The 57,671-nt window shown below is 39.0% G+C and carries 49 protein-coding genes, 14 tRNA genes, 1 rRNA gene and 1 other annotated feature; of the genes, 8 read left to right on the top strand and 56 right to left on the bottom strand.

Features of this window, described 5'->3' with window-relative positions; all coding sequences use genetic code 11:
* Position 1: 1 nt before the first annotated feature.
* The 7 genes from BR30_RS0100320 to BR30_RS0100290 form a co-directional block, all read right to left on the bottom strand.
* Positions 2-86 (bottom strand) — tRNA-Leu (locus tag BR30_RS0100320).
* A 35-nt stretch (positions 87-121) separates the two neighbouring features.
* Positions 122-206, bottom strand: a tRNA-Leu gene (locus tag BR30_RS0100315).
* Between the two features lie 26 nt (positions 207-232).
* Positions 233-307, bottom strand: a tRNA-Gln gene (locus BR30_RS0100310).
* Between the two features lie 60 nt (positions 308-367).
* Positions 368-439, bottom strand: a tRNA-Glu gene (locus BR30_RS0100305).
* Between the two features lie 11 nt (positions 440-450).
* Positions 451-541, bottom strand: a tRNA-Ser gene (locus BR30_RS0100300).
* A 3-nt stretch (positions 542-544) separates the two neighbouring features.
* Positions 545-619, bottom strand: a tRNA-Asn gene (locus tag BR30_RS0100295).
* A gap of 109 nt (positions 620-728) precedes the next feature.
* Positions 729-1,202 (bottom strand): SprT family protein, encoded by a 474-nt coding sequence (locus BR30_RS0100290; protein WP_026563212.1) that lies wholly within the window; start codon positions 1,200-1,202, stop codon positions 729-731.
* An 87-nt stretch (positions 1,203-1,289) separates the two neighbouring features.
* On the opposite strand from BR30_RS0100290, the gene cmpA reads away from it, so the two are divergent.
* Positions 1,290-1,403, top strand: a complete 114-nt coding sequence (cmpA, locus tag BR30_RS36420; protein ID WP_144555672.1) for a cortex morphogenetic protein CmpA — start codon at positions 1,290-1,292, stop codon at positions 1,401-1,403.
* A gap of 14 nt (positions 1,404-1,417) precedes the next feature.
* Here the strand turns inward: cmpA and BR30_RS0100285 are convergent, their stop codons facing one another.
* From BR30_RS0100285 to acpS, 6 genes are all read right to left on the bottom strand, one after another.
* Positions 1,418-3,592, bottom strand: coding sequence for a Tex family protein (locus tag BR30_RS0100285; protein WP_155928396.1), 2,175 nt, complete (start codon positions 3,590-3,592; stop codon positions 1,418-1,420).
* A gap of 184 nt (positions 3,593-3,776) precedes the next feature.
* The gene (ndoA, locus tag BR30_RS0100280) at positions 3,777-4,127 is read right to left on the bottom strand and encodes a type II toxin-antitoxin system endoribonuclease NdoA (protein WP_007083556.1); all 351 of its coding nucleotides are present in this window, start codon (positions 4,125-4,127) and stop codon (positions 3,777-3,779) included.
* A 4-nt stretch (positions 4,128-4,131) separates the two neighbouring features.
* Positions 4,132-4,413, bottom strand: a complete 282-nt coding sequence (locus BR30_RS0100275; RefSeq protein ID WP_007083557.1) for a CopG family ribbon-helix-helix protein — start codon at positions 4,411-4,413, stop codon at positions 4,132-4,134.
* 271 nt (positions 4,414-4,684) lie between these two features.
* A complete protein-coding gene (alr, locus tag BR30_RS0100270; RefSeq protein ID WP_026563210.1) occupies positions 4,685-5,848 on the bottom strand; it encodes an alanine racemase in 1,164 nt (387 codons plus the stop codon).
* Positions 5,849-5,971: 123 nt separating this feature from the next.
* Positions 5,972-6,985 carry a LolA family protein gene (locus BR30_RS0100265; RefSeq protein WP_026563209.1) on the bottom strand — a complete coding sequence of 338 codons (1,014 nt, stop codon included), beginning with the start codon at positions 6,983-6,985 and terminating at the stop codon, positions 5,972-5,974.
* Positions 6,986-7,179: 194 nt separating this feature from the next.
* Entirely contained in the window at positions 7,180-7,530 is a 351-nt protein-coding gene (acpS, locus tag BR30_RS0100260; protein ID WP_026563208.1) for a holo-ACP synthase, read from the bottom strand.
* Between the two features lie 100 nt (positions 7,531-7,630).
* Here acpS and BR30_RS0100255 point away from each other — a divergent pair, with 100 nt between their 5' ends.
* On the top strand, positions 7,631-8,359 hold the full coding sequence (locus BR30_RS0100255) for a rhomboid family intramembrane serine protease (RefSeq protein WP_026563207.1): 729 nt from the start codon (positions 7,631-7,633) through the stop codon (positions 8,357-8,359).
* Positions 8,360-8,428: 69 nt separating this feature from the next.
* On the opposite strand, the gene uvsE is transcribed toward BR30_RS0100255, so the two are convergent.
* The 4 genes from uvsE to BR30_RS0100235 form a co-directional block, all read right to left on the bottom strand.
* Positions 8,429-9,394, bottom strand: a complete 966-nt coding sequence (gene uvsE / locus BR30_RS0100250) for a UV DNA damage repair endonuclease UvsE (RefSeq protein WP_026563206.1) — start codon at positions 9,392-9,394, stop codon at positions 8,429-8,431.
* Positions 9,395-9,485: 91 nt separating this feature from the next.
* Positions 9,486-10,985 (bottom strand): degradosome RNA helicase CshA, encoded by a 1,500-nt coding sequence (locus BR30_RS32470; protein WP_035444909.1) that lies wholly within the window; start codon positions 10,983-10,985, stop codon positions 9,486-9,488.
* A 576-nt stretch (positions 10,986-11,561) separates the two neighbouring features.
* On the bottom strand, positions 11,562-12,941 hold the full coding sequence (locus BR30_RS0100240; protein WP_026563205.1) for a UDP-N-acetylmuramoyl-tripeptide--D-alanyl-D-alanine ligase: 1,380 nt from the start codon (positions 12,939-12,941) through the stop codon (positions 11,562-11,564).
* Between the two features lie 83 nt (positions 12,942-13,024).
* On the bottom strand, positions 13,025-14,098 hold the full coding sequence (locus BR30_RS0100235; RefSeq protein ID WP_026563204.1) for a D-alanine--D-alanine ligase: 1,074 nt from the start codon (positions 14,096-14,098) through the stop codon (positions 13,025-13,027).
* A 217-nt stretch (positions 14,099-14,315) separates the two neighbouring features.
* Between BR30_RS0100235 and BR30_RS0100230 the strand changes: the two genes are divergently transcribed.
* Positions 14,316-14,978, top strand: coding sequence for a sulfite exporter TauE/SafE family protein (locus tag BR30_RS0100230; protein ID WP_026563203.1), 663 nt, complete (start codon positions 14,316-14,318; stop codon positions 14,976-14,978).
* A gap of 50 nt (positions 14,979-15,028) precedes the next feature.
* Here BR30_RS0100230 and BR30_RS0100225 read toward each other — a convergent pair whose 3' ends face one another.
* Positions 15,029-15,805 carry a hypothetical protein gene (locus BR30_RS0100225; protein ID WP_026563202.1) on the bottom strand — a complete coding sequence of 259 codons (777 nt, stop codon included), beginning with the start codon at positions 15,803-15,805 and terminating at the stop codon, positions 15,029-15,031.
* Positions 15,806-16,033: 228 nt separating this feature from the next.
* Between BR30_RS0100225 and mgtE the strand changes: the two genes are divergently transcribed.
* Both mgtE and BR30_RS0100215 read left to right on the top strand, forming a co-directional pair.
* A complete protein-coding gene (gene mgtE, locus BR30_RS0100220) occupies positions 16,034-17,392 on the top strand; it encodes a magnesium transporter (RefSeq protein ID WP_026563201.1) in 1,359 nt (452 codons plus the stop codon).
* A 134-nt stretch (positions 17,393-17,526) separates the two neighbouring features.
* Positions 17,527-18,120, top strand: coding sequence for an undecaprenyl phosphate transporter UptA (locus BR30_RS0100215; RefSeq protein WP_026563200.1), 594 nt, complete (start codon positions 17,527-17,529; stop codon positions 18,118-18,120).
* Between the two features lie 68 nt (positions 18,121-18,188).
* Here the strand turns inward: BR30_RS0100215 and BR30_RS0100210 are convergent, their stop codons facing one another.
* The 3 genes from BR30_RS0100210 to argS all read right to left on the bottom strand — a co-directional run bounded on the left by BR30_RS0100210 (position 18,189) and on the right by argS (position 22,474).
* On the bottom strand, positions 18,189-20,015 hold the full coding sequence (locus tag BR30_RS0100210; RefSeq protein ID WP_026563199.1) for an APC family permease: 1,827 nt from the start codon (positions 20,013-20,015) through the stop codon (positions 18,189-18,191).
* A gap of 233 nt (positions 20,016-20,248) precedes the next feature.
* Complete coding sequence (locus BR30_RS0100205) at positions 20,249-20,713, bottom strand: DinB family protein (protein WP_026563198.1); 465 nt, start codon at positions 20,711-20,713, stop codon at positions 20,249-20,251.
* A 66-nt stretch (positions 20,714-20,779) separates the two neighbouring features.
* On the bottom strand, positions 20,780-22,474 hold the full coding sequence (argS, locus tag BR30_RS0100200) for an arginine--tRNA ligase (RefSeq protein ID WP_026563197.1): 1,695 nt from the start codon (positions 22,472-22,474) through the stop codon (positions 20,780-20,782).
* 53 nt (positions 22,475-22,527) lie between these two features.
* Positions 22,528-22,744, bottom strand: a binding site (T-box leader).
* Positions 22,745-22,846: 102 nt separating this feature from the next.
* Between argS and BR30_RS0100195 the strand changes: the two genes are divergently transcribed.
* Both BR30_RS0100195 and BR30_RS32465 read left to right on the top strand, forming a co-directional pair.
* Positions 22,847-23,101 (top strand): alpha/beta-type small acid-soluble spore protein, encoded by a 255-nt coding sequence (locus BR30_RS0100195; RefSeq protein ID WP_026563196.1) that lies wholly within the window; start codon positions 22,847-22,849, stop codon positions 23,099-23,101.
* Positions 23,102-23,249: 148 nt separating this feature from the next.
* Positions 23,250-23,522 (top strand): hypothetical protein, encoded by a 273-nt coding sequence (locus BR30_RS32465; protein ID WP_035444905.1) that lies wholly within the window; start codon positions 23,250-23,252, stop codon positions 23,520-23,522.
* 74 nt (positions 23,523-23,596) lie between these two features.
* Here the strand turns inward: BR30_RS32465 and BR30_RS0100185 are convergent, their stop codons facing one another.
* The 15 genes from BR30_RS0100185 to BR30_RS0100115 form a co-directional block, all read right to left on the bottom strand.
* Complete coding sequence (locus BR30_RS0100185) at positions 23,597-24,169, bottom strand: TetR/AcrR family transcriptional regulator (RefSeq protein ID WP_026563195.1); 573 nt, start codon at positions 24,167-24,169, stop codon at positions 23,597-23,599.
* A 106-nt stretch (positions 24,170-24,275) separates the two neighbouring features.
* Positions 24,276-25,058: an ABC transporter permease gene (locus BR30_RS0100180; protein WP_026563194.1), complete on the bottom strand. Its 783-nt coding sequence runs from the start codon at positions 25,056-25,058 to the stop codon at positions 24,276-24,278.
* A 6-nt stretch (positions 25,059-25,064) separates the two neighbouring features.
* Complete coding sequence (locus BR30_RS0100175) at positions 25,065-25,868, bottom strand: ABC transporter permease (protein ID WP_026563193.1); 804 nt, start codon at positions 25,866-25,868, stop codon at positions 25,065-25,067.
* The gene (locus BR30_RS0100170; protein ID WP_026563192.1) at positions 25,865-26,842 is read right to left on the bottom strand and encodes an ABC transporter ATP-binding protein; all 978 of its coding nucleotides are present in this window, start codon (positions 26,840-26,842) and stop codon (positions 25,865-25,867) included. Before BR30_RS0100170 ends, BR30_RS0100175 begins: the two co-directional genes overlap by 4 nt.
* A 190-nt stretch (positions 26,843-27,032) precedes the next feature.
* Positions 27,033-28,937: an ABC transporter permease gene (locus BR30_RS0100165; RefSeq protein WP_026563191.1), complete on the bottom strand. Its 1,905-nt coding sequence runs from the start codon at positions 28,935-28,937 to the stop codon at positions 27,033-27,035.
* Positions 28,912-29,682, bottom strand: a complete 771-nt coding sequence (locus BR30_RS0100160; protein ID WP_026563190.1) for an ABC transporter ATP-binding protein — start codon at positions 29,680-29,682, stop codon at positions 28,912-28,914. The genes BR30_RS0100165 and BR30_RS0100160 overlap by 26 nt, the downstream gene beginning before the upstream one ends.
* 208 nt (positions 29,683-29,890) lie before the next feature.
* Entirely contained in the window at positions 29,891-30,862 is a 972-nt protein-coding gene (locus BR30_RS0100155; RefSeq protein WP_026563189.1) for a sensor histidine kinase, read from the bottom strand.
* Positions 30,859-31,560, bottom strand: a complete 702-nt coding sequence (locus BR30_RS0100150) for a response regulator transcription factor (protein ID WP_026563188.1) — start codon at positions 31,558-31,560, stop codon at positions 30,859-30,861. The genes BR30_RS0100155 and BR30_RS0100150 overlap by 4 nt, the downstream gene beginning before the upstream one ends.
* Before the next feature lie 225 nt (positions 31,561-31,785).
* Entirely contained in the window at positions 31,786-33,069 is a 1,284-nt protein-coding gene (locus BR30_RS0100145) for an SLC13 family permease (RefSeq protein ID WP_026563187.1), read from the bottom strand.
* A gap of 102 nt (positions 33,070-33,171) precedes the next feature.
* Positions 33,172-34,338, bottom strand: a complete 1,167-nt coding sequence (locus BR30_RS0100140; RefSeq protein ID WP_026563186.1) for a sialidase family protein — start codon at positions 34,336-34,338, stop codon at positions 33,172-33,174.
* Between the two features lie 30 nt (positions 34,339-34,368).
* Positions 34,369-34,818 carry a NanQ anomerase/TabA/YiaL family protein gene (locus tag BR30_RS0100135; protein WP_231507598.1) on the bottom strand — a complete coding sequence of 150 codons (450 nt, stop codon included), beginning with the start codon at positions 34,816-34,818 and terminating at the stop codon, positions 34,369-34,371.
* An 8-nt stretch (positions 34,819-34,826) separates the two neighbouring features.
* Positions 34,827-35,855 (bottom strand): 4-hydroxythreonine-4-phosphate dehydrogenase PdxA, encoded by a 1,029-nt coding sequence (pdxA, locus tag BR30_RS0100130; RefSeq protein ID WP_035444899.1) that lies wholly within the window; start codon positions 35,853-35,855, stop codon positions 34,827-34,829.
* Positions 35,856-35,868: 13 nt separating this feature from the next.
* Positions 35,869-36,768, bottom strand: coding sequence for a 4-hydroxy-tetrahydrodipicolinate synthase (gene dapA, locus BR30_RS0100125; protein ID WP_026563183.1), 900 nt, complete (start codon positions 36,766-36,768; stop codon positions 35,869-35,871).
* 11 nt (positions 36,769-36,779) lie between these two features.
* Entirely contained in the window at positions 36,780-37,937 is a 1,158-nt protein-coding gene (locus BR30_RS0100120) for an iron-containing alcohol dehydrogenase (RefSeq protein ID WP_026563182.1), read from the bottom strand.
* Complete coding sequence (locus BR30_RS0100115) at positions 37,921-39,171, bottom strand: four-carbon acid sugar kinase family protein (RefSeq protein WP_026563181.1); 1,251 nt, start codon at positions 39,169-39,171, stop codon at positions 37,921-37,923. The genes BR30_RS0100120 and BR30_RS0100115 overlap by 17 nt, the downstream gene beginning before the upstream one ends.
* 200 nt (positions 39,172-39,371) lie before the next feature.
* Between BR30_RS0100115 and BR30_RS0100110 the strand changes: the two genes are divergently transcribed.
* Positions 39,372-41,159, top strand: a complete 1,788-nt coding sequence (locus BR30_RS0100110; protein ID WP_026563180.1) for a sigma-54-dependent transcriptional regulator — start codon at positions 39,372-39,374, stop codon at positions 41,157-41,159.
* Between the two features lie 571 nt (positions 41,160-41,730).
* On the opposite strand, the gene BR30_RS0100105 is transcribed toward BR30_RS0100110, so the two are convergent.
* The 20 genes from BR30_RS0100105 to rrf all read right to left on the bottom strand — a co-directional run bounded on the left by BR30_RS0100105 (position 41,731) and on the right by rrf (position 57,668).
* Positions 41,731-42,420, bottom strand: a complete 690-nt coding sequence (locus BR30_RS0100105; RefSeq protein ID WP_026563179.1) for a TerC family protein — start codon at positions 42,418-42,420, stop codon at positions 41,731-41,733.
* Between the two features lie 359 nt (positions 42,421-42,779).
* Positions 42,780-43,922, bottom strand: coding sequence for a mannitol-1-phosphate 5-dehydrogenase (locus BR30_RS0100100; protein WP_026563178.1), 1,143 nt, complete (start codon positions 43,920-43,922; stop codon positions 42,780-42,782).
* Positions 43,923-43,927: 5 nt separating this feature from the next.
* Positions 43,928-46,021: a BglG family transcription antiterminator gene (locus BR30_RS0100095; protein ID WP_026563177.1), complete on the bottom strand. Its 2,094-nt coding sequence runs from the start codon at positions 46,019-46,021 to the stop codon at positions 43,928-43,930.
* Between the two features lie 96 nt (positions 46,022-46,117).
* Positions 46,118-48,022, bottom strand: coding sequence for a PTS mannitol transporter subunit IICBA (locus BR30_RS0100090; RefSeq protein WP_026563176.1), 1,905 nt, complete (start codon positions 48,020-48,022; stop codon positions 46,118-46,120).
* Between the two features lie 272 nt (positions 48,023-48,294).
* Positions 48,295-50,097 (bottom strand): glutamine--fructose-6-phosphate transaminase (isomerizing), encoded by a 1,803-nt coding sequence (glmS, locus tag BR30_RS0100085; RefSeq protein ID WP_026563175.1) that lies wholly within the window; start codon positions 50,095-50,097, stop codon positions 48,295-48,297.
* 470 nt (positions 50,098-50,567) lie between these two features.
* Complete coding sequence (gene glmM, locus BR30_RS0100075; protein ID WP_026563174.1) at positions 50,568-51,920, bottom strand: phosphoglucosamine mutase; 1,353 nt, start codon at positions 51,918-51,920, stop codon at positions 50,568-50,570.
* Positions 51,921-51,958: 38 nt separating this feature from the next.
* On the bottom strand, positions 51,959-53,188 hold the full coding sequence (locus BR30_RS0100070; protein WP_026563173.1) for a CdaR family protein: 1,230 nt from the start codon (positions 53,186-53,188) through the stop codon (positions 51,959-51,961).
* Positions 53,181-54,008 (bottom strand): diadenylate cyclase CdaA, encoded by an 828-nt coding sequence (cdaA, locus tag BR30_RS0100065; RefSeq protein ID WP_026563172.1) that lies wholly within the window; start codon positions 54,006-54,008, stop codon positions 53,181-53,183. Before cdaA ends, BR30_RS0100070 begins: the two co-directional genes overlap by 8 nt.
* Positions 54,009-54,137: 129 nt before the next feature.
* Positions 54,138-54,764: an anti-sigma factor family protein gene (locus BR30_RS0100060; RefSeq protein WP_026563171.1), complete on the bottom strand. Its 627-nt coding sequence runs from the start codon at positions 54,762-54,764 to the stop codon at positions 54,138-54,140.
* Between the two features lie 18 nt (positions 54,765-54,782).
* Positions 54,783-55,346, bottom strand: coding sequence for an RNA polymerase sigma factor SigW (sigW, locus tag BR30_RS0100055; RefSeq protein WP_026563170.1), 564 nt, complete (start codon positions 55,344-55,346; stop codon positions 54,783-54,785).
* Between the two features lie 177 nt (positions 55,347-55,523).
* Positions 55,524-56,420 carry an arginase gene (gene rocF, locus BR30_RS0100050; RefSeq protein ID WP_026563169.1) on the bottom strand — a complete coding sequence of 299 codons (897 nt, stop codon included), beginning with the start codon at positions 56,418-56,420 and terminating at the stop codon, positions 55,524-55,526.
* Between the two features lie 332 nt (positions 56,421-56,752).
* Positions 56,753-56,825 (bottom strand) — tRNA-Lys (locus BR30_RS0100045).
* Positions 56,826-56,827: 2 nt separating this feature from the next.
* Positions 56,828-56,902: transfer RNA gene (locus BR30_RS0100040), tRNA-Gln, on the bottom strand.
* 48 nt (positions 56,903-56,950) lie between these two features.
* Positions 56,951-57,035 (bottom strand) — tRNA-Tyr (locus tag BR30_RS0100035).
* A 22-nt stretch (positions 57,036-57,057) separates the two neighbouring features.
* Positions 57,058-57,130, bottom strand: a tRNA-Thr gene (locus tag BR30_RS0100030).
* Between the two features lie 22 nt (positions 57,131-57,152).
* Positions 57,153-57,228, bottom strand: a tRNA-Val gene (locus BR30_RS0100025).
* 39 nt (positions 57,229-57,267) lie between these two features.
* Positions 57,268-57,342: transfer RNA gene (locus tag BR30_RS0100020), tRNA-Glu, on the bottom strand.
* A gap of 21 nt (positions 57,343-57,363) precedes the next feature.
* A tRNA-Thr gene (locus BR30_RS0100015) sits at positions 57,364-57,436 on the bottom strand.
* 26 nt (positions 57,437-57,462) lie between these two features.
* A tRNA-Asn gene (locus BR30_RS0100010) sits at positions 57,463-57,537 on the bottom strand.
* A 14-nt stretch (positions 57,538-57,551) separates the two neighbouring features.
* Positions 57,552-57,668 (bottom strand): 5S ribosomal RNA (rrf, locus tag BR30_RS0100005).
* Positions 57,669-57,671: the final 3 nt, after the last annotated feature.

The following is a 57,671-nucleotide window of genomic DNA, read 5'->3' as shown; positions in this document are numbered from 1 at the left end:
TTGGTGCGGGTGAAGGGAGTCGAACCCCCACGCCTTGCGGCGCCAGATCCTAAGTCTGGTGCGTCTGCCAATTCCGCCACACCCGCAATATTGAAAGTTATTTTGCTTTCGCAAAAAACTTTGGTGCGGGTGAAGGGAGTCGAACCCCCACGCCTTGCGGCGCCAGATCCTAAGTCTGGTGCGTCTGCCAATTCCGCCACACCCGCATAGATATTTATTGATTTTAAAAAAATGGCTGGGCTAGCTGGATTTGAACCAACGCATGTCGCAGTCAAAGTGCGATGCCTTACCGCTTGGCTATAGCCCAATAATAGTTTAATTAAGAATAAGAAACAGGAAATGAATCACGGTCACTTCCCGTCCCAAATGACCCCTACGGGACTCGAACCCGTGTTACCTCCGTGAAAGGGAGGTGTCTTAACCGCTTGACCAAGGGGCCTTAAATTTATATGGCGGAGAAGGAGGGATTTGAACCCTCGCGCCGGTTACCCGACCTACACCCTTAGCAGGGGCGCCTCTTCAGCCTCTTGAGTACTTCCCCATATGGCTCCGCAGGTAGGACTCGAACCTACGACCGATCGGTTAACAGCCGATAGCTCTACCACTGAGCTACTGCGGAATAATTTCTTTCAACAAGGCGATTACCTTATCGACTCTTTACATTATAATGACGATACAATAGAAAGTCAACATAGTTTTGAAGAAAGTTTTTTTAAAAAATTTCTACCTTACCCTAAGGTTATTTCTTTTACTTTCGTCAATTTTCCTTTGCATTTTCCACACACATATCTACTAGTATCAATGCTTCTTTTTCGTCTGTATAATTGCTGACATTTCGTACACTGATACAGAAGGATTCTTTTCGATGTTCGTTTTACATTATTATCTGGCAGTTGTGCACAAAATCGTGGTGCACCAACTTTTTTTAACAAATGCTTAAAATCTTGGTCCTTATGCTGATACCCCTTCCCTTCCAGGTGAAGGTGATAATGGCAAAGTTCATGTTTAATAATCCCTACTAGTTCTTTTTCGCCAAGCTGGTCGTAGTACTTTCTATTGATTTCAATATTATGTGTGCCAAGAAGGTATCTGCCGCCCGTTGATCTTAGTCTTGGATTGAAGAATGCTTGATGCAAAAACGGCTTCCCAAATGATTCAACAGATATCTTTTCAACTAGTAATTGAAGTTGATGTTGTTCCATTTTGGGTCCCTCTCTTTCTATGCGAACATGACAACCTATTATAGCATATATTGTATATACCTTTAGTACTTTTCGGGAGGTTTTATTATGCCAACTTGGTTGCAAAACCAAATGAAAAGAGCTTTCTATGAGAAAGATCGCTATCAAATCAAGATGCTAAACCAGTGCTGGTTCTTTTACAGAAAGAAACACTGCTCCTAAAAGCAGTGTTTTCTTTATTTATTTGGCGCTAGCATCGTTAATGCCACCCGGCCTTTTTTCATATCAACCGAATCTACCCAAACGGTGACAACATCCCCTACTGATACAATGTCTAAAGGATGCTTTACAAATCGGTTGCTGAGTTTAGAAATATGAACAAGCCCGTCCTGCTTCACACCGATATCGACAAACGCTCCGAAGTCGACCACATTCCGAACAGTACCTTGTAGCTCCAATCCAGCACTAAGGTCCTCAAGCTTTAAAACATCTTTTTTCAATAGAGGGCGAGGCAGATCATCACGCGGATCACGTTCCGGTCTTACCAATGCATCAATTATGTCCTTTAGGGTCAACTGACCAATAGCAAGTTCTTCAGAAACAGATGTTAACTCAAGACCATTTAGGGCTGTTTTAAGCTCTTCCGAACCAAGATCATCGGTTGTAAACCCAAGACTCGCTAATAATTTCTTCACTTCATCGTAATTTTCCGGATGAATCCCTGTTCGATCAAGCGGCTGTTTTCCATCCAATACACGCAAGAAGCCAATCGCCTGCTCATAGGTTTTCGCCCCTAGACGAGGAACCTTCTTTAATTGAACCCTACTCGTAAATTTCCCTTCCTCTTCACGCTTTTTAACAATATTATTTGCGGCTGTTTTGTTCAGCCCAGCTACATATTGTAAAAGTGATGGAGAGGCGGTATTAACATTCACACCGACTCGGTTAACGGCTGTTTCAACAACAAAGTGTAACGATTCTGATAGTCGTTTCTGGGAAACATCATGCTGGTATTGACCAACACCAACAGATTTCGGATCAATTTTCACCAATTCTGCTAATGGATCCTGCAAACGGCGGGCAATGGATGCCGCACTTCTTTCTTCAACCTGTAGATTCGGAAACTCTTCTCTGGCAAGTTCAGACGCAGAATAGACACTTGCCCCTGCTTCATTGACGATCAAGTAGAAAATTTCCTCATTCATTTCTTTTAAGATATCAGCAACAAACTGTTCTGTTTCCCTTGAAGCTGTCCCATTTCCGATTGCAGCCATCTCTACTTTATAGTCACGGAGTATATTAATAAATTTTTCACGAGCTTCTTTCGTTTTCGAAACAGGGGGATGTGGATAGATCACATCAATTTTCAACACCTTGCCTGTTTCATCCACCACTGCCAGTTTACAGCCTGTCCGGTATGCAGGGTCAACTCCAATAACCACTTTACCTTTTAGTGGTGGCTGTAAAAGTAAGTTCCGAAGATTTTCTGAAAATATATGTATAGCTTGCTCTTCACCTTTATCCGTTAATTCACTCCGAATTTCGCGCTCAATCGAAGGTTGAATCAATCGTTTATAGCTATCCTCCAGTGCCTCTAGCACAACAGGTGCTGCCGGTGAGTGCTGGGCACGAATCCATTTTCTCGACAAATACGACAGGATTAAATCGGCATTCATCTTTAACGATACTCGTAAAATATCTTCCTTTTCCCCGCGGTTTAGCGCGAGAATTCGATGTGGTACAATTTTATTTACTGGTTCCTCATATTCATAGTACATTTCATAGACGTTTTTCTCGTCTTTTTCCGCTTCTTTTACCACCGATACAACCGCACCAGATTTAAAGGTTTCCCTACGAATCCATTTTCGGCTTTCAGCATCATCCGAAACCCGTTCAGCAATAATATCTTTCGCGCCTGAAATGGCATTCTCAATAGTAGAAACTTCTTTTTCCTCTGATAAAAATTGTTTTGCTTTTTCCTCAATCGATTCTTTCGAGAATGTCAGCAGCCATTCAGCCAATGGTTCAAGCCCTTTTTCCTTCGCAACCGTTGCTTTGGTCCGTCTTTTTTGTTTATAAGGTCTGTATAAATCTTCAACCTCTTGAAGCTTTTCAGCCTTAGTGATGGCAGCGCTTAGTTCGTCAGTTAATTTCCCTTGCTCAGCAATAATGCGGATAACCTCTTCTTTTCTTTGCTCAAGGTTTTGGACATACTGCCAGCGTTCTAAAATATTTCTAATTTGGACTTCATCAAGTGCACCCGTCATTTCTTTACGATAGCGAGCAATAAAAGGAACTGTATTGCCTTCATCTAATAATGAAATAACACTCTTTACTTGTTTAAAAGATACTGCTAACTCAGCAGCAATTTTCTTTAACAACTGATCATCTTTAACGATAGTATCATTCACAAAACTTGTCCTCCATTCCTTTTATTCTATTGTAGCAGAATAAACAGACCGTTTCATTAAACGGCCATTCCACCTGATTTTTTTCAAAAAAAATAGGCAAGCGTAACGCTTGCCGTAGCAAATTTGAGAATGAGGACAGGATATGTATGAAAAAACGCTCTTTCTAAAAAGAGCGTGCTTTAAATTAAAATTCGATGAGACCCAGGCTTACCTGCAAGGCTTCATCCACTTTCTCCATCATTTCGTCATCGAGATGGGTGATTTTATCGGTTAACCGCTGCTTATCAATTGTACGAATTTGCTCTAACAGAATGACCGAATCTCGTTCAAATCCGTAGCGCTTCGCATCAATTTCTACATGAGTAGGAAGCTTGGCTTTTTGAATTTGAGCTGTAATCGCTGCAACAATCACTGTGGGACTAAACCGATTCCCGATGTCGTTTTGGATGACAAGTACAGGTCGGACGCCGCCTTGTTCAGAACCAACAACTGGGGATAGGTCCGCGAAATAAACGTCACCACGTTTGACTATCAAAGGATTATCCTCCGCTTACAAGACGTTCAACTGTGTGTTCTGCCTCATATTCTGCTAAAAATGCTTCTGATGCAATCCCTAGATTTATCTTGGCCATTTCCATGTATCCACGTCTCATCGACTCGCGAATTTGTCTCTTTTTACGTTCGCGTAAATACATTTTTGTTGCCTGGTAGATAAACTCGCTGCGGTTTACATTCTCTTGTTTCACAAAACCATCTAATTCAGTTAAAAGATGTTGCGGTAACTTCACTAAGATTTCCGTAGTTGCGCCGGATTCAGACACAAACATACACCTCCACCATCACTACACACCATTTTTATCTAACCAGAATTCCTTCTGATGCATAAACGCCACTACACATGATGAATCGCCTTTCGGCCTGTTTCACACAGTGAGTTTCATTTATTATCTGTACCATTTCTAATAATAACATTAATCGAACCTATTGCATAGACTAATTATAATACTACTGTATTATAATCCAATAAAAGACCCTTTTATGCACAAATCACCGCAATATCATAAATATGATGAAAAAACTTTATTTAGGCCTTTAATTTTCGAGAAGATAATTTTTTAAATCGACAACTTTTCCTCCCTTTTTATAAAGACGCGGAACCCGACTGGTAATGATACAGGGAACTTCATAATTAATGGTTTCTAGTTTTTTGGCAATTTCATTGATTGAAATAAACTGATTCTCCTGTACGCCGATTAGAGTGACCGGTGTTCCAATAGGCATTTGATTTGGAAGACGGACCATACATTGATCCATACAAATTCTACCGACAATCGGTACCCGAGCACCTTCTACCAGCACTTCCTGCCCTTGCAGCTTGCGTATCCAGCCGTCCGCATACCCAACCGGAATGGTTCCAATCCACTCTTCATCGTCAGTTTCATAGGTTGCCCCGTAACTCAATTTTTCACCCTTTGGCATCTTCTTGACATAGACAAGTCGTGTTCGAAGGGAAAAAGCCTCCTTTAGCTGGAAGGGAATTTTATCTTCCATCTCCAATGAAGGAGTTAATCCATACATCGCAATCCCAATCCTTACGGCATTAAAATAAGTCTTTGGAAAGCGCAAGGTTGCTGCACTATTGCTAGAATGAACATATTTTGGTTTTTGTTTGAGCGCAGTGACCATACTTTCGAATAAATTTAATTGCTGGTACATATAGGTTTCATCTAGTTCATCCGCCGTCGCAAAATGAGTAAAAATCCCTTCTAGATGAAATGGGCTATGTTCAGAAATCATTTGTTCGAGGGCAGTTAATTCCGGTACACTCCGCACACCAATTCTCCCCATACCTGTGTCTACTTTGATATGAAATGAAATTTGATCATCCGCTTTTACATATTGCAAAGCCTTTTCTAGCCATTCCTTTTGAAAAACAGTAAGGGTGATGTCAAATTTTGCTGCCACTTGGATATCTTCAGGACGAGATGCTCCCAAAACGAGGATAGGCGCTGTAATTCCTTTATTCCTTAGAGCGATCGCCTCATCCATAAATGCAACAGCAAGATAGGCCGCCCCTGCTTCTAGTGCTGTCTTTGCCACTTGAACATCTCCATGCCCGTAAGCATTGGCTTTCACAACTGCAATCACTTTCACTTCTTGAGGCAATTGCTTTTTAATGGAGGCAACATTGGCAGTTATACAATCTAAATCGACTTCAGCCCATGTATCACGATAGAAAAAACCTTGCTCTTCCATGTTTCCACTTCCTAATAGCTTTAATTAAATACATTCTTTATTATCACAAAATTATCATACTACTGTTCCGTACTACAAACAAACAAAAAAACAGGCCCAAGATGAGCCTGTTAGCTAAATAATTTATTTTACGGCTTCACCTTGGACAGATGTTGCCACCTCAATTAACTCTTCTTTGGTTAAGTTCTTTGAAGCAATCATGTAATCTACACCATTATGCGACCATGAAATCGAGTGGTCTGAAACAGCTCCAATCGTCACACCTAAGTCGACAATATCTCCTTCAACATAGGTTGGGTTGGCGGAAGCTGTTTTTGCTGTAACTTTTTCCTGGACAAGGGTAAAAGATTTTTTACCATCGTAAGTAAGGACAACCCTTTTCCCATCTTCAAGCGACACTTCTTTTTCCTCAATTAATTTGGTACCTTTTAACTCTGTGGTCGGATACATGACCGTAAAGGCATCATCGCCGCCGTCCGCCATGGCCGGTAAATTAAGCTGCGCACGTGTCATGTTTTTCTTCATATCGAAATCATCCTTATCAAAGCTCGCATTAAATTTCACTTTAGAAAACTCTACCGTAACAAGGGCATTTCGATCCGGATCCATTACTTTTACCACCGCAGGGGATAAGTCGCTTTTATTTAGTTTAATCTCTTGGAATGGCAGCATTGTATTGTTTTGATAACGTGTTTTCGTTTCAAATACATAATATTGTTTTGTGGTAGAGAACTTTGCGCTTTTATCGGCAACAATGTCCTTAATCAGTGATTCATACAAGTAAGCCTGACTGCTGTTTTGCGGCCAATCGCTTTGGAAACGGAAGCTCTTATTAAGTGCAGGGGTCAGAACAAATACCCCTTGGTTATTCCTTAATATCATCTGACTTTGGTCTTTTTGTGCATTTTTCAAATTCACACGATAAAAGGTAGGATCCTTGTGCCAAATTTCCACTTTATAAATTTGTGAATCTGATCCCATTTTCAATGTCATTTTTGCATTCACCTTGTAGCCACTTAAGTCATCTAGTTTCCCGGTGAGCTCTTTGACCACATCACCTTGTGATTTAGAGCCACAGGCAGCTAGTACAAAAATGACCATTAGCCCTGTGATTAGCAGCAACAACTTTTTCCTCATTCCTTCAACCCCTTCTTGTCTCATTTCATATGATTATGGAGAAGAGTAAGGCAGGGGTCAGGCAATGGAGTTTGCTATCCAAAATGACCATGGCTGACCTTGTCTCTCCTGTTTCCCTATGAATATATGAGACAACCTTTGGGTTTATGATAAGGACTTTGCCAAGCTATTTTATTTTTAAAAAGATTAATGTCCTACTCTTCTTCAATCGTTACTTGCGCTACGGCATAATCTCTACTATGTGAAATGGATAAATGGGCCCTGATCTCAGGCTTTGCAATAAATGGTTTTCCGTAGCTGTCATTTTCAATTTCAATATCTAGAAATGACAATTCCTCACCTATACCCGTTCCATTTGCTTTTGAAAAAGCTTCTTTTGCCGCAAATCGCCCTGCTAAAAATTCTACCTTTCTGGCTGCTGATAACTCCTCAAATTTTTTCCGTTCAGCCAGGGTTAACACTCGGTCGACAAACTTCTTTTGCCGCATAAGGATGTTCTGAATCCTAGAAAGCTCAATAATATCGATTCCAATCCCTTTAATCATTCTTCATCTTCCTTCTATTTGTTATATGATTAGCATAAGTAATAGTGTACAAGAATGGAAATTCGTCAATAAATAGTATGAGACTCAGGAGGTGTAAGTGATGTTTACGAGAACGGAGAGCTTTCGCGATTTTATCCGCCTTTATCCAATTGTTTCTTTTATTGTTACCATTCATTTAGGATTATATCTGTTAACTAGTTTACCAATCTTCCCAAACAATTGGTTCTTTGAAAATCTTTCTGGAGTGAATCTTTACATTATGGAAGGGGAATATTGGCGGCTAATTACACCAACCTTTATGCATAGCGGGTTCTCCCACGCACTGTTTAATAGCTTTTCACTTGTACTATTTGGACCAGCGCTTGAGCGCATGCTTGGCAGCGGTAGATTTTTATTCATTTATCTTCTCTCAGGGATCATTGCAAATGTTGCCACATTGCTGCTTGAGCCACTTACTTATACACATGTTGGCTCAAGTGGCGCGATTTTTGGACTGTTTGGTTATTATCTTGCGATGATTATGTTTCGGAAACATATGCTTTCCAAACAGAATTCCCAAATTATCCTTACTCTTTGTGTGGTTAGTTTGATTATGACATTCCTGCAGCCGAATATTAATATTACCGCCCATCTATTTGGCTTACTTGGCGGCTTTTTACTAGGAGCTATTCCCTATTTTAATAAAAAGGATCTTTCAGATTCGATTCAGGGAACCGCGAACTGGGCCAGCAATAGGAAGAAAAGTATCTCTTATCAATCTCCTTGGAAAATTCTCATCTGGGCCGCCATTATTATCATAGCTATTATTGGTTTATTAGCACAAAAATAACAGGGATTTGCAGCCGAATCAACAATTCACTGCGATTCCTTTTTCTTTGCCAAACCACTCTTGTGGATCCTATTGGATAATAAAACTCGACTGGTCAATCCACGCAACTCCTTCTCTTCCTTGCAAATCCTCTACAAGTTGGAAAAGCGCCGCATCTTTTTGCTTCGCTTCAATCATACAGTGAATCTCAGGAACTGTTCCTTTGATTTGCTGTAAAAACCGCAGAAACATTTTGGGGTCAATTGTGTCCGCATGTGCTCGAAAATCCTTTTCAGAGCGTGGACTGGAAATATGCATCTTGATTGGCAGCGGAGACTGGTCCCAGGTTGCAATAATCCTCTCCCAATCCGACGCCCACTCTTTTTCATCATGGTGAGCAAGGTGATGATGGTAATCAAACACCATCGGAATGCCTAACTTTTCACATAGATAAAGGGTCTCTTTGACCGTAAACGTCGTATCATCGTTTTCGAGCATAATCATTTTTTGGATGGACGGGGAAATATAGGCCCAATTATGAATAAACTGCTCGAGAGCTTTCTCCTTATCGTTATATCCACCACCAACATGAAGTACACATCGATGTTCGGGATCAATCTCCATACCCTTTAGCAAGGCTTTATGCATGGCGAGCGTTTTTAGGGAATTTTTTAAAATATCCTTATCCGGCGTATTAAGAACGACGAAATGGTCCGGATGAAAATCAATCCGAGCTGGATGTTCCTTTATATAATCTGCCAGATTCTTGAGTGTATCCTTTAAAGGGCTGATGTAGTCCCAATCCAGTAATTCCTCATGATTGGCAAGCGGAATGAGTCGCGAGCTGAACCGAAAAAAATGAATTTGATTGCCTGCATTATGTTTTAAAAGCCGTAGACAATTTTCTAAGTTTGAATTCGCAATTCTCTCTAATTTACGAATCGCTGCGTCCCGGTCTTTTATTTTTTCAAATTGAGCGAATGTCATCGTTTGCGAGGGGGAGGCATTTTGAAGCTCAACACTCATAGCCACATAACCGAGTCGTACCAACGTCATAATTATCACTCCAAGAAATTGTGTTTAACTATACTATTCCCTTTTGGTCATAGAAAAAAGCATGAACGAAATCGTTCATGCTTAACGTATTTTAATGATTAAACGTTCTTGGCTTTGATGATGGTTTACCGCCGCCGCCCGTTCTTTTTTCACCACTGCGTGGTCTTGCAGGTGCTTTTTTGCGATTATTATCCCCACGGTATGAACCTGAACCTCTAGAGTCATCTCTTCTTCTACGGTCACGGTCGTTATATGACTTTCTTTCTCTTCTTTGTGGAAGCTGTTCTTCTGTTAACTTAATTGGTGTTGTATCTGGTTCTTTCGTTAACATTTTTAACACAGCTGCGATGACGGTTGATGCGTCATTTTCTTCAAGCAATTCTTGCGCTGCTGCTTTATAATAATGTAAATTGTTTGATTCAATTGTTTGAACGATTTTTTCTACAACCGCTTTTTGTTGGCCTTCTAACGCCTCATCAAGTGTAGGAGCCTTCATTTTATCCATTTTGCGTTTTGTAGTTTTTTCCACAACTGCAAGATAAGATTTTTCACGAGGTGTAATGAACGTCATCGCCACACCTGTTTTACCAGCACGGCCAGTACGACCGATACGGTGAACATAGCTTTCTGGATCCTGTGGAATGTCAAAGTTGTATACATGGGTAACTCCAGAAATATCTAGACCCCTTGCAGCAACGTCTGTGGCAACAAGAACATCAATAGTACCCTCTTTAAATTTACGAAGGACAGAAATCCGTTTTGCCTGACTTAAATCTCCATGAATACCTTCCGCCGTATAACCTCTTAAAGTTAAAGCTTCTGATAATTCATCGACACGGCGCTTTGTACGGCCAAATACAATCGCAAGTTCTGGTGATTGGATATCTAAAAGTCTTGTTAACACATCAAATTTATTTCTTTCTTGAACCTCAAGGTAATATTGTTCAATGGAAGGTACAGTCATTTCTTTTGTTTTCACACGAACAATTTGCGGTTCCTTCATGAACTTTTCAGCCATTCTTTGAATTGGACCAGGCATGGTTGCTGAGAAAAGTAAAGTTTGGCGTTCTTCTGGTGTTGAAGCAAGGATAGATTCAATGTCTTCAATGAATCCCATGTTTAACATTTCATCCGCTTCATCAAGGATGACGGTGTTAACTGTATCAAGACGCATTGTTTTTCTGTTGATATGATCCAATACACGACCTGGAGTACCAACAATGATATGTGGTGCTTTCTTTAATGAGCGGATTTGGCGGCTGATATCTTGCCCGCCATAAATTGGCAGTACACGCACCCGTTTGCCCGAACCAAGTTTATAAAGTTCTTCAGATACTTGAATCGCAAGTTCACGAGTCGGTGCAATAATAATCCCTTGAATCGCATCTGCTCTAGTATCAATTTTTTCAACCAATGGAATCCCAAATGCAGCTGTTTTCCCTGTTCCTGTTTGAGCTTGCCCGATCAAATCAATTCCTTTTAGCCCCAACGGAATAGTTTCCGACTGAATTGGTGTTGCTTCCTCAAAACCCATTTTAAGGACAGCTTGTAAAGTAGCCTGACTTAGGCCTAATTCTTCAAACTTTGTCAATGTTTTCATTCTCCTTCATCTATGTGAAAATATTTTTGAGAGCTGAATATTTTCGCCTGATACTCAGAAAAGCGGTAGCGCCTGCTCGAATTGAGGCGAAAAGCGCTGGAGGGCCTTAAGGTGAAGTCCGTTTTGGATTCATCAAGAATGGATTCCTTGATGAAATAGGATATATATCATCTAGGATGAAATAATTTTTATTTCATCAGGATGGAAGTGGATAGTTATTCTTCATCTTAGGCAGGACCGAAGCGGCTCAGGTCCCCATGGCGCTTGAGCTGACACGCATCAAAATGCCGTAAATAGGTAACATCTTTATTTTACCAAAAAAAAACATCCTCCCTCAAGGAGTATGCCCTTTAATCATCGTTCTTTAGACACGTTGATGAACATCATACCACTCTTGCTAGTATTTTGCAATCAAGACAAGTTTGTTACATCGCCAAACCAATCTTATTATCTCATCAAAAAGTCTAATGGAAAAATGAAAGGGCACCTTCTCACACAAGAGGGGGTCTCTGTTATTTTTCTTTTCCCATCTTGAAATCATTCATGATATCATCAGTTTTAATTTCCTTAATTTACTTGTAATGCGGTCACGATTTCTTCTAATTTCATTCCTCTTGACGCTTTTACAAGGATTAACGTTTGATGGTCTACATGTTGCCTTAATTCTTGAATGAGTGCTTCTTTTTCCGTAAAGGCAAAGACTCTTTCTGGCCCTAAAACCGTTCTGGCCTTGTTTGCAATATGCCGCCCTAAAGTTCCAAAAGTGAACAGGAGATCGACTTTTTCATCGTTTAAGGCTTCTCCTATTTGCTGATGATATTGTTCTTCCTGTGGACCAAGTTCTAACATATCCCCTAGGACAAGGATTTTTCGTGCATAGCCTTGAAGATTCGATACTAATTCAATGGCCGCCATCATAGACGTCGGGCTGGCATTATACGCATCGTTTATTATTTTTTCGCCCTGCTTCCCTTCAACTAACTCCATCCGCATATTGGTTAGCCGAATACTTGCTAGCCCCTCATTCATTTTTTCAAAAGGAATGGAAAAATAATTAGCTATAAGCATCGAAGCAAGTGCATTTAAAATATTATGTGTTCCGAGAACTGGAAGTTCAAACGCAGTCTCTGACGTGTTAATTCTAAAACGATTCCCATTCTCTAACTGAGTAATTTCAGTGGGATATAAATCATTTGTATCGTTTCTCCCAAAAGTTTTCACCTGGACATTTCCTTTGTGCTCTTGAATTCTTTCCATAAGCAGCGGCTCATCGCCATGGAGTACAGCTAGTCCCCCATCTTTTAGCCCCTGTAGGATTTCAAGCTTTGCTTCTGCGATTCCTTCTCTTGAACCAAGGTCAAGTAAGTGAGATTCGCCAATATTAGTAATTACGACAGCATCTGGACAGGAAAGATTTGTTAAAAACTCAATTTCCCCCCTGCCGCTCATGCCCATTTCGAGAACGGCAATTTCAGTGTCTTCGTTTAATCCTAAAACAGTTAACGGAAGACCGATATGATTATTATAATTGCCTTCTGTCTTTAGAACCTTGTATTGTGTTGATAGAATACCTGCTGTCATGTCCTTAGTCGTTGTTTTCCCGTTGCTTCCTGTAATGCCGACTACTTTTACCGCTAATTGTTTCCGGTAGCTTCTTGCTAATTCCTGTAAGGCCATAAGGCAATTCTCTACGATTACTATCGGCAAGTGTAATGGAGGATTGGGCACATCCTTTTGCCAAAGAGCCGCCGCTGCTCCTTTACGGATCGACTCTTCGACATATTTATGTCCATCGGCTTGCTCTCCCTTAAAAGGGATAAATAAGTTTCCTTCTTCAATTTTACGTGAATCAATACATACACCCGTGATTATCGTGTCAGCAAACGTAATCGTAACGTCCTCGGCAGAAATCATCTCAGCAATCTGTTTTAACGATCGTTTTATCATGGATATCCTCCTTCTGATTCTTCTAGGCGCTTCCGCATGTCAAAATGCAAATGGACACGGCAATTTTAGCCGTGTCTCTAATTTTAGAAAGTAAACTTAATCTGTTGCTTTTCAGCATGTCTTTCTTTTGCAAGATTAACAAGCCGCTCAATCAATTGCGGGTATTCTACCCCCGTGTGCTTCCATAAGAGCGGGAACATACTAAACGGCGTGAAGCCAGGCATTGTGTTCACTTCATTAATCAATGCTTTCCCATCTTTAGTCAAAAAGAAATCCGCACGAACTAAACCAGAACAATCTAAAGATTTAAAGGCTTTAATCGCCATTTCTTTTAGCTGCGCGTATTCCTCGTCAGTAATGTCAGCTGGAATGATTAGTGCTGTATCCCCGCTTTCATATTTTGCTTTATAATCATAGAAATCCTTCTTCGGAACAATTTCACCGGCTACTGAACATTCAGGTTCATCATTTCCAAGCACCGCCACTTCGATTTCACGGGCAACAACGCCTTCTTCAATGATGACTTTGCGGTCAAATTGAAAGGCCTCAGCAAAGGCTGCTTCTAATTCGTCACGATTGGTACATTTGCTGATGCCGACACTTGAGCCAAGGTTCGCTGGCTTCACAAAGCAAGGGTAGCCAAGTTCTGTTTCAACCTTGCTATAAGCCTCGGCTTTAGCTTTCTCCCACTCGCTTTTAATAAAGGCTACATAGTTCACTTGGGCGAGCCCTGCTTGTGCAAATACATTTTTCATCATGACTTTATCCATACCCGCAGCCGAAGCAAGAACTCCATTGCCAACGTATGGAAGATTTAGCAGTTCCAATAGGCCTTGGACCGTTCCGTCTTCCCCATTCGGTCCATGTAACAACGGGAATATCACATCCAGTGTTTCCTGCTTTTCAGCTTGGAAAAGTGTTGGTGCCAATGATAAAGGAGATAACTGATTCCCCTCTGAAAATTCTAGCGCCTTTACGTTTTCTACCGGCTCACTTAATTGCGGTCCTTTAATCCAGTTTCCTTGGGTATTTATGTAAATAGGATGAATATCAAATTTCTCAAGATCTAACGCCCGAATGACAGCTAAGGCCGTTTGCAGGGAAACTTGATGTTCAGCTGATTTTCCTCCATATAATAATCCTAATTTTGTTTTCATACGAAACCTCCATTTTCTCATTCACGGTTATATTTTAACACTTATTTTAAAAAGAAAGGAAATGTAGTCCTCTAAGTTTTTTAAGTTTTTTCCTACCAGAATATTTTATGATTGCTACAGCTTGCTTAAAAACTCGTGCCGGCTAATTTGGCAATTTTCTATACTTATTTTATTTATCCTGTATAATTGTGTTGAAACTTTTTTTGGAGGCGAGTTAATGACGGGAACACTTTTATCGATTTTATTATTAGGCTTTTTGCTAGGAATTAAGCATGCGATCGAGCCTGACCATGTTATTGCAGTATCCACTATCGTGAGTGAAACAAAAAATATAAAGCGCTCCATCTTTGCTGGTGTCTATTGGGGAATTGGGCACACTGCCACACTCTTCCTTTTCGGAATGATATTGATTGTCGCCAAAAATACTATCACAGATACGGTCGCATTGAGCCTTGAATTTATCGTAGGGGTCATGCTCGTCAGTCTCGGCCTAAATAGTCTTTTATCTTTTATGAAACATCGTCATCCTCATCCCCATCATACCCCAGACAAAGAAATAAAAGGCCGTACCCATCTTAAATCCTTTTTCATCGGTCTCATTCATGGTCTTGCAGGCAGTGCAGCAATGGTTTTATTAACAATGAGTACCGTTTCGACTGCATGGCAAGGTGCATTATACATCCTTATCTTTGGTTGTGGCACGATTGTTGGAATGCTTACCTTTTCAACGGTTATCGGAATCCCATTTGTGTTAACTTCCGGGAAGCAAGTGAATAGATATTTGAATAACCTCGCAGGCATTGTCAGCATATTATTCGGAATTTATTATATGTATAACTTAGGCGTGAACGAAGGATTATTCAGCTTGTGGTTCTCATAACAAACAGTCCCACCCAAATAGAGTGGGACTTATTTTTAAAGCCTAAAGATTTAGACAACGTTTAACTTCCATTCTTTTGTTTTTTTATCAAAAATGATTTTTGCATGACATGGTTTCGATGAAACTTGCTCATATTCCTCCACCATATCATCCATATTGGCGAAATCGCCAATCACCCAGATGGGAATTTCAATACGAGTCCGTTGATGGTCGGCATCTCGTAACGAAATACAGATCCCTTCCTTAATGAACGGTGTTAAGGACAGAAGGATTTCTTTATTTACTTGAGGATAGGTCTTTTTCTTTCGAAAGCCAAGAATGGACTTTTCGATTTTAAGATCCCCTAGTTTTCCTGCCACCACTTCACTTAAAACATGGAAGAAATCCTTGAAGCTTCGGTAATAGGTTTTGTTAAACCAGCCATCATCTTGGGCCAAATAAACAAAACGGTTACCTAGTTTATTATAAAAGGGCAATTTCAGATGGTGCTTTAGGTGACCTAAGTATAATAGTTCAGCGATTTCCTGACCTGTCAGTTCATTCAACACATCTTCCTCAATAAAGTCAATCCAACAGAAATTTCCGTAACTATAGACATCTTCCCCTGCCAATTTGTTAATTCTTTCATCAGGACAATATTCAAGTTGGGTATGCATATTAAAATCAGCATCATCAAAGCGGTGCGCAAGTAATAGCAAGGGATTTAATGAACCTGAAAAAGCAGCAGCGAATTCAGCAAATTCGATACCGGAAGACATTACATACTGGTCTGTTTGGTTTAAATGGACATAGATGAGATCCTGTATGTCTTGATGATGCTTTTTCAAAGCAAAACTCCTCCGTTCAACACATGAAATGATTTAGTCAATACTTCCTTATTTTATCAAATAATAGTCCAAATAGCTTATTTCAATTCTTTTACAAATAATAAGTTTGATTGACACATACTAGATTTATGATTATTGGATTATTATTTGTTAACTTTCCTTTTTCATCTATATTTCTTTAGCAAATTAGATTTTATGCATTAGTAAGATAAGGAGCTGGTTTCATCCATGATTAAGGATATGACTCAAGATGAATTAAGTCTTTACATCATAAAAACATTAAAGGAAAATCGGAAAACAGAATTTGAAAATATACTTGATGAACTCCAGCCCTATGATGTCGCCAAGATTTATGAGGATTTACCTGAAAAGCATAAAGGGCGATTTCTCCTATTTTTAAAATTTGACGTTCTCGCTGACTTAATGGAAGAGCTTGATAAGGAAGACCAGCTTGGCTTATTAAATATTTTAGGAATTGAAAAGTCTAGTATAGTTCTTAATTTAATGGATAATGATGATCTGGCGTTATTGCTGCATGAAGTATCGCCAGAGAAAAAGGATTCCCTTCTTTCTGGAATGAAGGCAGAGGAATCTATTGCCGTCCAAGATATTATGAAATATCCGCCGGAAACAGCCGGAAGAATCATGACGAATCGCTTTGTTTGGATTCGCAGCTATTTTACGGTTAGAGAAGCCGTAGATAAGTTTAAGGTGTTCGCAGAATTTGCCGAATCTATTAACTATCTATATGTTATTGATGAAGACCGGAAGCTAGTCGGGGTGGTTTCTTATCGTGATTTACTATTAGCAGAGCCAGATGAAAAAATAAGTACAATTATGTATGAACGGATCATTTCCGTTACAGTAGTGACAGACCAAGAGGTTGTAGCGCAAATCGTGGAGCGATATGATTTCTTAGCCATCCCCGTCGTCGATGAGAATAATATCCTCGTCGGGATTGTCACCGTTGATGACATCATTGACATCGTGATAAAGGAAGCCAATGAAGATATTGAAAAATTATCGGCAACGGGGAAATCCATTGACTTTGAAACAAAAACTTTAGTTGCAGCAGCAAGAAGGCTCCCATGGCTAATCTTACTTTTATTTATTGGAGTGGTTTCAGGAAGAATTATCAGCAGTTTTGAAGATACACTGCAGCAAGTGGTCGCGCTGGCCTTTTTTATGCCGATGATTGCCGGCATGACTGGAAACACTGGGACTCAATCGCTGGCAGTCGTCGTTAGAGGATTGATTTCGTACGATATTGATAAGGGTGTGATTGCACGATTAATTGCAAGGGAGCTTGGTGTTGGGATTACTATTGGTATTACTTGCTCTATTTTGATTGCGGTGATTGCATATATTTGGCAGGGAAGTCTCATTTTAGGTGCAGTAGTCGGCAGCTCCCTATTTTTCACCCTAATCATCGGAACACTTGCAGGGACGGTTATTCCGCTTATTCTATTTCGTTTAAAGATTGACCCTGCTGTTGCCTCAGGGCCCCTAATTACTACCTTGAATGATATATTTTCACTACTTACCTACTTCGGGATTGCCACCATGTTTTTAAAATATCTCATGTAGGAAAAAAATCAGTGAATTGTTTTTTGATTTTTTAGGAATGTCCCAAAGAAAAGGACCATATTTATTTCTTAAATAGACAATCTGGTTTACACTAAGAAAGGAGAAACAAACATATAGTTAAGTGAAGGTGAACTATGTCAGAATTTATTAATTCAATATTGGAGTCTTTATCACAATTAGGCTATTTCGGCATTGCCCTTGGATTAATGATCGAGATTATCCCCAGTGAAATTGTTTTAGGCTATGGCGGTTATATGATTTCGCAGGGACATCTTAATTTTATCGGATCCGTCATTGCCGGGACTGTGGGGGGAACACTTGCACAGTTATTTTTATATTGGGCCGGCTATTACGGCGGCAGACCTTTTTTAGAAAAGTACGGAAAATATGTGCTTATTAAAAAGCATCATATCGATATTGCTGAACAATGGTTTGAAAAATATGGGGCCGGTGTTATTTTTTCAGCACGCTTCATTCCTGTTGTCCGGCATGCGATTTCCATCCCAGCAGGTATTGCCAAAATGTCAGCAACAAAATTTACGCTTTACACTGTTGCAGCCATTATTCCATGGACGATTCTGTTCCTCTACTTAGGTAAAGTCTTAGGCAGTAATTGGGCACATATCAAAGAGTACGCACAACCCTACGTAATGCCAGCCATTATCGGAGCAGTTGTTCTAGGGGCCATTTATTTTTTAGTCAAAAAGACAAAGAAAACCACCGACTAATCCCGGTGGTTTTGCTTTGCTGAAAATTTTCTTTGCGCCCATGTATCGAGCTTTTTCACCGCCACCCTTTACTTTTTAAAATGAAACGGCAGTGTTGACACAATAACCCTCTTTTTAAAAATAAGATAGGTACGAATTAATAAACTTGATTGGTTGTGCAAAATATTATGCCAGCTTTTCTTTGTTATAAATTGCGGAATTAATACGGTTACCCGATACTGGTTTTCACTTGCCTTATTTTCTACCGTATCAATAAATTTCGATAAAGGAATCAGTACACTTCGGTAATGTGACTGTAGAGTAACGAGCCTTACATCCGGCTGCCATTGCTGCCATTTTTCTTCGAAACGCTTTTCGTCCTCACGATCAAACGACACATAAACCGCAAAGATTTGATCCGTTATCGATTTGGCATAATTGATTGAGTTTTCAACAACCTTAGTAATCCCAGCGACGGGGACAATAATAACATTCCCCTCAATCGGCGGCGCAGGATCATCTGGATGGATTCTTAATTGTTCGCCAACGGCTTCATAATGATGATTAATCCGTTTGAAGGCAAACACGATGATTGGTAAAAAGATGACCACAAACCATACTTGGCTAAATTTAGTTAAAAAGAAAATGATTAATACGGCTAAGGTGATCAGTGCACCGATTAGATTGGAAGCTAGTTTTGCCACCCATCCAGCCGGTTTTTCTCGTAACCACTTTATAATCATCCCTGATTGCGACAAGGTGAACGGGATAAATACGCCAACCGCATAAAGAGGGATTAAGTGCTCTGTTTGACCTCTGGAAAAAATAATCAGCAAGATGGAGGCTACTCCTAAGGAAACAATCCCGTTAGAATACCCCAGTCTGTCTCCCCTAATGGTAAACATCCTTGGCATATATTTATCCTTAGCAAGCGCATAAGCTAATAACGGAAACGCGGAGTAACCAGTATTAGCCGCCAGAACTAAAATAAGTGCAGTTGTTCCTTGGACAAAGAAATAAAGGTAATTACGGCCAAAAGTCTCTTTGGCAATTTGTGAGACGACCGTTTCGTCATGCTTTGGTGAAATTCCGTAATAATAAGCTAGGAAAGTAATACCCGTAAATAACAAGGCAAGCAGTGATCCCATTAAAATTAATGTTTTCGCTGCGTTCTTTGGTGCCGGATCTTTAAAACTTGGAATTGCATTTGAAATGGCTTCTACCCCTGTTAACGCCGAGCATCCCGATGCAAAGGCACGAAGCAGTATGAACAGTGTAATACCTTGAACAGGCGTCCCGATCGCTGCATGTTCAACAGTTGGTGACACATCGCCTGTCATAATTTTAAAAAGACCAACACCAATTAAAATAAATAGCGCTACAACAAATAAATAGACGGGATAAGCTAAAATCGACGCTGATTCCGTTATTCCGCGCAGATTGAGAATCGTGATAAAGGTAACAAGGACACAAGCAATGCCGACAGTATGCGCATGTAACGCTGGGAATGCTGATGTAATCGCATCTGTACCCGCGGTGACACTTACCGCTACCGTCAATATGTAATCAACTAAAAGCGATCCTCCAGCAATTAATCCTGCTTTCTCACCTATATTCTCTTTTGAGACTATATAGGCCCCACCGCCATGAGGGTAGGAATAGATAATTTGCCGATAAGATAAGATTAGCGCTGCTAACAGAAATAGTACTCCCACTGCAATCGGAACTGAGTACCAGTAAGCAATGACACTTACCGTTGCTAACACAATCAGAATTTGTTCAGTCCCGTACGCCACAGATGATAGGGCATCGGAAGATAGAATCGCTAAAGCCTTCAGGATATTTAATTTTTGTTCGCCTAGTTCCGTTGATTTTAACGGCCGGCCGATTAAGAATCTCTTAAAAGAAGAGAGCACTGGATTCACCCACCACATTTGAAGTAGAATTACCGATTGATTTTAACACAACACCATTTTTATATGAAGTGTTTTATTTTTGACGAAAATCCAAATTCCCACAAAAATATCAACGTATCACTACATAGTCTTTTCCTAATTAGTCCGATTAATGAAGAAAATTATCCGGTGAGGTAAAAAAAGCATGGAGCCCTTATTAGGATCCCATGCTTTCACACTAATATTTTTACAAACTAATTTACGTTCGCTTTAATGATTCGCTTCATTGCCTGCATTTGTCCTAAATGAATACCCTCATGGAAAAGCGCAAAATTGGCTAATTCACCAAAGGTTTCTTGACCAAGGAATGGGGTTTTTAGCCTTTGGTTAAAGCTCTCCACTGGAATTTCTTTCATTCGTGCTAATTGGTCTTGTAACTGAATGATTAATTCCTGCACGGAAGGAACATTCCCTTCCCATGCAGCTGGACTCGATCCAGAAGCAAATAACTGCATATAGTTGGCTGGCAGCTGGGTTGATTTTTTCGGAAATCCGAACATGAATTGCTCGGCAACTGTGAGGACATGACCCACATGCCATTGGATCGTATTATTAAACCCATCTGGCTGAACACTGGCAATCCCTTCTTCTAAATCCCCCACAAAGTTAACAAATCTTCCTCTTGTAAGTTCAAAATGCTTAAATAATAATTCACTCATCTTTCTTTGCCTCCATTTCATTTGCTTAGCTGAAGTTCAAATTAATTATTGCCGTTTTAAGGGATCCTACATTTCCTCTGGGGCATCCAATCCTAATAATCGTAACCCCTCTTTTAAAACTTCCGTTACCGCATAAACCAGTGCTAACCGTCCCTGCTGTTCTGCGCTTTCTTCTAGGATTTTTACTTCTGCATAATATTTATTGAACGCTTGCGCCAGGTCAATAATATATTTTGCCACTTGGGACGGATCAAAGTTGACACAGGCTCTTTGAACCGCAGGCGCGAATTCCATTAGGAGGCTGGTTACCTTCCATTCCCTCTCCCATGAGTTGGTGTAGGTTTCAGCCTCATACTGGGGCTTCCCCGTGGCTTTTCGTAAAATGGAACAAGCCCGCGCATAGGTATATTGGACATAAGGTCCCGTTTCTCCTTCAAAACGAAGCATTTCTTCTAATGAAAATTCAATATCGTTCATTCGATTGTTTTTTAAGTCGTGGAAAATAACCGCCCCAACGCCCACTTGTTTGGCTACTTCATCTTTATTTGAGAGGTTAGGATTTTTCTCTTCAATATTATGGCGAGCCATTGCAATCGATTCATTTAAAACTTCTTCTAATAAAACAACCTTCCCTTTTCTCGTCGACATTTTCTTTCCTTCTTTTAGCATCATGCCAAAGGGAATATGGTGCATTTGTTTCGACCAATCATAACCCATCTTGGCTAACACTGCGATTAACTGTTTAAAATGAAGGCTTTGTTCATGGCCTACGACATATAAGGATTGGACAAATTGATACTCCTCCTGTCGATAAAGAGCCGCGGCTAAATCACGGGTTGCATACAAGGTTGCCCCGTCCGACTTTTTAATCAGGCATGGCGGCAGTTGTTCTTCTGTTAGTTCCACCACCTGTGCCTGTTCGGACTCAACCAGTAGGTGTTGTTTTTCCAGGATTTGAACAACGCGATCCATTTTGTCATTATAAAATGCTTCACCTGCATACGAGTCAAATTGCACGTTCATTAACTCATATATTCTTGAAAACTCCTTTAATGACTCATCGCGGAACCATTTCCAAAGCGCTAAAGCTTGTTCATCTCCATCTTCCAGCTTCTTAAACCAACCGCGTCCTTGGTCTTCAAGGGAAGGATTGTTCTCCGCTTCTTCATGAAATTTAATATAGAGGGCCAATAATTCCTTAATCGGATTTGCTTTAACCTTGTCGGCATCTCCCCATAATTGATAGGCCGTGATTAACTTCCCGAACTGAGTTCCCCAGTCACCAAGATGATTAATTTTAATGGGTTTATAACCGCATTTCTCTACAATTAAAGCGAGTGAATTGCCGATTACCGTTGAACGCAAGTGCCCCATTGAGAAGGGTTTAGCAATATTAGGAGAGGACATGTCAATCGTGACAGCACCATCGTTCCCAAATGCATGTTCACCGTACTTCCCCTTTAGTGCAAAGATATCTCCAATTACTTTTTCAGAAGCTGTCTTTTTATTTAAAAAGAAATTAAGATACGCCCCCACCACAGTGACTTTTTCAAAAATGGGCGATTGTATTTTTTTAGATAATTCTTCGGCAATCAGATTGGGGGACTTTCTTTTTAGCTTCGCTAACGTAAAGCAAGGAAAAGCTAAATCCCCGTGCTCCTGGTTCTTTGGTTTTTCGATCATCAATTCCAAGTCTTTCAGTGACATCTCTTGGCCCAGCAAGTCATGTAAGATTGATGCCAACTCTTGTTTAAAATTCATTTGATCCGACCTCCTATTTTCTTTTAAAAAAACAAAAAACTCCCGTCTCTACTAAAAGAGACGAGAGTTTAACATCCCGCGGTACCACTCTAATTGTTCAAATGAAGAACCAGCTTTCCTTAGTAACGGAGGATCCTCCGGCATACCCTACTGTTTCCTTCAGGCATGCATCTCAAAAGTGCGCTTCATTATCTATTCTGTTTCAGGCTCGCACCACCCCTGAATCGCTGGACCATCTTAGATAACTACTCTCTTTATCATTGATTTTTTCCGAATTTATTACAAGTATTATACTGGATTAATATGGGTTTTTCCAGTGATTTTTGATTATTTTTTACATTCAGGTAATCCTAACGTAAAGGAGGGATTTTAATGGCGAGAAGAAGAAATAAAATCCTTGTTCCAGAAGCGCGAACTGGCTTAGATGCGTTAAAGGCAAAAGTCGCAAATACCGGAAACCCAGAGGATGCAAAATTTGAAGCAGCCGAAGAGGTCGGGGTTCCATTGAAAAAAGGTTATAATGGCCAACTCACTTCAGAGCAAGCTGGGAAAGTAGGCGGCCGGCTAGGAGGCAGCATGGTCCGCGAATTGGTAAAAATGGCACAAGAAAACCTAGCAAAGAAATAATGCATGGGGCCTAATTTGTTAGGCCCCGTTTCCAATCCGAGCGCCTGAAGCGGAAGTCAACACACAAGATTAAAAAAATAAAGTTTTCAAAAAAAGTTTGACAATTCTGTGACAATTGATAGAATATTCTTACAGGGAGTTGATGATGATGCAGGAAAAACACTTAAAGAGTATTTTTACATTTAAGAAAACAGCTATCTTCGGAAGCGGTTTAGGAATCATTCTTATTTTGTTAGGTCAATTTGCAAGCGGTTACAATTCTGCTTATTTCTTAACAGCACTAGGATTTGGAATACTGGCCGGATCCGTGGTCAATTACCTTTTTGGAACATTTTTAAGCTTAATGGAAGAACTCACTGGCAGCCGTAAAAACGGTCCGAAAGTCGCTGCCACTTCAAAGAATCTCTATCTTGTAAAATAAGAAAACAAAAGCGCCACATAAGTGACGCACCGCATAGGCCAGAAGACTTGTATTGAGAAACACACAAGTCTTTTTTATATGGACAAACCTTTTACTAAAAAAACCTTCATAATTTCCGCAATTTGTTCTGAACTTAAAGGTTGATGATGCCTCTCCCAATCAGAAACTAAGGCAATATACATTTTTAACAAAAGAAAGCTAGTGATTTCAGTATTGACTGCCGGGATGGCCCCTTTCGTGATGGCTGCATCGATCTTCTGCTTTAAATAAGCAATAATTTGATCCTCGACATGCTGCAGCATTTCCGAAACAGCTAAAGTCCCCATTTCCGTTTCCTCCTGCACCAGTTTAATCATCAATTGGTGCTGGGAGCGAAATTCTAATAAACGATAAAGAGCCCGATGCACGTTTTCTGTAAAGGGTAAATCTGGTTGGATAACTGATTCTGCTTCCGCAATCATTTCCTTTACCAAAGTTGAAATAATCTCTTCGAATAATTCTTCTTTATTTTTAAAAAAGGTGTAAATCGTCCCTTTCCCTACATTGGCCAACTTTGCGACTTGATCCATTGTTGTTGCTTTATAGCCAAACAAGGAAAAGGACTTAGTTGCTGCTTCTACAATCAGCTTTCTTCGATCGGTTGCCATGTCAACCTCCACTGACCATTTTGGTTCTTTGGTCATTTTCCTTCAAATATATCATAAGTTACATCTCACTGCAATTTACCTAATAACAAGCAGACGGGCTCCTAAATCAGGAACCCGTGGAACGATAATGTTTTACGCCATATTGCCAAACAAGAAGACAAGGAAGAATAAACAAGCTGCCGGCTATCGGGGTAAGCATGTAATAGATTTCATTTCCACTATTCTTACCTAAAATAGATAAGAGCGGCAGATAATTTACTGTTCCGAATGGAATCACAAAAGTAAAAAAACGAGCCACCCATTTTTGATAAATATTTAATGGATATTGCGCCATTTCCCTTCCGCCATCGGTAAAAATGTTGACTACCTCAAGACCTTCAATCGTCCAAAAACACAGCGTGGCAGCTAGAATATAGATGCCGGTAAAAATAAGCACTCCACTAACAATCATCAGTAGCAATGTGACCGCTTTTACGATATTCCATTCGATATTGAGATTGGTCATGGCCCAGATCAATACAACCGCACTTTGAAGAAGGCGGCCAAATCTTGTAAACTCGAATTTGGACCCGAGAACTTGGAGGAACGTACTTCGCGGGCGGACAAGTAATCGGTCAAATTCACCATTCCGAACTAGACTAGAAAAGCTATCAAAACCGCGGGCAAAGCATTCACTCAGTGCGAAGGCCATGTGAATGCTCCCAAAACAAAGCGCCACCTCAAAGAATTGCCATCCTTTTATTTGCCCAAACTGTTCGAATAAAAAGTACAAGCCCGCAAAGACTGTAAAAGGGATAAAAAATTGCCCTAACGATAATAACCAAAAAGATTTAAGGTATTGCATTTGTGATTTAAAGTGAATCATTACATACTTAATATATATTCTCACCTTGGGTTACCCTCCTTGGACGACGACCTTCCTTAATACACGATTGAGAGCTGCTCTTCCTAACCAAACAAGGCCCACAAGATAGATTAGTTGAATGATAATTCCGCTGATGGCGTCATGCTGTGGGATATGCCCAGAATAAACCCTGAATGGAAAATCTGCCGTCCAGCGAAACGGAAGGACATTCGCCGCATTTTGCAGCCAATCGGGCATTAGCGGAACAGGAATGATTAATCCGGCAAAAAATTCACCGATGACACTAAATACTAACAATGATCCCATCGGGGACAAGGTCACAAATACGGATATATATAAGAACATTGAGATAGCTACTAGCAGAAGTAATCCTAGAATGAGTGCACTTAAGAATAATAGAAAGGCAGGGAAACTTGGCGGCGGAGTCATATTATACGGTTTTGGTAAAAAAAATGAGATAATCAAGATTGGGAAGCAGCGCAAAAAGGCACTCGACATCCGCTGGGCAAGCAGTTTCGCATACCAGAAACCATAGAGTTCACAAGGTCGGCAAAGTTCGTAAGCAATATTTCCACTTGTAATCAGATCAAATAGTTCATTATCGCGAAACCACATCGTTATAAAGACGAGAAAGGCCTGTTGCAGCCAGATGTAGGTGATTAATTCCCTTAAGGAAATCGGTGGTGTATTGGCAGCATATTCGTAAAAGGCTTCAAAAACCATGATTGTGATAAACCCCCAGAAAAACTGAGTAGCTACCCCCGCCAAAGCCGCTGTCCGGTACTGCAAGCCGATGTTCATCCGCAGTTTCAAAACAGAAAGATATACCTTCATATTTTGTACTCCTTATATAGTTGGAGGATGATTTCCTCGATTGGTTGCGATTCAATCGAAACATCGATTAACTCAAGTTTATTGGACAATTGGGTAATGATTTGGGAGGAGTTGACCATGTCTGTATCAATGCTAAGGACCATCCGTTCCGGTGACCGCGAGAGCACGGTTGCCCCCTGGATATCGATGATTTGAGTGTTTTTGTGGAAATCAGCGGTGATTGTTTTTTGAGAACCAAATTGTTTTCTTAATTCCTCTAACTGACCATCATATAATAAACTGCCTTTTCCAATTAAAATGACTCGGTCAGCCAAGGCTTCGATATCATTCATATCGTGGGTAGTAAGGATAACTGTAACTCCCTTTTCTTTATTAATTGTTTTGATAAATTGGCGGACCGCTATTTTAGAGGCAGCATCCAGCCCTATGGTTGGTTCGTCCAAAAACAAGATTTTTGGATTATGTAGAAGCGAGGCTGCTATTTCACAACGCATCCGCTGCCCTAAGCTTAGTTGACGCACGGGTGAATGAATGATAGTTTGCAACTCGAGCGTTTCAATGAGTAGATTGAGCGTAGTTTGATATTCTTGTTGCGGGACCTTGTAAATGTCTTGTAACAGTTCAAAAGAATCGATTACCGGAACATCCCACCATAACTGTGAGCGCTGGCCGAAGACCACTCCAATATTCTGCACATATTGAACTCGATCCTTCCACGGAGTAAAGCCCATAATTGAGCAACTCCCGGTGTCAGGCACCAGTATGCCACTCATTATTTTGATCGTCGTCGACTTCCCCGCTCCATTTGGTCCAATGTAGCCGACGATTTCACCAGGATGAATAGAAAAAGAGATTTCCTTGAGTGCGTCAATAATCGTATGTTCCCGATAAAAAAGCGCTTTGGCTGCTTGCCGAAAGCCAGATTGGCGCTTGGCAACCTTGAAGGATTTGCTAATGCCTTGTAAATGAATCAACCGTTTTCCCCCTAATCTATCCTGAGTCGCAGAGGAAAATAATAACATTTAGGACAAAACCATGTCAAGAATTTTCTAAATACTCAAACTCCAGAAAAATTTCCTGATCCATATCATTTTTTGCAGTATTCTTATCTGTATTGAAAGTTAACAAAACCCATCTGATTTATAGAATCAGATGGGTTTTGTTCTAGATTAATGATTTTTTCAGGTTTCGTAAATATCGGTAACGAATCAAAAAGAAATAAATGAATTGTGCCAGAAAGAAACCAGCCAGAACGATGATCATATCTTTTGCGATAGATAATTTGTAAAAGCTTTGTAAGGCCATAAAAGCAAACCCACTATGAACAAAGGCTACTACAATTGGTACGAAAAAAAGCAAGACCAGCTGCTGAGTAACAATTTTATTTAGTTCACGATCGGTTAACCCTACTTTTGTAATGGTCAGATATTGGCGCCGGTCGTAATCCAAATCTGCATAGAGCCTGAAATATAGAAAGCTTCCTGCCGCGATAAAGAATACAGCCCCAATTAATAAAGCAACGAACAACATCATCTTATACATACCCATTTGTAGTTCGTATAAAGTTCCGCTGACCGTAATTGAGTAAGGAACATGTTCTAACGACATCGAGGTACCGTTTGTGACTAGATTCTCTGCTATCCCTGTTGTTTTTTTAAGTTCCTTTGTGTAAAAGCCTGTAAAGATTTCGGTATTAACGGGGGTAAGCCTGTCAAACAGCTCATCACTGACTACGATCCCCTGACTATGAACCAACTGGATGGGAAAAACGATGTGTTTAGTTGCTTGGTCATGAGTAAGTCTTATTTGATCCTGTTTTAAAGTATAGGTGATCCCTTCCAAGTTACTAAAAATCGATGTACGCATTTCTAGCGTTTCTTTTCCGACAAGCCGCTTTTCGTTAAATTCGTAGCCAGCTGCTTGTGCAATTTTTTTATAATCCGAGAAAGAAACGACCGGGATTTTTTCTCGTGCATATTTATCTGTCGAAGTAGCAACAGCTACGTATTTAATCAGGATCTGATTAGTTGTGTAATTGATTTTCTTATCCTTTAATTCCGCTTCGATTTGCTGTAAATTTTGTTGGTGAACCGGTTGATCATCTTTTGCAAGATAACTAATTTCAGCAGGAAATTCTACGTCGAGTTGTTTACTCATCACATTCATCGAAGCAAGCGTCCCTACTGCACAAAAAGCCACGGTTGAAACAATCGTTACCATGAAAAACATCCGCGCATTATCCTTCAAGCGATAGGCTAGACTGGAAATCGTCACTAGATTCGTTTTTTTCCAAAACAAGAAACGATTTTTTTGAAGTAGTTTTGTAACCCATACCGATAGTTGAGTATAGAAAAAGTAGGTTCCAATAATCGTCATTCCAATTACAGGCAGTACTCGAAAAATTAGCGTCAGCATGGTTGCTGTTGCTGCTAAGTAATAACTGGCAAGGAGCAAAATAGCTGAGAGAATTGATAAGAAGACCGATACCTTGGGTTCTTTTTTCGGCTTTTCCCCTGCTTGAAATAAATCAATTAATTTATTTACTCTGACAAGGATGGTTGTAAATAATGAAATGGTAAAGAAAAGGAATAAAAAGGCGCCAATGGTAAGTATGAGTGCTTTTTCAGAAAAATAAAATGGCAAGGGGGGAATTCCGATCATTTTGGAACCAATCATAAGAAAAAGTTTCCCCGTAATCATTCCAGCTCCAATCCCTATAATAATCGCACCAACCCCAATTATCATATTCTCTAAAAACACCATACTATTCAATTGACCCTTTGTCATGCCATGCATCATTAAAATTCCGAATTCACGTTTCCGTGATTTTAGAAAAGTGCTGACAGAGTATAGTACAAACAGGAATGAAAACACGTACATAATTACTTCAGCAGCCGTCATTAATTCAGCGGCTAACACCGAAGTTACACCCTTTTTAATATCTGGATGAAAGATATATAGGGCGTAAATAAAAAAGATCATGACAGAAAAGGCGCTGCTTAAGAAATAGGCTGCGTAGGTCCGCTTATTGCGGACCACATTTCTATAAACGAACTGTGGAAAGGTCACGGCTGTCCCCTCCTAACAATGCTAGCATATCAATGATTTTTTGGAAGAATGCCTGGCGGTTATCACCACGGTAGATTTCGTTATAGAGTTGTCCATCTTTAATAAAAATGACACGGTGACAATAGCTGGCAGCAACTGCATCATGAGTAACCATTAATGCGGTAGTCCCATCTTCCTTGTTGATTGCTGTCAGTGTTTCCATGACATCCTTGGCGGATTTTGAATCCAAGTTCCCTGTTGGCTCATCCGCTAAAATAAGGGCTGGTTGGTGTATAATCGCACGGGCGATAGCAGTTCGCTGCATTTGACCACCAGAGATCTCATAGGTGCGTTTTTTCAGGATTGGGTCGATTCCTAGCTTTTTGGCAACCTGAATGAGTTTCATATCCATTTCTTTCACACTTTCCCCATCAAGGGTGAGCGGCAGAACGATATTTTCTTCTACTGTTAAGGTATCCAGTAAATTAAAATGTTGAAAAACGAACCCAAGCTCATGGCGCCGGAATAATGCTGTTTCTTTTCGATTTAACACATGCGGATTTTTCCCGTTAATGGTAATTTCACCTGCTGTAGGTTTGTCGATGGTGGCGATTAAGTTTAAGAGAGTTGTTTTCCCACTCCCAGAGGGCCCCATGATTCCAACAAATTCACCTTTTTCGACCATAAAATTTATATTTTCAATAGCTTTATGCGCCACTTTACCCTCATAAATCTTTTCTAAATGTCTCACATCTAAAATCGACATCCAATTTCACTCCCTGTTTCATTTGTACCCTCATTTTACCTAGATATCAGCACCCGCTTCCATGTCGTTAACTTACAACTATATTACACAATTGTAAGGTTGAGATAATTGTGTAGTTTAAAAGATAACCATTAGCCCGAGTGTCCGTCCCAAAAGGACAAAACAGGAAAGTGTCCATGGACGGTGCCTGACACCCTAAATGACACCATTAGAAAATAATGCGTACAGTGGTTCCTTGGTTTATGATGGAGTCGATTTCGATACGATGTCCGAGTTTTTCGCAGATTTGCTTGACGAGGTGGAGGCCCATTCCGGTGGATTCTTGGAAGTTTCGGCCATTTTCCCCTGTAAAGTAGGGATCAAAGACACGGGGTAAATCACTTGGGGGAATCCCGACTCCTTCATCACGGATTTCTAAAACGGTATTAATGCCGAGCTTGTAGCCATGAAAGTAAACTTTGCGATTCTCCTCGACGGTATAGCGCAGGGCATTGGTCATCAACTGGGTAATGGCAAACGACAACCATTTTTCATCTGATGCCACACTCAGAACCCCATCGATTTCTATCGCTGGGAACACTCGCTTCCGAATAAATAACCGTTTCTGGCTGGATGTCACAGAACGGACAACGGTTTGCAAATTTAGGGTCTCCACATAAAAATCGCGTTCAAAAGTATCTAAACGTGCTGTATATAAAACCATGTCCAATCCCTTTTTAAGATGATCCAGCTCATCCTTAATCGCACTGAAACGGGAATCATCCTCATCCTGGACGATTAAATGAATCACTGACAATGGCGTCTTCATTTGATGCACCCATTGATTAATAAAATGGATATGTCCCTCCAACTTGTATTTATAATTATGTAAGTCGGTTTTATAGTGACGGAATTGGCTTTTCAAAAGCTGTTGTAAGCTCTCCGCTAGTGGGCTTTGCTGTACATTGCTTGCAAAATCCTCCATGGAAGTTAGCGGTTTTTCCACGCGCTGGTAGAACGACCGATTGGTGATGTACCGAAAGAAGAGATAACCAATCAAAATACATCCACTTAGGAATGCTGCATAAAGACTGATTGCTAAATGATGATACCCATCTAGCCAATAAACAGCCGTAAGAACAACCAACTGAAGGATATAAAAGATAATTAGCGACAGTTGATCGCGAAAAAAAAGCTTCATTGCTCATGCCTCCAGTTTGGAACAAGACGATACCCTTGACCGCGAACCGTTTGAAGGGCTTCATCAATATGTATGGCTGCTAATTTTTTCCGGACTCGTGTTACATAGACATTCAATGTATTATCGTCCACAAAGGCTTGATCATCCCAGATTTTCTCTAAGAGTCGATCGCGACTGACGACTTTCTCCGCTTTTTTCATGAGTTCATCTAAAATTTTCGCTTCGGTATGGCTCAGATCAATTTCATGTTCGTTTAATGTAAGCCGGAGGCGTTCCACATCCAAGGTCAATCCATCCACCGTAGTGGACCGCTCATTTTGAGAACTAGCATACGACCCATAAGCCCTTCTTAGTTGACTATTTATTTTCGCCGTAACAATTTCATAGTCAAAGGGTTTCGTGATAAAATCATCTGCCCCATTTTCTAGAGCCATCACTTGATCCATCTTCCCTTCCCGAGCGGAAATAAAGAGAATCGGACAGGTTGAAACACTGCGAATTTGCCTGCACCAATAATAGCCATCATATTTCGGCAAATTCACATCTAGTAATACAAGATGTGGTTCATATTCCTCAAATTGCGCACGGACTGTTTCAAAATTACCAACTGACTTTGTATCATACCCAAACTTATGTAAATGCTCTTTCAGCAAGTTCACCAACTGTTTGTCATCTTCAATTATAAAAATTTTAAACATTATAATACTCCTTCCCTATACTCCTCCTTGATTGTATCAAATGGCCGCAAATAAATGGAAATAATATCAAAAAGCACCGTTCAACGAAAAAAAAAACACACCCAGACGACAAGAATTATCTGACTGAGTGTGCTTTTTCTATTATTAGTTTTTGTTTGAAACTTATATAGCGCTTTCTTTCTTTATCTCGTCCCACTTAATCCAACTGTTCCTTCTATCACTTTATCAGTTTACAGGGAAAATAAGCATAGCACCTGCACAAAGCACAATAATACGGATCAGGTACATAGGTACTGAGAACAACCAGAACTGCGGAAGCTTATATTTACCCATACCTAAAATCATCGCAGGCATACCGTCGATTGGCATATATCCGCCGTTCCATCCAGATACGACAACTGCAACTGCAGCAGCGACAGGATTAAGTCCCAAACCAACGCTGGTTGCAATAGCGATTGGCGCAAAGATGAATACAGAACCCATATTTGAACCAGTAAAAGTAGCACAGGTACTAGTTAGAAGTGCGAAAATCAAGATAAGAAGGAATGGATTGATATTAGTACCCAATGCATCCGCCACGACCTTACCAATCATGGCTGTAAAACCAGAGTTAGCCACAGCGTCCGCAACGCCAATAACACCAGCCGTCATAAGGATTACAGGTGCACCCATATTATCCCGGACTTCCTTGAAGTCAAGCACGTTGATGATTAGCAAAAATGCTCCTGCAAGGCCAGGAATTACAAAGGCAGCATTGCCCAACTTGTCCATAAGCATCATACCAACAACACTGAGGATAAAGGCAGCGATGGTACTGTATTCTTTCCATCTAGGCATAGCCGCCATCTCAGCTGTAGCTGCCACCTCATCCATTGCAGAAGCTTCCGAAATTGGATGATCCGGTAGAAGACGATAAGCAACCAAACTCCATACTAAGAAACCAAGAGCCAGGATGAAGTTCACAATAGCAAATTTCGTCATAGAAAACGCGCCGTGATAACCTGCCGTTTGCAGTACACTGAAAGTAACACCATAGAGGAGTGCTACATTGAAAGGAATCAAAGGGTGGTTAGTAGCAAATCCCAAAGGCATCATCAGTTTAGACGTAGGCATCTTTTTATTGTAAGGGATTGTAGAGATCAAAGATAGAATAAGTACATAGTAACCAGTGGCACCGGTACCTGGAAAACTGGCACCAAGCATAACGACCACGAGCAAAAGAGCATAGCTCTTATAACCGCCCTTATTTACCAAAGCGAGCATTGAGGACTGAACCTTACTAATCAAGCTAGTCTTCATTATTCCCGCCATCACAACCATAAAACCAGCGATCATGATAACGGTTGGATTTACGAAGCCTGCGAAAGCCTCCTGAACGGTAGACAAACCGGTGACTACTAACAGAATACATGCCAGGATTGGTGGTGCGCCGAAGGCCATCTTGTCTGACATAATCAATCCAATCATCAGGATCAAGATCCCAAGGGCAAGAATCATTTCCAATGTCATTTCTTATTTCTCCTCTCTTAATAACCAAGTTAAATGGATATTTTTTTAACTTGGGTCTTATCCCAAAGCCTATCAAACTATAATTATGTGATAATTTATTATCTAGCTGATTTCTCCAGAGGTAGGATTGTAAACCCCTTCATTTTCACGTTTTTCACCATATATATCTTCAACTGAAAAACTATTATATTTAACACATATTCTATTCTTATATGCGTATACTAAATGTAATCGTCTCCCCGCATCTTGATAAATAGTAGGATATTCAAATTGTGAATTATTCGTTTTATTTTCTGCTCCAATGAAACCTTCTGCGTGTTCAATAATTCGACCGATTGGCCAAGTATGTCCGCCATCTTCAGATATTGAAACTACTACCGGATTTCTTAATCCTGGCCATGCAACTTTACCTTTTTCAGGATTATTAGCAGCGTTTGCATTATAGGCAATCGCAATGGCACCGTTATCAAGTTTGATTGCACTTATACTTGCATTATTATTTGGCAGGACTGTTGGCTCAGGCACTGTCCATGAATCTCCATTATCCGTTGACTCACTTCTATAAATATAATCCGCAAATCTACTTCTCATAAATGCCACTAAATGACCGTCTTCTAATTCGATAACATTGGCATGTACACGTCCGTTGCTATCAGGCATGCGTACTTCTTTCCATGTTTGTCCTTCATCATCTGATACTTGAAATACGGTAGGATCGTTTGTAAGACCTAATTCTGAATCTTCACATACCCACGTGCTAAAGATCCATCTGCCATTACTTAATACTTGAATCGCTTGTCGAACAAAGATGCCAGGCTGGCTAAATAATACTTCAGGCTCAGTCCAAGTTTCACCGTTGTCGTATGTTTTCTGATATTTAATAATGGACGTAAACTGCATATTATCTTTACCTGGTTGTCTACCTTCCTGAGAAGTATAGATTAACCATATTGATTTATCAGGTGCTTGAAAGAAGGAAGGGTTTTGCTCACTACGCGTATCATCCTGCGAGACAATTTTAGGTACATTCCACTCTTCCGTTTCATGATTAAATTTTGATAATACAATGGAAATATCGGGACTGCCTTCAAATGAACCTGCAAACCATGCACATAATAAATCTCCATCGTCCAACTTAATAATAGTTGGTGCATGTGCAGTTGAAAAAGGACCAGATGGAATTAAAGAAAAATCAATATTTGTAAAATCATCATGAATTAATTTACCGTTTGGAATCGACCGGTTAATGACTAATTTATTGTTACTCATACTAATCACATAATCACCCTATCTTTCTCATTAAATTTCTATCTTCATTACCGCTTTCTTGTATTTCGTCGCTTGATCTATATGTTTTAACGCTTTATGTCCATCGTGAGGCAGACAAATATAGGCCATACCCTTATCAATTTTCATGATTTCTTTCGGACTGCCGTTTAATCGAACTACATCCTTTTCCGCATTATATTCTATAGCTACTACTAATTGATTAATGGGGGTCCAGGCAACATATTCCGAACCACCCAAAACAATTTGAATATCCATATATTTTTTATGCGCTTCAAAAGTTCCTTCATCTATCGGATTCGTAGTTCCTTCCTGAAAGAACAAATAACCGCCATCAAAATCAAATCGCTTTTGATAATCTATTTCGACTTCGTTTAATTTCTCTAAACCGTTGGCGATTTTTGGATTTAATGACCTATATTCCTCTAAATTTTCTATTAAATCTATTATCACACAATTCACTTCATTTCTTAATTAGCATTATTTGCTAGCTGTACCGCGTAATCAATGGCATTTTCAAGACTAAGTTCACTCGCAGTCATCTTACCTGCCTGGTCGAATGCTGTTCCATGATCAACTGAGGTTCGGATAATTGGTAATCCCAATGTAATATTAACTCCAGAAACCTCTTTCCATTTATTTTCTTCTTTATCATAAACAAATCCTAAAAGTTTTAATGGGATATGTCCTTGGTCATGGTACATTACTACAACGATATCATACATTCCACCACGAGCTTTTGAGAAAACCGTATCTGCAGGTAAAGGTCCGAATACATTAATCCCTTCACTTTTAGCTACTTCAATCGCAGGGATGATTTCATCAATTTCTTCCGTACCAAACAATCCATTTTCTCCACAATGTGGATTTAATCCCGCCACAGCAATCCTAGGATTTTTGATACCCAAGTTTAAACAAGCATGATGAGCAATATTTATTACATCTAATACTCTCTCTTTTTTAACTAAATCGCAGGCTTGTCTTAAAGAAACATGCGTTGAAACGTGAACCACTCGTAAATCACCATCAGCTAACATCATAGAAAATTTATTCGTTTTTGTTAGATGTCCATAAATTTCAGTATGACCAGCAAAATGATGTCCTGCTGAGTTTAACGCTTCTTTATTTAATGGATTCGTAACGGTTGCATCCACTTTTCCCTCAAGTGCTAATTCAATTACTTTTTCCACATAAAGATATGCAGCATTTCCAGCCTCTTTAGACACTTCACCAATCTGTAATTCATTGGCATCTACAGAAGCTAAGTCGATGATATCCATTGTTCCCCATTCATACAATCCATCTTCCGGTGAAGTAATGGCATTTACTTTCAAATTAATCTCTGGGAATTTCTCTAAATAGCTCTCGACAATACTTTTATCTCCAATTAGTAAGGGTTTACACTTTTCATATAAGCCTTTCTTTTGAAAAGCTTTGATTGAAATTTCAGGTCCGATACCTGCAGGATCACCCATTGTTATTCCGATAATTTTTTTCATAATGTCCTCCTAACTACTTCATTCCTAATTCAATATTTTCATTTAATACTGATTTTAATGCTGTAATTCCTTCATCAGACACTTGATTAAATGGTGCACGGCACTTCCCTACCGGATAGCCTAGTAGTTCAACAGCGGTTTTTACCACAGTATTTGGATTCGCATATTTAAAACAATCTCTGAAACTTCTGATAGAATCTTGATATTTACGAGCTTCTTCAATATGACCATCTACAAATTGTTCGTAGATTTGTGCCATAGTAAACGGATAAACATTTGAACATCCTGCAATTCCGCCTGTTCCCCCAGCAAGTAACGTCCATAATATTAATGAATCATTACCTGATAGCACAGAAAAATCTTCTCTATTTCTTGTTCTTTCAATATATTGAAGGATATTATCAAAGTTTCCACTACTATCTTTGACACCCACAATATTGTCAATGTGACTTAGTTTTTCAACAGTCGCGGGTTGAATCGTATTACCCGTTCTAGCAGGAATATTGTATAAAACAATTGGCATATCAACCGCTTCAGCAACAGTTTTAAAATGATGATAGATCTCTTCTTGAGTGGCTGTTGCAAAATATGGTGTAATGATTGATAAGTAGTCTACACCAACACGCTTTGCTTCTAGAGACAAGCGAATGGTATCTTGTGTTCCAACTAATCCTGTGGATGCATAAACTGGAACCCTCCCTGCTACTGTATCAACTACTGTTTCCATGACTTTCACTTTTTCTTCTTCACTTAAAATATAGCCTTCTCCATTCGTACTAAACGTAAAAATACCATGAACACCATTCTCAATGACTCTATTTACCTGATTTACGAGTTCTTCATAGTTAACTTCTTCATTGTCATACATGGGTGTAACAATTGGTGAAATAATTCCTTTTAATTTGTTTTGCACACGAATCACTCCTACATAATTTCTAGATAAATTTTACGAGCATCTTCTGGTGTTACTTCTCTCATATTATTCACAAGTAATCTTTGAACTTCCATTCCAGCCTCGACTAATCCTTCAAGATCTTCCTCCGGCACATTGAAAGTTTTTAAGCTAGTTGGAATTTCAAGTGTTTTCACAATGTTTTCTATTAAATCAATGATATATTTTGACTTTTCATTTACAGTGAATTCTTCATTTTTTTCCTTTACCACTCGATCATAGGCTTTAGCTAAGAGGTCTTTAATAACTGGCTCATTAAATTTCATAACTGGCGTTAGTAGAATTGCGTTAGAAACACCATGAGCAATGTGATATTTTCCACCTAAAGGATAAGACAAGGCATGAACAGCAGTAGTCCCTGAAGATGTAATCGCTACTCCAGCATAGAAAGAACCTAATAACATATTACGCTTCGCTTCAAGTGCATCTGGATTTGTGCAAGCTTCAATAATGTTATTCAGTATTAAATCTAATGCCTCTAGTGCAAAGGTATCACTGATTGGGTTAGCTTTTTTTGAAGTAAAACATTCGATAGCATGTGCTAGAGCATCAATACCTGTTGCTGCAGCGATAGGTTTAGGTAAATTTTTTATCATGTTGCTTTCTAAAATAACATGGTCAGCAATTAATTCACCATTGACAATACCGACTTTTAAATTCTTCTCAGGTACACCTACAATACTATTGGGAGTTGCTTCAGATCCTGTACCAGCTGTGGTAGGAATCATTAATGTTGTCACTTGTTTTTTAGCTACTAACGGATTTTCTAGTAAATCTTTTACAGTATACTCATCAGTAGATAACACGGATGCTAATTTAGCGATATCCATAACACTTCCGCCACCAACTGCAATGATAAAATCAGAATTCAATGCTTTAAAATGATCAACAACCTCTTGAGCTTCAATGTAAGATGGCTCTGTTGGTATATCAGATAGGATTTCGTACTCGATATTATTCTTTTCTATAATACTGATGACTTCCTCTAGCAATCCAACTTTAAGTATGCCTTTATCTGTAAAAATCGTGATTTTTGTTACACCGTCTTTGATAATTGTATGGAGGTTTTGCATGGCATCTGAACCTGCAAACACATTTGTTGGCATTTTTAAATTATATTGATTTAACATAATACACATCTCCTTTGTCACTAATCAGTGCATTTAATTTAATAAATAGATCTTCATCACCAAATCCACCGGATTTAGTAATGACATAATGTTTTTCATCATTAAAATCAATGCTGCCAAGAACAATTCCGGGGAATAATTCTTTCAGAGGTTTAATTTCAGTAAGCCCCAATACTTTCATCGATTGATATAATGTATCTCCACCTGTAAATAATATCGTTCGCTTAATACCATCTGACAGAAGATTCTTTACTAAGTATCCGAGTGACTGTCCTATCCTAAATCTTAGTTCGTTTCCTTGATCAGGTAGTTGATATACTTGATCTGTCGATACATTCCCAAATGTTTCAAACATGAAAGGTTGTTCAATTTTAAAATATTGATGTATATTTTCTTGCCCTTTTCCTGTATCCCAATATTGTTTATCCCAAAGTTGCTCTATCGTTAAAGATATTCTTTCAAATCCATTCACTTCCGCAAATCCAATTTGTTTTTTTGTTACTGGATTCACACTTCCACATACAATCAATAATGGAAGTTTCATATCGTTTTGAGTGGTATCCCTATTTTTAAAGATTATTTTTGCTAATGCTTTGGCAAACCCAGCACACCCCACCGTTATCTTTAATGCATCATTCATTAATAGCTCATTCCCTAGAGATAACATCTCCTCATCAGAGTGACTTTCTATTAACAAAATTCTTTCTTCTTTTGGGGGAATTTCATATTTTTTTGTAATATAAGTTTTTAAATCTGCTTCTTTAAGTAGAAGAGATGGGATATGACTTTCAGTTACTGGTTCGTACGGATCTTGTCCAAAAACGCTTTCACTTACTGGTATTGAATCTATAAGTAATATTCCTTCACAACTAAAGCGATTTTGTTCTGGATACGCCGGTATAAAGGGAATGGATACATCTTCGAATACATCACTCAAAGCTCTTAACTCAGAAGCAACATTTCCTCTTAATGCTGAATCAACTTTTTTAAATATATATGGAATATTTTCTTCTTTGGCTTTTAAGGCTATCTTCTTGATCACTTCATATGCTTCAGATTTATTCAAATATCTTGTTTCAGTATTGAAGACAAGTACTTCTATTTGATCTGTAGTTTCACCAAATTCAAACTCTAAATCAGATGTCACTACAGTGTTAACACCGTAATTTGAGAACTGGACTCCGGTATCAAGTGCTCCCGTAAAATCGTCAGCTATTATTAATACCCTTATCATTTGTTCACCACCTTGGTCCTTTATTTTTTTATGAAAGGCTTACACTCTATCTAAAAAGAATTATAGGCTTATACACTATTTAAAAAAATATGATAATTTTTATTATTGTTACATTTTGAAACTTTTCTATTGAAAACGTTACCACAATTCAAAAATTAGTGTTAAACTGTTTAAAAAAGAAACACATAAGGAGGATATATATGGAAAATATAACAAAAATCCTTGGTATAGCACCTTACGAAGAGTTAAGAAAATCAATGGAAAATGTAGGATCTACTTTCTCTAACATTTTGCTAAATACGTATACTGGTGATTTACAAGAAGGGAAAAATCTAGCCCTGGAGGAGATTCATAACGATTACGATATTGTCATATCAAGAGGAGGTACAGCTGAGTTAATTAGGAAGAATATATCTATACCGGTTATAGATGTTTCAATATCCGTATATGACATTCTAGGTGCGATCAAACTAGTAAATAACTACACTTCTAAATTTGCTATTGTAGGTTATTCAAGTATTACTGAAACGGCACATTTAATTTGTGACATATTAGACTATTCTGTGGAAATATATACGATAGATGATTCAAGTGATACTTTAGGTCTACTAAAATCACTGAAAAACAAAGGGATTAAATTAGTTCTTTGTGATGCAATAACGAATAAACTAGCACTAAAAATTTCTTTAAATACGATCCTTATTACATCAGGTAGTGAAAGTATTAAACGTACATTCGAACAAGCAATAGAGTTAAATATGCATCTTCAAAAATTAAAATTACAAAATATCTTACTTACCGAAGCTATTGAAAATTTTAAAACTGACTGCTTAATTTTATCCAGTCAGTTTGAATTGATTTATTCAAGTTTAGACACAGAAATTAATGACTCAATCTATAATTATTTGCTTCATAAAAAAGATGCTACTCCATTTAATGAATCACATACTTTTTATCATTCAGTAAATAACACTCTATATAACTTAAAAGTAAATAGTTCAAATAAGGCAAATGATATTTTTTATATTGTAACTGTCCAAAAATCTGTAACACCTATCATGAATTCTAAATTCGGTGTTACATATGAAGATAAGTCAGAAGTGGAACAAAAATTAAATAATAACTTATATAAAAATCCTATTATCACAGATGATATTAAGGCTAAAATTAAACAAATGGATTCAAATAATTCGCCCATAATATTACTAGGAGAAAGAGGCACAGGAAAATATATTGTCTCTCAAAGCGTATTCACCAGTCAAAATAATAACAATAATACAATGGTAACGATTAATTCTAACTTACTAAATGATACAATGTGGAAACATCTTTTAAACACTAGTAACGGCCCTTTTCTTGAAGTTGGTAATACCATCCAGTTTAATCACTTTGATAAAATTTCAAATGAAAACTTCGAAAAGTTAATTACTATTATTGAATCTACTAACTTACACGTAAATAATCGACTGATCTTTATTTGCGAAAAAACATCTGAAGGTATTACATCAGAATTCTATAAAGAATTAATGAATCGACTGAATTCTATAAGTTTTCTTCTACCTACCTTAAGAGAAAGAAAAAATGAAATATCGGCTATTTTAACGATGTTTTTAAATAAGGTAAATATAGAAAACAATACGGATATTATCGGGTACGAACCCAATGCTCTGGCTACTCTTTCTCAATATAATTGGCCAGGTAATTTCATACAATTAAAACATGTTCTAACCGAATTAGCCTACTTATCTAAATCGCTATATATAACTAGTAATAATGTCAATAGTATTTTGGGTAAACAAAAAATTGTTGAAACTATTTCTTATTCAGAAGATGGAATGAATATTCCATTTAACAACAGCAAAACATTACATGAATTTAATTTGGATATAATCAAGCAAGTACTTGATCAACATAATGGCAACCAAACTTTAACAGCTGAGCAGCTTGGTATCAGTCGAACAACGTTATGGAGATATTTAAATAAATAAAAAGCAGATTAATCTCAGCTATACCAAAAATATAGATGGATGAACCATGCTAGATAAACTAGCATGGTTTTTTTTCTGAAATCCTTCGGCCAGTTGAACCATCCTCTCCTATTTTTCAGCAAATTTCACTGTCAACCAAACGTTTGATTAAAACAGCTTCATCCCTTGGTACATATGCCTTAATCCTGCTTGAGCCAAGAATAATTTGTAGAAAAATAACAAAAAATAAGTCGTTCACTATCGAAAAGTCAATAATCGACACCTTTTCGACTAAATAACAAAAAGGTTATACTAATCAAACGTTTGATTGAAACCGTCAAAAGGATTGATGTATCAGAATTCCTCATGGAAAGTATCCACAAAGATTGTCGGTAGGAATTAATTAATTTCGCAGGAAATAACCTATATTTCTACAAGATTTGATGAGTTTCTCCTAAACCTTCAGGATTCTAGTAATTCCCCGCCTTTTCAACACTACACAAAAGTTCACAGCGGGTTCTAACCCAATTTTTCATAAATCAAGCAGTAATGAAAAAGGGAAAGAGTAAAATTTCACTCTTTCCCTCAATAATTATGCTGCTTGTTTTTCTTTAACTTTTCTTGCATTTCTTTGGTTTTTAACATAACCTGCTCCAAGTATCATGGCTGTTACGATCGCTAGAATGGCATAGGACATAGTCCCATGTGGAAGATTAACCAATTTATCTAAACTTTTATCTTTTAAAATCATCTCTCCAGCTGTCCAAATAAGAATACCAGCCCCAATATAGATAATGATAGGATATTTTTCCATCAAGTAAACAAGAAATTTAGAACCAATGATCATCAGTGGAATACTTATAGCAATCCCTGCAATTAATAGACCCATATGACCGCCAGCAGCCCCGGCAACAGCGACAACATTGTCCAAACTCATGGTTAAATCGGCAACAGCAATCGTAACAACTGCTTTCCAAATTGAGTTATGGCTCTTTATGTGAGCATCTTCCTCTTTACCTTGGTCCAGTACTCCCCATGCAATATAGGCCAGCAATAGACCAGCAACAGCATGAATGTAAGGGATCCCCATAATCATCAGAACAACCGCAGCAAGGATAATACGGGCAATAACAGCAAATGCCGTACCACAGAAGATAGCTTTATTTTGTAAATCTTTAGGTAAAGATCTTGTTGCCATGGCAATGACTACAGCATTATCACCAGATAGAATGATATCAATCATGATGATTTTTAATATGGTTAAAATGACTTCTGTCTCCATTTATTTAAAACCTCTTTCTGCTCATTAATTAGTATCAGCTTGTCCTAATTTTTTCGATGTTCATTCTAGTTGCCTAAACTTTTATAGAAAACTAGCATAAGAAGTATAACACAAAGATGATCCGTAGTGGATATATTACTATTTCTGCTCCACCACCTACTTTATAATTGAATTATAGGTCTATACTCTACATAAAAAAATATGATAATTTTTATTATTGTTACATATTGAAACTTCACTATTGAAAACGCTACAATTATTCAAAAATCAGCGTTAAACTGTTTAAATAGGAAACACACAAAAAATAAAAAAGGGTCATCCCCCTGCTACTTCAACGAAGTGTGGGACTGACCCTTGTCTTAATTCTTGAGCAAATTGTACTGGCTAATTACCTCGTTAGAGATTTCACTATTTTCATCCAGTCCGCATACTTCATTCAGAACAATCGGTAGTCCTTTGTCCTGAATCATCGCTTGCAGTTTCACCGCTTCTTGATCTTCTTGATAATCGAAATGTAAAGCAGAAGCAATCGCCTTTGCAAGGTTTGTGAAAGAAAGGCCAGCTTTCGCCGCTTCCGTAGCCGGTTTTACAAAACGATCATTTGGTCCTAGTTTACGGAGAGGCCCACGGGCTACCCTTGTCACTGCATCATTTAAATGAGCATTTTTAAAGCGATGAATAATCTTATCAATATATTGCTGGTGTTCATTAGGATTTAAACCATATTGTTTAATTAAATAAGCGCCTGTCTCTCCAAGAGTGGATCGGACTTGATTCAGAATGCCTTCATCTGCTAATGCTTGATCAATTGTTTCTTTATTTCCTAGATAGCCAAGATAGGCAATGGTGGCATGGCCAGTATTCACAGTAAAAAGCTTTCTTTCAATAAATGGAGCAAGATCAGCGACAATTTTCATTCCTTCAACAGGTGGGATACTCTCACTTGTTTCCACAACCCATTCATAATAGGTTTCAACCAGTACATCTAGCGAGCCCTGATTGTTCTGAATCGGTACAATCCGGTCAACGGCAGAATTAAAGAAATAAACTTTTCCTGCTAAATTTTCCTTTGTCTCTTCATCTAGATGGTCAAATATATAGCCCTTTAACAAGTCTGTTGCTGAAATTTGATTTTCACAGGCAATCACATATAACTTTTCACCGTTTGATTTAACTCGTTTGGCTATTCCTTTCGCCATTAAAGGGGCAATATGCGGCAAAATATTGGGCCCAATCGCCGTAGTGAGATAAGTGGCCTTGCTGATTGCATCCACTACCTCTTCTTCCTGTGTCAAATTATTCAATCCGGAAACATTTTCAACCATCGTACTTTCTTGTTGATCCGTTGCCAATTTTACTTGATATTGCTTTTCCTCGTTTAACTGGTTAATGATCTGGTCGGCGATATCAACAAAGGTAACATGATAGCCGGACTGTGAAAAAAGTGCGCCAATAAAACCTCTTCCAATATTTCCTGCTCCAAAATGGACTGCTAATTTCATTTTTATCATTCCTTAATAATATTTGTATGAAGATAGTCCAAAAAGACCGTTTCTAATCTCTCTCGGATCATCTCTTCATTCGCTGATGAAAAAATCTGGATTGCTTCATTGTTTTCAATTAAACTTGTACTTATCAAACTTACTATTTCCTGCTCTCTAACCGCTAATTCCTCAGGGGCCAACATTAGCAGCACATTTTTAATAAACATGTTCTTTCCATCCATTCCTTTTACAAGCAAAGGCTGCTCTAAATGCGCAATCTGAAAAATAAGCGCCTGAACATGTTTATTCCTGCAATGGAAAAGAGCCATTCCTGTTTCTGGTATTCCGAGTCCGCCTTTACTTTCTCGCTCTTTTAATGAGGCCAGTACGCCTTCTCCATTTGTTAACAGTTTTTCCTTCTCAGCTGCATGTACCATTCTTTCTATAATCTTTTCATGGTCATTTTCTTCAGGCATCCGATTGACACGAAAATTAGTTAAGACGGCCTCTATGCCTTTTTGGACATCTTTTAACTGTTGCAAGACTTCGGTAATGTCTGCTTTTGTTCCTGGATCAGCTGAAAAAGATTCTTTTGGTGAAGATCCAAGATATTGTTTTTTCTCCGTTAGTGCATCAATATTTCGGCGCATGAATTGCCGAATCGTCTCTATATTTTCCTCTGTTAAAAGGGGGGAAACTAAAATATAATCTATGTCTATAAATGGAAGGTTCACAGTTGAAATAATCAAATCATATTCTTTTAATTGATCTTTTTGCTGGATTTCTTTGATGGATTTAATTTCTATCTGATCAATTCCGGGAATCTCTTTTTTCACTCTGCTTGCGAGCATTTTTGAGGTGCCGATACCGGTCGGACATACCACCAGTGCATGGATTGGTAATTTTTCTTCCCTTAAAACAAGTGCCGATCCGAAATGCATGACAATAAAGGCGATTTCATCATCAGGGAAAGAATCAATCTTTTTCAACTGCTGTTCCACACTATTTTTTACCGCGAGAAACAAAAACGGATACTTCCGCATTATTTCCTCTTTTAAAGGGTTAAATAAGCCTGTTTGTTGTTTGATTCGATAAAGAGACGGTTCCATGTGAGCCAGCAGTCCTTGATACAATGAAAAGTCATTAGTTAAATCAACATGCAGTTGGGAGGAGACATCCTGTATAAGGGCTCTAACCAATTTGCTAAGACCAATACTGTCATAAGGAGCTTCATCCGCTGCTTGAAGTTTAGATCCCTTTAGGATTACGGCTAAATAGATAAAATCCTCTTTAGAGAACCTTACCGAGAAGATCGCTTCAAGTTCCCTGCAAATTTTCTCTATTAGCTGATACTCATTTGTTAAATCATCGGAAAATTCTACATCCTCCTGTAATAAAAAGAAGTCCTCCGTCCTTTGCATGGTAATACATATATGTACGATAAGCGCAATATAATCACTATCGGCAAGACGCAGTTTCGAACTACTAAAAATAGTATTTACTAACCGCTCTATGGCAAGAAGATAGTCGGGAAGAAAGTAATATAAAATATTTCTATGATCATACTTACCATTCTCCAACAAAAATAATCTCTCTATCAGTTCTTCATTAAAATGAAGCAGAATATAACTAGCTAGGGCTTTTCTCTTAGATGACTCTGAGCCGATCATATCGACCCCCACACCTCGTTTTCTTGTCATTTGCACATTAAAACGACCAAGCCAATCCTTCAATTCATCTAAATAAGTTGTCAAAGTTGTATTACTTACACCAATATTACTAGATAATACTTGAATCTTATAGGATTCCTCTTGGACCAAAGTTATTAACAGCTGTAGTTTTTTTTCTTGCGGTGTTTGATCGATTGAATTATTCCCCATTAAAAATTGGAATAGGCGAAAAATTTGTTCGTTCTTCCCCTCAATTGTAAATCCCCTATCTATATTACGTATTAAACGGAGACCAAATGAATCAAGAATTTTTTCTACCGCTTTTAAATCCCGTTGGATTGTTCGCCCGCTCACATTTAAGTATGTTGCAATCGATGTAACGGTATGTTTACCTGATGTTTTAGCGATTAATTCAATGATTGCTTTTTCCCTAGAAGTTATATACATGCAATCAACTCGTTTCTGATAAAAAGTACACGAGGAAAAAGTGAATAGAAAAGCGGCAATATACTGCTTTTCTATTCGTTATATGACAACTATTTATTATTTATCATTTAAAATATCCATGATTTCTTTTGCTGATTTGGCTACAACCAGTTTTTCTATATTGGCCATATCAGAACAAGTGACGGCAATTCCAGATAAAATTTCAAGGTGTGTACCATCTTTCCCCGCAATACCGAAAATCAGCCTTACCTTTTGCCCATCAAAATCTACACCATTAGGTACTTGTAAAACAGTAAACCCAGAATTCAAAACATCCTTTTTCGCTTCTTCGGTACCGTGTGGAATTGCAACATCATTGCCCATATACGTAGAGGTCATTTCATCACGGGCAATCATGGCATCAATGTAGCTTTCCTTCACATATCCCGCCTTGACTAGTGCTCGACCCGCAAAACGAATCGCCTCTTCTTTCGACGCAAATTCCTGATTGAGAAAGATATTTTCTTCACGCAGCAAAGCATCATCTGTATGCGGATTGCCGTTTGGAACAACAGCTTCTGCCTCTTGGACGATTTCCTGCAGCTCAGCTGTTTCAGGATTTTTTAACCGATTGATTAATTTATCATATTCTGGGCTTGATAGGAAATTATCAACCGAAATATGATAAGCATGCGGTACTTGTTTCTGAGCTCTAGGTGTCAATTCCTCCTGCGTTATAACAATTTGGGCATCAGAAGGCAGGTTACTAATCGCCATATTGGTAACTGAGATATTCATCCCTGCTTCCTTAACCTTTTTCCGAAGAAGGGACGCACCCATTGCACTTGATCCCATTCCAGCATCACAAGCGAAGATAATCCTGCTTACATGTTCTGGAAGTTCCCCATCATTATCAGCAAAGACATTGGCAACGGAGCTTTTCTTGCCTTTCATTTCTTGCATTTTTCTTGCTGCGTCTTCAATATCCTCATCTTGCTGCTTACCTGTTTTTAAAATAAATGATGAAAGAACAAAGGATACGACTCCAGCTACTAGGACTCCAGCAATGTTCGCTAAATAAGTACTAGCATGCGGCGGGGTAACCGCCATAATAGCAAGAATACTACCAGGCGATGCTGGAGCTGATAATCCTCCGCCTAACAGCATTAGGGTGAATACACCGCTCATTCCACCCAAGATGACAGCAAAGAATAACATCGGACGCATTAAAATGTATGGAAAGTAAATTTCATGAATCCCGCCAAAAAACTGAATGATTGCAGCGCCTGGTGCTGATCTTCTTGCATTTCCTTTTCCAAAGATACAATAGGCCAAGAGAACACCGATCCCAGGACCAGGGTTTGCTTCAAGAAGAAACAGAATGGATTTGCCTGTCGTTTTCGCCTGCTCCAAACCGATCGGTGAAAGCACACCATGATTGATAGCATTATTTAAGAACAATACTTTTGCAGGTTCGATTATGATACTTGTCAATGGCAAAAGTCCTGTTGCCAATAACCAATCGACACCCGTAACAAGCCAGCCAGTAAACGTGGTAACGGCCGGACCTATGGCTAAAAAGGCTAAGATAGCAAGGAACCCGCCCAATATCCCTGCCGAGAAATTGTTCACAAGCATTTCAAAACCAGCTTTGACTTTACCTTCAATCAGCTGATCGAATTTCTTAATTACATAACCTCCGAGCGGCCCCATAATCATAGCACCAAGAAACATTGGGATATCTGCGCCAACAATAACACCCATTGTCACAATTGCCCCAACGACACCCCCGCGTTGATCGTGTACAAGCTTTCCGCCTGTATATCCGATTAATAGCGGAAGCAGGTAGGTAACCATTGGGCCTACCAATTTGGAAAGGTTTTCATTTGGAAAGAACCCTGTAGGAATAAATAGTGCAGTAATTAAGCCCCACGCTATGAAAGCCGATATATTAGGCATAACCATCGAACTTAAGAAGTTACCGAACTTCTGAACAGCTACTTTTATATTAGATTGAGCCATGTGCCCCCATCCTTTCATTATAACTTACCTTATTCATGGTAAAGGACGAACCCACTGTATTCAATAAAGATGAAAACTAACTTTGTCACCTTTATTATGACAAAGTTAGTTTTTCTCAAAAAATATATAGTTATGCCGCTCAGTAACTCTTAAAACATGCATGGTAGGTCCTTGTACTTCAATGCAATCCTTATTGCAAAAAAAAAGACCCAATCCAATTTCGGATTGAGTCTTACTCATTTTTCTTTCAACAGTTTCTTAGGACAGTCTTTTTACTCCACCGTTACTGATTTCGCAAGGTTACGCGGTTTATCAACATCGCAGTCACGGTGCAGAGCAGCATAGTAAGCAATTAATTGCATTGGTATAACAGAGATAAGTGGTGTTAATAATTCATGGACTTCTGGGATGACAAAGCTATCTTCGTCCATATTTAAGCCCTTCATTGAAATGATACAAGTGCTTGCTCCACGTGCAGCAACCTCTTTCACATTCCCACGGATGCTTAAGTTTACACTTTCTTGGGTGGCAAGAGCGATTACTGGTGTGCCCTCTTCGATTAAGGCAATCGTTCCGTGCTTTAATTCTCCACCTGCAAAGCCCTCAGCTTGGATATATGAAATTTCCTTCAGCTTCAAAGCACCTTCTAAACCAACATAATAATCAACACCGCGGCCAATGAAGAATGCATTTCTTGTTACTGATAAAAATTCTCTTGAAATATGCTCAATCAACTCTTTTGAGTCACAAAGGACTTCCATTGCATTTGCGATAATTCCTAGTTCATGGACTAAATCCATCTCAACATCGATGTTTTGGCTCTTAGCTGTTACCTCAGCTAAAATGGCTAGTACAGCTAGTTGTGCAGTATATGCTTTCGAAGAAGCAACGGCAATTTCAGGACCTGCATGAAGCAAAAGTGTATAATCGGCTTCACGAGAAAGTGTTGAACCTGGAACATTTGTAATTGTTAAAGTTGGGTAACCTAATTCTTTTACTTTAACAAGCACTGCACGGCTGTCGGCAGTTTCTCCACTTTGTGAAATGAAAATAAACAAAGGCTTTTCCGTAAGAAGAGGCATATTGTAAACAAATTCACTAGCAATATGCACTTCGACAGGAATTTTAGCAATGTTTTCAATGAATTGCTTACCGACAAGTCCTGCATGGTAAGAGGTTCCTGCAGCCACAATGTAAATCCGGTCTGATTTATTCACGGCCGCAATGATATCGTCATCAACGGTTAATTCACCCTGAGTATTTTGGTACGTTTGAATAATTTTACGCATCACAAGCGGCTGTTCATCAATTTCTTTTAACATATAATGCGGGTACGTACCTTTTTCGATGTCACTAGCATCAAGTTCTGCAGTATATGGCTTGCGGCTGATGATATCACCGTTAAGATTTTGAATGATCACTTCATCCTTTGAAACAAGGACAACTTCTTTGTCCATTAATTCAAGGTACTGATTCGTTACTTGAAGCATAGCCATCGCATCGCTGGCAATTACATTAAAGTCATTTCCTAATCCGACTAGAAGCGGACTTTTGTTTTTCGCCACATAAATGGTTTCGTTATCTTGTGCATCTAATAATGCAAGAGCATAAGAACCGTGTAACAGCGTGAGTGTTTTACGGAATGCCTCTAATACATCTAATCCTTCTTGTACAAATAATTCAATCATTTGAACAATAACTTCTGTATCTGTTTCGCTGATGAACGTAACATCCGCTAAATATTCACGCTTTAAAAGGTCATAGTTTTCAATTACTCCGTTATGAACAAGAGTAAACCGACCAGATGCGCTTTGATGAGGATGGGAATTTACCTTACTAGGAACACCATGCGTTGCCCAACGGGTATGACCAATGCCCATATTTGCCGCGATATTTCCATCAACAATTTGACGTAAATCAGCTATACGACCTTTTTCTTTAAAAACATGAACTCCATTTTCATTCATAACAGCTATACCTGCTGAATCATAACCTCTATACTCAAGCTTTTCTAAACCTTTTAATAAAATTTCTTTTGTATCATTATTTCCGATATATCCTACGATTCCACACATTTTCTAATTCCTCCCTGATATAGGGGGCAAGAATGCTTTGGAGGCTAATGCTTGCCCCCTTATCTCTGTTTTATTAGGTATCTGTCTATACCCTTTTGAAACATTACTGTTAGTATGCGCATTTTCGTCTCTTTGTGCACAAAGTTGCCTCTGTGTTTTAAAGAACAAATTATCGGTTGTGCGTCTTCAACCGGGAGGTATCCGCCGAACATTCGATACTCCTCCTCCTCGTCAACTAACCCACCACATTAGGTTAGTCCAGGCGCTTTTTTTTTATTGTAAGTCTTAAGTTCTCAGTACCCACCTTTCATTAAAATTATGCAGTATTTTGCTTTAAGGAAAACAAAGCAAATTAATACTACTATGATTACGTGTCCCCGTCAACCAAAATCAGGAATTCGCCATCATTCATACATAATAAAATATGCATAAAGGAAGGAGACCGTTCCCTTATGCATATTATATGGGTTCTATTCTTCTTTTAATTCCATTTCTGCCTTAACAACTGCGACTATTCGATTGACATAGGATTCACATAATTCCTCTGTTGGTGCTTCTGCCATAACACGGACAAGCGGTTCTGTACCCGATGGTCGTACGAGAATTCTACCGTCACCAGCCATTTCAGCTTCAACCTGCTCGATTACCTCTTTAACCTTTTCATTATCGGTTACATGATGCTTGTCAGTGACTCTTACATTAACAAGCTTTTGCGGGAATTTCTTCATTTCACCAGCCAATTCAGATAACTTCTTCCCTGTAACCTTCATAATATTAACTAATTGCAGCCCTGATAATAAGCCATCACCAGTGGTGTTATAGTCTAGGAAGATAATATGACCAGATTGTTCTCCACCAAGATTAAAACCATTTTTCTTCATTTCCTCGACAACATAGCGGTCACCTACAGCTGTCGGTACACTATGGATTCCATGAGCTTCTAGAGCTTTATAGAAGCCGAGATTGCTCATAACTGTCGATACGATGGTTCCATGCTTTAAACGACCTTGTTCTTTTAAATATTTACCACAAATATACATGATTTGGTCGCCATCCACGATTGAACCATTTTCATCGATGGCAATTAAACGGTCACCATCACCGTCAAAGGAAAGACCTACATCAGCACCTTTTTCTTTAACTAAAGCGGCTAATGCTTCAGGATGTGTGGAACCGACACCTGCATTGATATTTAAACCATTCGGAGACGCTCCCATTGTGGAGAGATCCGCATCCAAATCAGCAAATAAATGGGCAGCTAATGACGACGTCGCCCCATGCGCGCAATCTAAAGCAATATGGATTCCTGAAAAATCTTCATCGACACTATTTTTCAAGTATTGCAAGTACTTTTGACCGCCTTCGAAATAATCCATGACTTGTCCTAGTTCTGAACCTACTGGTCGAGGCAGTTTATCTTCTGGCATATCAATAAGTTTCTCAATCTCTAACTCCTGCTCATCGGAAAGCTTAAAGCCATCGGGACCAAAAAATTTGATTCCATTATCGGCCACTGGATTATGTGAAGCAGAAATCATGACACCTGCTTGGGCACCTAAGGCTTTTGTTAAAAATGAAACACCTGGAGTAGAAATAACCCCCAAACGCATGACTTCCGCACCAATAGATAGTAACCCTGCCACCAGGGCTCCTTCTAACATATGTCCAGATATACGGGTATCACGTCCGATGAGGACTTTAGGACGATCCTGATCCTTTGTTAAAACATATCCGCCATAGCGTCCTAATTTAAAAGCAAGTTCTGGTGTTAATTCACTATTTGCTACTCCACGTACCCCATCGGTACCGAAATATTTTCCCATTATAAAAATCTCTCCTTCAACATGTGTATTGCTGGATATTATGCATTAATTTTATGGATAGTAATTTTCGCTGATGATTTAATTGGTTTCCATTCTACAGCAGAAGGACCCTCAACATGAATGTCTACTTCATGAGCCCCTTCTTCAAGGTTAGACACATCGATAAAGACATTAAAGTCTTCAGGTTTAACGCGAGTAACTTTAGAAGCAGGACCGTTAACAAGTATATCAATCAACTGATTTTCAGGATCATTAATGGTTGCCTCATATTCATCGGTTAATCCTTTAATGGTTACAGGTACATCTGAAACGGTTTTTTCTTCTTCCTTTTTGACCACAACCGTTGCTTTTACCAATTGCGGGGTCACCTTGGTAATCCCATTCGATATGATGACAGGTAATGTCAGTGTGGTATTATCGGTAATTTTGCTAAGATCTACTTCCACGCGGACTTTTTCAGTATTATTAAGAACACTCTCACTCCCGTAGATGGTTGCTTCTTTTTTATCGATTTCAATCGATTCAATTGTCACTCCCTCTGGGGCAGTTCCATTTTTAACAATATTGATTGGCACAGTCTTCGTGTTACTTTTCACTGGAATTGTAATATCAACGGTATCAGGTTCCACTTGAACATTTAACTTATTTAGATCTTTATCAAGTACCTGGATGTCAGCTTTATCAGTAATCGTATCTTTCAGTTTATTTCTTGCTTCAAGAGTTGCCTTAACATAGCTAATCCGGTCGACGATATTCTTTGCACCGGTAATCTTTACCTTATTCGGTTCAACAACGGGTGTACCGGCTGAATAGCCCTCATCTATTTGATTCTTATTAAATTCTGCCTCTACCTTAAATTCCTTGGTGATTTTCTCTTGGACAGAAACAGTTACACTACTTGGTTTCACCGTTGCCGTTAATTTATCTGACAGATTTCTAACCTTTACTTTCACCTTCTGTTTTCCAACTTTGGCTTTTGTTAAATCTACATACACTTCAAAGTTTTTTAAGGCCTTTGCCGTTTGGATGTGCGTCAGTGGACCCTTTAAGGTGATTTCAACATTGCTTGGAATCCCAGACACGACTAAATTTTCCGTATCATAATAAACATTAACAGGAATATTTTTGATAGTGGCCGTGGATTGTTCTCCTGGAACATTCACATCCGTTATCTTTTTCCCTGTATGTGGGACAGAGGAATAGAGAAGAACAGCTAATAGCAACGCTAGGATTTTTATAAACCAAGGATTATCCATCCATTTATCCATTATTTTTCCCCCTCCAGTTCCAACGAGCTGAAGAAGCTTGTTTCGGTTTTATGTTAATTAACAATTCACTCGTAAGTAATTCTTTTAATTCATCCAGATTGATGGAGCGGTGAAGTTCCCCATTCTTTGTAAGTGAAATATTACCGGTCTCTTCCGACACAACGACAGTTAAACTATCTGTGACTTCGCTGATACCCAATGCTGCCCGGTGCCTCGTTCCTAGCTCCTTCGATATAAACGGGCTTTCGGATAAAGGAAGATAGCAGGCGGCTGCAGCGACATTATTTTTCTGAATAATAACTGCACCATCATGAAGCGGTGTATTCGGGATAAAGATATTAATGAGCAATTCTGAGGAAATATTTGAATTTAACTGGATCCCAGTTTCTATGTAATCGCCCATTCCTGTTTCTCTTTCAATTGAGATTAACGCTCCAATACGGCGCTTTGCCATATAATCGGTTGCCTTGACAATCGCTTCAACTGTCTTTTCCGGATCTTCATCATCCAAAGTACTGCTTCTCGAGAAGAACTTCCCCCTGCCTAATTGCTCAAGGGCTCTCCTGAGTTCTGGTTGGAAAATGATAATAATCGCAAGAAACCCGTATGTTATCGCCTGTTCCATCATCCAGCTCATCGTTTGGAAGCCTAGAAACTCGCTGACCACTCTACCTACAAGAATAACGAGAATGCCTTTTAGTAATTGAACGGCCTTCGTTCCTCTAATCACATTGATCAACTTGTAAATGACATACCATACGAGGACAATATCAACAATACTAGCTAAATACTTCCATATATCGAAATCAGCAAACGGCATTGTTCTTCCTCCGTAATTTTCTTTATCACATATAAAATACAATCTATTTATTATATCATAAATACCACTTGTACCTATTATATGTATCTCTGTAAAAAAACAAATCACTCAACCAGAGTGATTTGTTTTTTATTTAGTTTCTGGTTGTTCCTCAAAAATTTGAACAACATCATGTGTAGTCTTTTTAATATGGTACCAAATCCAATCAAACACTTCATTTACTTCATCAATTTGCCCCGTTACATGTCCTGCCGAAGCTAAATACTTTTCACCATTTATGACGGTTACATCCCCTTGGACTTCGCCTTCAATTTTCAATTTGCCATTTCGGACGATGACATCGCCTTTGACCGTTTCACCTTTAGGAACGATGACCGTATTATTTTGAACGACTAAGTTTTTTTGCTTTGTCACTGAAAACTCGCGATCTTCATTCCAGGTCGAAAAGAGACTGCCCATCATTAATATGAGAAATAATGAGGCAGCTGCAAGCATGGGATGATTTTTTACCCAGCGCTGCATCCAAATCTTTCTCTTCTCTTTTGGTAAACGCGCCAATACATTAGCAGTAAAATCATCTGGCGCTTGCATATATGAGACGCTTTTTACAAAAGCAATCGTCTTTTTTAATTCATTAAATAACGCTTCACAATCTTTACAACTTTGGAGGTGTTCTCTTAGGGCTCGTTCATGTTCGGGTGTAATTTCTTCATCTAAGTATTCATGCATTAGTTCGATGATTTGCTCTGGACACATTGACAGTTTCACCTCTCATCATACATATCTTAATTGTTGTCTAAGTGCTTCCCGGCCTCGGTGAATTCTTGTTTTAACTGTTCCCAGGGGTAAATCAAGAATTTCACTAATTTCATTTAAGGATAGCTCTTCCATATATTTCAAAACAATAGCTGACCGATATTTGTCAGGCAGTTTTAAAATCTCTTTCTGAACGGTTTCTTGCAGTTCTAAACTTTCTAACTCTGTCTCAGGCAGCGGGGTGTTTGAAGGGATCTGTGAGTACATTGTTAAGCCGTCTGTTCCTGCAACTTCAGCGTCTAAATAATGATCCGGTTTCTTTTTACGCATTCGGTCAATACACAGATTGGTGGCAATCCGGAACAGCCAGGTTGAAAATTTCAAATCTTGGTTAAAGGATTTGATATTAACATAGGCACGAATAAAAGCTTCCTGTGCGATATCCTCTGCTTCATGGCGATTTCCAAGCATGCGAAAACAAAGTTGATAAATACTGTTTTTATATAATTCAACAATTTCACCAAAGGCATCCTGATCTCCCTTGATTACTTGTTTTATTCTCTTTTTTACTATTGCATCCATTAAGTTATCTCAGCTCCATTGCTGCTAACCGATAATACGTATCGATAACAGAAAAGTTTCGTTTAAAAACGAAAAAACTTTACAACACCTATAATATTAACAAAAATATACCAAAAGGTTTAATAATAAGCTGAAAATAAAAAAACAGCCGCACAGATAATGTGCAGCTGGTTTCGTTTATAATAATTTTTCCCCGAATAATGAGCCCATTAACTCAACAGCAACTGTAGCTGTTTTATTTTTTTCATCTAAAATAGGGTTTACTTCAACAAATTCTGCGGAAGTAATAATTTTTGCTTCTTCTAACATCTCCATGGCAAGATGACTTTCACGGTAACTGATTCCACCAATAACTGGTGTACCAACGCCTGGAGCATCATTTGGATCTAAACCATCTAGATCAAGTGATAAATGGACACCATCTGTCTTATCCTTTAGGTAAGCGATCGTTTCCTCCATTACTGCAGCCATCCCCATCCGGTCTATTTCATGCATAGTATAAACCTTGATACCAATTTCTTTAATTAACTCTTTTTCTCCATCATCCAGCGCTCTTGCACCAATAATGACCACATTCTCAGGTTTTACCTTTGGGCCATAGCCACCTATATCGGTTAACATGCTGTGACCTAACCCGATACTGACGGCTAGAGGCATTCCGTGAATATTACCTGTGGGACTTGTTTCAGCTGTATTTAAATCGCCATGTGCATCGTACCAAATTACTCCAAGGTTTTTATAATGTTTAGATACACCTGCTAAAGTACCAATTGCGATACTATGATCACCCCCAAGAACGAGTGGAAATGCACCAGACTCCACTGCAGCATCTACTTTTTCAGCAAGTAAAGCACTTTTTTCAGCAACTAAATCTAAATTTCGTAAATTGGATTCTTTATCAATTACCACTTCTGGTCTCCCAATTGGAATGTCCCCTAAATCATGTATTTCATCAAATAGCGGCTTTAGGCGTTCAACCACCCCAGCATAACGGATTGCACTTGGCCCCATGTCGACCCCGCGTCTCATTTGTCCTAAATCCATCGGCATTCCAATAATCGAAAGCTTGTTCATAAAATTTCCTCCTACCCCAATATGATTCTATTTTAACCGCTTTCATACCGATGACTCAACTCGACAAAATTATGTATGAATATACGGAACAAAAGGCGTAAGCGCCCGTTTAGCGGCGTATGGACTGGAGCGCTCCAACCGAGATAAAGGAAACACGAAGAGCGGAGCGATTCGATGTTGACTTATCGTAGGGCGGAGAGCGAAGTACACTAGCCGCTGGGCACTGGAGCTGGATTCAGAGAACTATTTCAATTCATCCACAATTAATTATTTATTATTTCCTGAAAAAAAAAACTTTGGAAGAATCTCCAAAGTTTTTTGCTTTTATAATATGAGCCATGAAGGACTCGAACCTTCGACCCTCTGATTAAAAGTCAGATGCTCTACCAACTGAGCTAATGGCTCTCTGGCTGGGCTAGCTGGATTTGAACCAACGCATGTCGCAGTCAAAGTGCGATGCCTTACCGCTTGGCTATAGCCCATTAATGATGTGATAATATCTAGTATGACCAACTTTTTTAAAAATATTATGGTGGAGGGGGACGGATTCGAACCGCCGAACCCGGAGGGAGCGGATTTACAGTCCGCCGCGTTTAGCCACTTCGCTACCCCTCCATATTAAATTTAAAAAAGAAAGTGCCGGCGAGAGGACTTGAACCCCCAACCTACTGATTACAAGTCAGTTGCTCTACCAATTGAGCTACCCCGGCATAGGTTTACATAATAAAATTATGGTGGAGGATGACGGGATCGAACCGCCGACCCTCTGCTTGTAAGGCAGATGCTCTCCCAGCTGAGCTAATCCTCCGAATAAATGAAAGTTATTTTCACTGGCGTGAAAAAACTATGGTGACCCCTACGGGACTCGAACCCGTGTTACCTCCGTGAAAGGGAGGTGTCTTAACCGCTTGACCAAGGGGCCATACTATTATTAAAATAGGTAAGCTTCCAAGCGGGCTCGAACCGCTGACCTCTTCCTTACCATGGAAGTGCTCTACCTACTGAGCTATGGAAGCACAGCTAAACTTAATTTACATAAAAATGGCTCCGCAGGTAGGACTCGAACCTACGACCGATCGGTTAACAGCCGATAGCTCTACCACTGAGCTACTGCGGAACATTAATATTACGGCCTGGCAACGTCCTACTCTCACAGGGACGCGTGTCCCAACTACCATCGGCGCTGAGAAGCTTAACTTCCGTGTTCGGTATGGGAACGGGTGTGACCTTCTCGCCATAATTGCCAGACCA

Source organism: Bacillus sp. UNC41MFS5 (genome assembly GCF_000686805.1).
Note: the sequence above shows the minus strand (reverse complement) of the source record. Positions and strands in the feature narration are given on the sequence as shown.

Bases quoted from the DNA above. Each gene is read 5' to 3' on its own strand.
- BR30_RS0100290 (WP_026563212.1), bottom strand. From the start codon at position 1,202: ATGGAACAACATCAACTTCAATTACTAGTTGAAAAGATATCTGTTGAA.
- cmpA (WP_144555672.1), top strand. From the start codon at position 1,290: ATGCCAACTTGGTTGCAAAACCAAATGAAAAGAGCTTTCTATGAGAAA.
- alr (WP_026563210.1), bottom strand. From the start codon at position 5,848: ATGGAAGAGCAAGGTTTTTTCTATCGTGATACATGGGCTGAAGTCGAT.
- BR30_RS0100265 (WP_026563209.1), bottom strand. From the start codon at position 6,985: ATGAGGAAAAAGTTGTTGCTGCTAATCACAGGGCTAATGGTCATTTTT.
- acpS (WP_026563208.1), bottom strand. From the start codon at position 7,530: ATGATTAAAGGGATTGGAATCGATATTATTGAGCTTTCTAGGATTCAG.
- BR30_RS0100255 (WP_026563207.1), top strand. From the start codon at position 7,631: ATGTTTACGAGAACGGAGAGCTTTCGCGATTTTATCCGCCTTTATCCA.
- uvsE (WP_026563206.1), bottom strand. From the start codon at position 9,394: ATGACGTTGGTACGACTCGGTTATGTGGCTATGAGTGTTGAGCTTCAA.
- BR30_RS0100240 (WP_026563205.1), bottom strand. From the start codon at position 12,941: ATGATAAAACGATCGTTAAAACAGATTGCTGAGATGATTTCTGCCGAG.
- BR30_RS0100235 (WP_026563204.1), bottom strand. From the start codon at position 14,098: ATGAAAACAAAATTAGGATTATTATATGGAGGAAAATCAGCTGAACAT.
- BR30_RS0100230 (WP_026563203.1), top strand. From the start codon at position 14,316: ATGACGGGAACACTTTTATCGATTTTATTATTAGGCTTTTTGCTAGGA.
- mgtE (WP_026563201.1), top strand. From the start codon at position 16,034: ATGATTAAGGATATGACTCAAGATGAATTAAGTCTTTACATCATAAAA.
- BR30_RS0100215 (WP_026563200.1), top strand. From the start codon at position 17,527: ATGTCAGAATTTATTAATTCAATATTGGAGTCTTTATCACAATTAGGC.
- BR30_RS0100205 (WP_026563198.1), bottom strand. From the start codon at position 20,713: ATGAGTGAATTATTATTTAAGCATTTTGAACTTACAAGAGGAAGATTT.
- argS (WP_026563197.1), bottom strand. From the start codon at position 22,474: ATGAATTTTAAACAAGAGTTGGCATCAATCTTACATGACTTGCTGGGC.
- BR30_RS0100195 (WP_026563196.1), top strand. From the start codon at position 22,847: ATGGCGAGAAGAAGAAATAAAATCCTTGTTCCAGAAGCGCGAACTGGC.
- BR30_RS32465 (WP_035444905.1), top strand. From the start codon at position 23,250: ATGCAGGAAAAACACTTAAAGAGTATTTTTACATTTAAGAAAACAGCT.
- BR30_RS0100185 (WP_026563195.1), bottom strand. From the start codon at position 24,169: ATGGCAACCGATCGAAGAAAGCTGATTGTAGAAGCAGCAACTAAGTCC.
- BR30_RS0100175 (WP_026563193.1), bottom strand. From the start codon at position 25,868: ATGAAGGTATATCTTTCTGTTTTGAAACTGCGGATGAACATCGGCTTG.
- BR30_RS0100160 (WP_026563190.1), bottom strand. From the start codon at position 29,682: ATGTCGATTTTAGATGTGAGACATTTAGAAAAGATTTATGAGGGTAAA.
- BR30_RS0100155 (WP_026563189.1), bottom strand. From the start codon at position 30,862: ATGAAGCTTTTTTTTCGCGATCAACTGTCGCTAATTATCTTTTATATC.
- BR30_RS0100150 (WP_026563188.1), bottom strand. From the start codon at position 31,560: ATGTTTAAAATTTTTATAATTGAAGATGACAAACAGTTGGTGAACTTG.
- BR30_RS0100145 (WP_026563187.1), bottom strand. From the start codon at position 33,069: ATGACATTGGAAATGATTCTTGCCCTTGGGATCTTGATCCTGATGATT.
- BR30_RS0100140 (WP_026563186.1), bottom strand. From the start codon at position 34,338: ATGAGTAACAATAAATTAGTCATTAACCGGTCGATTCCAAACGGTAAA.
- pdxA (WP_035444899.1), bottom strand. From the start codon at position 35,855: ATGAAAAAAATTATCGGAATAACAATGGGTGATCCTGCAGGTATCGGA.
- BR30_RS0100120 (WP_026563182.1), bottom strand. From the start codon at position 37,937: ATGTTAAATCAATATAATTTAAAAATGCCAACAAATGTGTTTGCAGGT.
- BR30_RS0100115 (WP_026563181.1), bottom strand. From the start codon at position 39,171: ATGATAAGGGTATTAATAATAGCTGACGATTTTACGGGAGCACTTGAT.
- BR30_RS0100110 (WP_026563180.1), top strand. From the start codon at position 39,372: ATGGAAAATATAACAAAAATCCTTGGTATAGCACCTTACGAAGAGTTA.
- BR30_RS0100105 (WP_026563179.1), bottom strand. From the start codon at position 42,420: ATGGAGACAGAAGTCATTTTAACCATATTAAAAATCATCATGATTGAT.
- BR30_RS0100100 (WP_026563178.1), bottom strand. From the start codon at position 43,922: ATGAAATTAGCAGTCCATTTTGGAGCAGGAAATATTGGAAGAGGTTTT.
- BR30_RS0100095 (WP_026563177.1), bottom strand. From the start codon at position 46,021: ATGTATATAACTTCTAGGGAAAAAGCAATCATTGAATTAATCGCTAAA.
- BR30_RS0100090 (WP_026563176.1), bottom strand. From the start codon at position 48,022: ATGGCTCAATCTAATATAAAAGTAGCTGTTCAGAAGTTCGGTAACTTC.
- glmS (WP_026563175.1), bottom strand. From the start codon at position 50,097: ATGTGTGGAATCGTAGGATATATCGGAAATAATGATACAAAAGAAATT.
- glmM (WP_026563174.1), bottom strand. From the start codon at position 51,920: ATGGGAAAATATTTCGGTACCGATGGGGTACGTGGAGTAGCAAATAGT.
- BR30_RS0100070 (WP_026563173.1), bottom strand. From the start codon at position 53,188: ATGGATAAATGGATGGATAATCCTTGGTTTATAAAAATCCTAGCGTTG.
- cdaA (WP_026563172.1), bottom strand. From the start codon at position 54,008: ATGCCGTTTGCTGATTTCGATATATGGAAGTATTTAGCTAGTATTGTT.
- BR30_RS0100060 (WP_026563171.1), bottom strand. From the start codon at position 54,764: ATGTGTCCAGAGCAAATCATCGAACTAATGCATGAATACTTAGATGAA.
- sigW (WP_026563170.1), bottom strand. From the start codon at position 55,346: ATGGATGCAATAGTAAAAAAGAGAATAAAACAAGTAATCAAGGGAGAT.
- rocF (WP_026563169.1), bottom strand. From the start codon at position 56,420: ATGAACAAGCTTTCGATTATTGGAATGCCGATGGATTTAGGACAAATG.